This window comes from Rhizobium sp. T1470, from assembly GCF_042140505.1.
Taxonomy (GTDB): Bacteria; Pseudomonadota; Alphaproteobacteria; order Rhizobiales; family Rhizobiaceae; genus Rhizobium; species Rhizobium favelukesii.
Window position 1 is genome coordinate 171,858 of the sequence record NZ_CP148094.1, and the last position, 57,671, is coordinate 229,528.

At 59.9% G+C, this 57,671-nt stretch carries 51 protein-coding genes, 7 pseudogenes and 1 riboswitch (2 of these 59 cut by a window edge); of the genes and pseudogenes, 36 read left to right on the plus strand and 22 right to left on the minus strand.

From position 1 onward, the window contains the following. The 3 genes and pseudogenes from WGT02_RS35095 to WGT02_RS35105 form a co-directional block, all read left to right on the plus strand. A protein-coding gene (locus tag WGT02_RS35095) for a DUF3445 domain-containing protein (protein ID WP_024315631.1) crosses the window boundary here: on the plus strand, positions 1-937 show its 3' portion. 104 nt of this gene lie to the left of the window's left edge; the window shows 937 of its 1,041 coding nt (coding positions 105-1,041); its start codon lies off the left edge, out of view; it ends in the stop codon at positions 935-937. Positions 938-1,107: 170 nt separating this feature from the next. Continuing rightward, positions 1,108-2,379 (plus strand): annotated as a pseudogene (locus WGT02_RS35100) (NAD(P)-binding domain-containing protein); the annotation flags it as partial. Positions 2,380-2,468: 89 nt separating this feature from the next. Then, positions 2,469-3,068: a PAS domain-containing protein gene (locus WGT02_RS35105; protein WP_024315629.1), complete on the plus strand. Its 600-nt coding sequence runs from the start codon at positions 2,469-2,471 to the stop codon at positions 3,066-3,068. A 27-nt stretch (positions 3,069-3,095) separates the two neighbouring features. On the opposite strand, the pseudogene WGT02_RS35110 reads toward WGT02_RS35105, so the two are convergent. After that, positions 3,096-5,457: pseudogene (locus tag WGT02_RS35110) on the minus strand (DUF1989 domain-containing protein). 293 nt (positions 5,458-5,750) lie between these two features. On the opposite strand from WGT02_RS35110, the gene WGT02_RS35115 reads away from it, so the two are divergent. Beyond that, the gene (locus WGT02_RS35115) at positions 5,751-7,538 is read left to right on the plus strand and encodes an APC family permease (RefSeq protein ID WP_024315628.1); all 1,788 of its coding nucleotides are present in this window, start codon (positions 5,751-5,753) and stop codon (positions 7,536-7,538) included. 643 nt (positions 7,539-8,181) lie between these two features. On the opposite strand, the gene WGT02_RS35120 is transcribed toward WGT02_RS35115, so the two are convergent. Next, entirely contained in the window at positions 8,182-8,364 is a 183-nt protein-coding gene (locus WGT02_RS35120; RefSeq protein ID WP_024315626.1) for a hypothetical protein, read from the minus strand. A 273-nt stretch (positions 8,365-8,637) separates the two neighbouring features. On the opposite strand from WGT02_RS35120, the gene WGT02_RS35125 reads away from it, so the two are divergent. Next, on the plus strand, positions 8,638-9,435 hold the full coding sequence (locus WGT02_RS35125) for a creatininase family protein (protein ID WP_024315625.1): 798 nt from the start codon (positions 8,638-8,640) through the stop codon (positions 9,433-9,435). Positions 9,436-9,438: 3 nt separating this feature from the next. Here WGT02_RS35125 and WGT02_RS35130 read toward each other — a convergent pair whose 3' ends face one another. Beyond that, on the minus strand, positions 9,439-10,389 hold the full coding sequence (locus WGT02_RS35130; protein WP_024315624.1) for a LysR family transcriptional regulator: 951 nt from the start codon (positions 10,387-10,389) through the stop codon (positions 9,439-9,441). 185 nt (positions 10,390-10,574) lie between these two features. On the opposite strand from WGT02_RS35130, the gene WGT02_RS35135 reads away from it, so the two are divergent. The 6 genes from WGT02_RS35135 to WGT02_RS35160 all read left to right on the plus strand — a co-directional run bounded on the left by WGT02_RS35135 (position 10,575) and on the right by WGT02_RS35160 (position 16,626). Next, a complete protein-coding gene (locus tag WGT02_RS35135) occupies positions 10,575-11,591 on the plus strand; it encodes an ABC transporter substrate-binding protein (RefSeq protein WP_024315623.1) in 1,017 nt (338 codons plus the stop codon). Between the two features lie 63 nt (positions 11,592-11,654). After that, on the plus strand, positions 11,655-12,482 hold the full coding sequence (locus WGT02_RS35140; protein ID WP_024315622.1) for an ABC transporter ATP-binding protein: 828 nt from the start codon (positions 11,655-11,657) through the stop codon (positions 12,480-12,482). Continuing rightward, positions 12,479-13,324: an ABC transporter permease gene (locus WGT02_RS35145; RefSeq protein ID WP_024315621.1), complete on the plus strand. Its 846-nt coding sequence runs from the start codon at positions 12,479-12,481 to the stop codon at positions 13,322-13,324. Before WGT02_RS35140 ends, WGT02_RS35145 begins: the two co-directional genes overlap by 4 nt. Next, positions 13,324-14,637 carry a cytosine deaminase gene (locus tag WGT02_RS35150; RefSeq protein ID WP_024315620.1) on the plus strand — a complete coding sequence of 438 codons (1,314 nt, stop codon included), beginning with the start codon at positions 13,324-13,326 and terminating at the stop codon, positions 14,635-14,637. The genes WGT02_RS35145 and WGT02_RS35150 overlap by 1 nt, the downstream gene beginning before the upstream one ends. A 1-nt stretch (position 14,638) precedes the next feature. Beyond that, complete coding sequence (locus tag WGT02_RS35155) at positions 14,639-16,048, plus strand: FAD-binding oxidoreductase (RefSeq protein ID WP_024315619.1); 1,410 nt, start codon at positions 14,639-14,641, stop codon at positions 16,046-16,048. Then, complete coding sequence (locus WGT02_RS35160; RefSeq protein WP_024315618.1) at positions 16,045-16,626, plus strand: NAD(P)H-dependent oxidoreductase; 582 nt, start codon at positions 16,045-16,047, stop codon at positions 16,624-16,626. Before WGT02_RS35155 ends, WGT02_RS35160 begins: the two co-directional genes overlap by 4 nt. A 51-nt stretch (positions 16,627-16,677) precedes the next feature. Here the strand turns inward: WGT02_RS35160 and WGT02_RS35165 are convergent, their stop codons facing one another. Both WGT02_RS35165 and WGT02_RS35170 read right to left on the minus strand, forming a co-directional pair. Beyond that, complete coding sequence (locus tag WGT02_RS35165; protein WP_024315617.1) at positions 16,678-17,067, minus strand: RidA family protein; 390 nt, start codon at positions 17,065-17,067, stop codon at positions 16,678-16,680. A 48-nt stretch (positions 17,068-17,115) separates the two neighbouring features. Next, complete coding sequence (locus WGT02_RS35170) at positions 17,116-17,808, minus strand: GntR family transcriptional regulator (RefSeq protein ID WP_082321301.1); 693 nt, start codon at positions 17,806-17,808, stop codon at positions 17,116-17,118. Between the two features lie 301 nt (positions 17,809-18,109). On the opposite strand from WGT02_RS35170, the gene WGT02_RS35175 reads away from it, so the two are divergent. From WGT02_RS35175 to WGT02_RS35225, 11 genes and pseudogenes are all read left to right on the plus strand, one after another. After that, the gene (locus WGT02_RS35175) at positions 18,110-19,234 is read left to right on the plus strand and encodes a BMP family ABC transporter substrate-binding protein (RefSeq protein WP_024315615.1); all 1,125 of its coding nucleotides are present in this window, start codon (positions 18,110-18,112) and stop codon (positions 19,232-19,234) included. An 18-nt stretch (positions 19,235-19,252) separates the two neighbouring features. After that, positions 19,253-20,383, plus strand: a complete 1,131-nt coding sequence (locus WGT02_RS35180) for an ABC transporter permease (RefSeq protein WP_024315614.1) — start codon at positions 19,253-19,255, stop codon at positions 20,381-20,383. Beyond that, positions 20,383-21,309, plus strand: coding sequence for an ABC transporter permease (locus WGT02_RS35185; RefSeq protein ID WP_024315613.1), 927 nt, complete (start codon positions 20,383-20,385; stop codon positions 21,307-21,309). Before WGT02_RS35180 ends, WGT02_RS35185 begins: the two co-directional genes overlap by 1 nt. Before the next feature lie 10 nt (positions 21,310-21,319). Beyond that, a complete protein-coding gene (locus WGT02_RS35190) occupies positions 21,320-22,336 on the plus strand; it encodes a formamidase (protein WP_208245365.1) in 1,017 nt (338 codons plus the stop codon). Positions 22,337-22,345: 9 nt separating this feature from the next. Then, positions 22,346-22,966: pseudogene (locus WGT02_RS35195) on the plus strand (cysteine hydrolase family protein); the annotation flags it as partial. A gap of 19 nt (positions 22,967-22,985) precedes the next feature. Beyond that, on the plus strand, positions 22,986-24,041 hold the full coding sequence (locus tag WGT02_RS35200; protein ID WP_024315609.1) for a ring-opening amidohydrolase: 1,056 nt from the start codon (positions 22,986-22,988) through the stop codon (positions 24,039-24,041). Position 24,042: 1 nt separating this feature from the next. Beyond that, positions 24,043-25,593 carry an ABC transporter ATP-binding protein gene (locus tag WGT02_RS35205; RefSeq protein ID WP_040680828.1) on the plus strand — a complete coding sequence of 517 codons (1,551 nt, stop codon included), beginning with the start codon at positions 24,043-24,045 and terminating at the stop codon, positions 25,591-25,593. 2 nt (positions 25,594-25,595) lie between these two features. Beyond that, entirely contained in the window at positions 25,596-26,264 is a 669-nt protein-coding gene (locus WGT02_RS35210; RefSeq protein WP_208245655.1) for a cysteine hydrolase family protein, read from the plus strand. Next, on the plus strand, positions 26,257-26,610 hold the full coding sequence (locus WGT02_RS35215) for a cupin domain-containing protein (protein WP_208245363.1): 354 nt from the start codon (positions 26,257-26,259) through the stop codon (positions 26,608-26,610). Before WGT02_RS35210 ends, WGT02_RS35215 begins: the two co-directional genes overlap by 8 nt. Next, positions 26,607-26,765 (plus strand): hypothetical protein, encoded by a 159-nt coding sequence (locus WGT02_RS35220; RefSeq protein ID WP_157997384.1) that lies wholly within the window; start codon positions 26,607-26,609, stop codon positions 26,763-26,765. The genes WGT02_RS35215 and WGT02_RS35220 overlap by 4 nt, the downstream gene beginning before the upstream one ends. Positions 26,766-26,994: 229 nt before the next feature. Then, the gene (locus WGT02_RS35225) at positions 26,995-27,183 is read left to right on the plus strand and encodes a hypothetical protein (protein WP_024315605.1); all 189 of its coding nucleotides are present in this window, start codon (positions 26,995-26,997) and stop codon (positions 27,181-27,183) included. 573 nt (positions 27,184-27,756) lie between these two features. On the opposite strand, the gene WGT02_RS35230 is transcribed toward WGT02_RS35225, so the two are convergent. Then, a complete protein-coding gene (locus WGT02_RS35230) occupies positions 27,757-27,966 on the minus strand; it encodes a hypothetical protein (RefSeq protein WP_208245677.1) in 210 nt (69 codons plus the stop codon). A 192-nt stretch (positions 27,967-28,158) separates the two neighbouring features. On the opposite strand from WGT02_RS35230, the gene istA reads away from it, so the two are divergent. From istA to WGT02_RS35245, 3 genes are all read left to right on the plus strand, one after another. After that, positions 28,159-29,631 carry an IS21 family transposase gene (gene istA / locus WGT02_RS35235; RefSeq protein ID WP_208245170.1) on the plus strand — a complete coding sequence of 491 codons (1,473 nt, stop codon included), beginning with the start codon at positions 28,159-28,161 and terminating at the stop codon, positions 29,629-29,631. Next, complete coding sequence (gene istB / locus WGT02_RS35240) at positions 29,628-30,524, plus strand: IS21-like element helper ATPase IstB (RefSeq protein ID WP_208245168.1); 897 nt, start codon at positions 29,628-29,630, stop codon at positions 30,522-30,524. Before istA ends, istB begins: the two co-directional genes overlap by 4 nt. Positions 30,525-31,182: 658 nt before the next feature. Beyond that, on the plus strand, positions 31,183-31,392 hold the full coding sequence (locus WGT02_RS35245; protein WP_024315603.1) for a dodecin: 210 nt from the start codon (positions 31,183-31,185) through the stop codon (positions 31,390-31,392). 252 nt (positions 31,393-31,644) lie between these two features. Here the strand turns inward: WGT02_RS35245 and WGT02_RS35250 are convergent, their stop codons facing one another. Then, positions 31,645-32,076 (minus strand): TetR/AcrR family transcriptional regulator C-terminal domain-containing protein, encoded by a 432-nt coding sequence (locus tag WGT02_RS35250; protein ID WP_208245361.1) that lies wholly within the window; start codon positions 32,074-32,076, stop codon positions 31,645-31,647. A 117-nt stretch (positions 32,077-32,193) separates the two neighbouring features. Here WGT02_RS35250 and WGT02_RS35255 point away from each other — a divergent pair. Further along, positions 32,194-32,395 (plus strand): annotated as a pseudogene (locus tag WGT02_RS35255) (flagellar basal body rod C-terminal domain-containing protein); the annotation flags it as partial. Positions 32,396-32,584: 189 nt separating this feature from the next. Here the strand turns inward: WGT02_RS35255 and ribB are convergent. From ribB to WGT02_RS35290, 7 genes are all read right to left on the minus strand, one after another. Next, complete coding sequence (gene ribB / locus WGT02_RS35260; protein ID WP_029710111.1) at positions 32,585-33,214, minus strand: 3,4-dihydroxy-2-butanone-4-phosphate synthase; 630 nt, start codon at positions 33,212-33,214, stop codon at positions 32,585-32,587. A 113-nt stretch (positions 33,215-33,327) separates the two neighbouring features. Next, a riboswitch (FMN riboswitch) is annotated at positions 33,328-33,474 on the minus strand. A 105-nt stretch (positions 33,475-33,579) separates the two neighbouring features. Next, on the minus strand, positions 33,580-34,362 hold the full coding sequence (locus WGT02_RS35265; RefSeq protein ID WP_208245358.1) for a glucose 1-dehydrogenase: 783 nt from the start codon (positions 34,360-34,362) through the stop codon (positions 33,580-33,582). Positions 34,363-34,433: 71 nt separating this feature from the next. Next, positions 34,434-35,171, minus strand: a complete 738-nt coding sequence (gene tpiA / locus WGT02_RS35270; RefSeq protein WP_208245356.1) for a triose-phosphate isomerase — start codon at positions 35,169-35,171, stop codon at positions 34,434-34,436. 4 nt (positions 35,172-35,175) lie between these two features. Further along, on the minus strand, positions 35,176-35,964 hold the full coding sequence (locus WGT02_RS35275; RefSeq protein ID WP_208245355.1) for an SDR family oxidoreductase: 789 nt from the start codon (positions 35,962-35,964) through the stop codon (positions 35,176-35,178). Between the two features lie 21 nt (positions 35,965-35,985). Next, the gene (locus WGT02_RS35280; protein ID WP_024315599.1) at positions 35,986-37,464 is read right to left on the minus strand and encodes a sugar ABC transporter ATP-binding protein; all 1,479 of its coding nucleotides are present in this window, start codon (positions 37,462-37,464) and stop codon (positions 35,986-35,988) included. Positions 37,465-37,492: 28 nt separating this feature from the next. Beyond that, positions 37,493-38,422, minus strand: a complete 930-nt coding sequence (locus WGT02_RS35285) for a sugar ABC transporter substrate-binding protein (protein ID WP_024315598.1) — start codon at positions 38,420-38,422, stop codon at positions 37,493-37,495. A gap of 117 nt (positions 38,423-38,539) precedes the next feature. After that, a complete protein-coding gene (locus WGT02_RS35290) occupies positions 38,540-39,520 on the minus strand; it encodes an ABC transporter permease (protein WP_208245354.1) in 981 nt (326 codons plus the stop codon). Between the two features lie 212 nt (positions 39,521-39,732). On the opposite strand from WGT02_RS35290, the gene WGT02_RS35295 reads away from it, so the two are divergent. The 4 genes from WGT02_RS35295 (at position 39,733) to WGT02_RS35310 (ending at position 44,006) form a co-directional block, all read left to right on the plus strand. Then, on the plus strand, positions 39,733-40,542 hold the full coding sequence (locus WGT02_RS35295) for a transketolase (RefSeq protein ID WP_024315596.1): 810 nt from the start codon (positions 39,733-39,735) through the stop codon (positions 40,540-40,542). Then, complete coding sequence (locus tag WGT02_RS35300; protein ID WP_024315595.1) at positions 40,542-41,498, plus strand: transketolase family protein; 957 nt, start codon at positions 40,542-40,544, stop codon at positions 41,496-41,498. The genes WGT02_RS35295 and WGT02_RS35300 overlap by 1 nt, the downstream gene beginning before the upstream one ends. A 66-nt stretch (positions 41,499-41,564) precedes the next feature. Then, positions 41,565-43,031 (plus strand): glycerol kinase, encoded by a 1,467-nt coding sequence (locus WGT02_RS35305; RefSeq protein ID WP_208245353.1) that lies wholly within the window; start codon positions 41,565-41,567, stop codon positions 43,029-43,031. 21 nt (positions 43,032-43,052) lie between these two features. Continuing rightward, positions 43,053-44,006, plus strand: coding sequence for a sugar-binding transcriptional regulator (locus tag WGT02_RS35310; protein ID WP_024315593.1), 954 nt, complete (start codon positions 43,053-43,055; stop codon positions 44,004-44,006). Between the two features lie 401 nt (positions 44,007-44,407). On the opposite strand, the gene ctlX is transcribed toward WGT02_RS35310, so the two are convergent. Together ctlX and WGT02_RS35320 are read right to left on the minus strand one after the other, a co-directional pair. Continuing rightward, a complete protein-coding gene (gene ctlX / locus WGT02_RS35315; RefSeq protein ID WP_208245352.1) occupies positions 44,408-45,337 on the minus strand; it encodes a citrulline utilization hydrolase CtlX in 930 nt (309 codons plus the stop codon). A gap of 11 nt (positions 45,338-45,348) precedes the next feature. After that, positions 45,349-46,404 (minus strand): ornithine cyclodeaminase, encoded by a 1,056-nt coding sequence (locus WGT02_RS35320; RefSeq protein ID WP_208245351.1) that lies wholly within the window; start codon positions 46,402-46,404, stop codon positions 45,349-45,351. Between the two features lie 145 nt (positions 46,405-46,549). Between WGT02_RS35320 and WGT02_RS35325 the strand changes: the two are divergent. Next, positions 46,550-46,978 (plus strand): annotated as a pseudogene (locus WGT02_RS35325) (Lrp/AsnC family transcriptional regulator); the annotation flags it as partial. A 484-nt stretch (positions 46,979-47,462) separates the two neighbouring features. On the opposite strand, the pseudogene otnK reads toward WGT02_RS35325, so the two are convergent. From otnK to WGT02_RS35345, 4 genes and pseudogenes are all read right to left on the minus strand, one after another. Continuing rightward, positions 47,463-48,739, minus strand: a pseudogene (gene otnK / locus WGT02_RS35330) (3-oxo-tetronate kinase). A 3-nt stretch (positions 48,740-48,742) separates the two neighbouring features. Further along, on the minus strand, positions 48,743-49,519 hold the full coding sequence (gene otnI / locus WGT02_RS35335; RefSeq protein WP_024315588.1) for a 2-oxo-tetronate isomerase: 777 nt from the start codon (positions 49,517-49,519) through the stop codon (positions 48,743-48,745). Between the two features lie 12 nt (positions 49,520-49,531). Then, on the minus strand, positions 49,532-50,467 hold the full coding sequence (gene ltnD / locus WGT02_RS35340; protein WP_208245350.1) for an L-threonate dehydrogenase: 936 nt from the start codon (positions 50,465-50,467) through the stop codon (positions 49,532-49,534). Between the two features lie 81 nt (positions 50,468-50,548). Beyond that, a complete protein-coding gene (locus WGT02_RS35345; protein WP_024315586.1) occupies positions 50,549-51,865 on the minus strand; it encodes an MFS transporter in 1,317 nt (438 codons plus the stop codon). A gap of 221 nt (positions 51,866-52,086) precedes the next feature. Here WGT02_RS35345 and WGT02_RS35350 point away from each other — a divergent pair, with 221 nt between their 5' ends. Both WGT02_RS35350 and WGT02_RS35355 read left to right on the plus strand, forming a co-directional pair. Then, positions 52,087-53,085 carry a LacI family DNA-binding transcriptional regulator gene (locus WGT02_RS35350; RefSeq protein WP_024315585.1) on the plus strand — a complete coding sequence of 333 codons (999 nt, stop codon included), beginning with the start codon at positions 52,087-52,089 and terminating at the stop codon, positions 53,083-53,085. A gap of 16 nt (positions 53,086-53,101) precedes the next feature. Then, positions 53,102-53,776, plus strand: coding sequence for an aldolase (locus WGT02_RS35355; protein ID WP_024315584.1), 675 nt, complete (start codon positions 53,102-53,104; stop codon positions 53,774-53,776). 27 nt (positions 53,777-53,803) lie between these two features. Here WGT02_RS35355 and WGT02_RS35360 read toward each other — a convergent pair. Then, a pseudogene (locus WGT02_RS35360) lies at positions 53,804-54,006 on the minus strand (carbohydrate ABC transporter permease); the annotation flags it as partial. Positions 54,007-55,104: 1,098 nt separating this feature from the next. Between WGT02_RS35360 and WGT02_RS35365 the strand changes: the two are divergent. The 3 genes from WGT02_RS35365 (at position 55,105) to WGT02_RS35375 (ending at position 56,706) form a co-directional block, all read left to right on the plus strand. Beyond that, positions 55,105-55,455: a hypothetical protein gene (locus tag WGT02_RS35365; RefSeq protein WP_024315582.1), complete on the plus strand. Its 351-nt coding sequence runs from the start codon at positions 55,105-55,107 to the stop codon at positions 55,453-55,455. Positions 55,456-55,654: 199 nt separating this feature from the next. After that, positions 55,655-56,221, plus strand: coding sequence for a hypothetical protein (locus tag WGT02_RS35370; RefSeq protein WP_024315581.1), 567 nt, complete (start codon positions 55,655-55,657; stop codon positions 56,219-56,221). A gap of 167 nt (positions 56,222-56,388) precedes the next feature. After that, a complete protein-coding gene (locus tag WGT02_RS35375; RefSeq protein WP_024315580.1) occupies positions 56,389-56,706 on the plus strand; it encodes a hypothetical protein in 318 nt (105 codons plus the stop codon). 393 nt (positions 56,707-57,099) lie between these two features. Here the strand turns inward: WGT02_RS35375 and WGT02_RS35380 are convergent, their stop codons facing one another. Then, positions 57,100-57,671: the 3' portion of a transglutaminase family protein gene (locus tag WGT02_RS35380; RefSeq protein WP_208245349.1), read on the minus strand. It continues 238 nt past the right edge of the window; the window shows 572 of its 810 coding nt (coding positions 239-810); its start codon lies off the right edge, out of view; its stop codon occupies positions 57,100-57,102.

Here is a 57,671-nt window from a genome sequence, read left to right on the forward strand (position 1 = left end):
CATGTATTCGGTCAACATGGAGCCGCATGTCCGGGGCAAAGCGGACAGCGTTTTCGAAAACCTCATCGATGTCGACGAGCACTATGTCGCCGAGATGCAGGACCGGGCGATGGTGTTGAGGGAAGATCCGCTACGATGCCAGGCGCTACCGCATATGATGGCTGCGCAATGGGATACGCTGGAACTCCTTATGGAGCATCAGGCACAGGACTATCCCGACCACTTTACACTGGAAAAGAACGGCGACCGCTGGCGCTGGATCAACCGGCCGATGGGTATCGACGACACCTTCACCTTCGGCGATCCGTCCACCCTGCCCTATCCGCCGATGGAATATATCACCCGTCAGGCCCAGGGGGATTTCTGCATCGTCGACCAGCGCGACAACAATCTCTGGATGGATGCCGGCATGGTCACCACCCAGGCCGACTGGTCGCTCGATTTCGATATCGGCATGAACTTCATGGAATGGCACGGTCCCGTGCCGCTCGCCCACCAGATCGGCGTGTTCGAACGGGCGCTGAAATTCCTGCTCAACCTGCAGCAGGGCAAACCGACCCGCCGCCTGAACTGGACGATGACCGTCAATCCGCGGCTCGATACCTCACCGGAAAACTATCACAAATGGGGTCCGGACCGCACGACGGTCACGCCCGAGAATGTCGGGCAGAAGTTGCATCTGCGTGTCGAATTGCAGAGCCTCTGGCGCCTGCCGCGCTCCAACGCCATCCTCTTCGTGATCCGCTGCTATCTCATCAGCCTCGAAGAACTGGTCACCGTACCCAAATGGGGCCGCCGCCTACCGCGTGTGTTGAAAAGCCTGCCGCCGGAGATCGCCGATTACAAGGGTCTGACCCGCAACCGGCCGATCATGATCGACTGGCTGGCAAAATACGACGACCGGGCACCGACGAGTGCGGGGATTTATCCGGATTGAGGGAATAAGACCCTCCCAACCCTCGCCACAAGGGGGAGGGAGTTGACCGAATATGCCGCCTGCCCATCGCTGCAGGACTGTGAAGGCAAGGCTTCCACAGTCCACCCCCTCCCCTTGTGGGGAGGGCTCATTTAGAAGCCTACACCGACATAAAAAGGGAACAAAAATATATGACCAGAGTAGCCGTGATCGGCGCAGGGCCATCGGGCCTTGCTCAATTGAGAGCCTTCCAGTCCGCCGCCCAGAAGGGCGCTGAAATCCCCGAAGTGGTGTGTTTCGAAAAACAGGCCGACTGGGGCGGCCTGTGGAACTACACCTGGCGCACCGGGCTCGATGAATATGGCGAACCGGTCCATGGTAGCATGTACCGCTATCTCTGGTCGAACGGTCCCAAGGAATGCCTGGAATTCGCCGACTATTCCTTCGAGGAGCATTTCGGCCAGCCGATCGGCTCCTACCCGCCCCGCGCCGTGCTGTGGGACTACATCAAAGGCCGGGTCGAAAAGGCCGACGTGCGCAAATGGGTTCGCTTCTCGACCCCGGTTCGCATGGTGAAGTTCGACGAGGCGACGAAGAAATTCACGGTCACCGCCCACAACCGCATCGAAGACCGGATGTATGACGAGGAATTCGACTACGTCGTTGTCGCCTCCGGCCATTTCTCGACGCCGAACGTCCCCTATTTCGAGGGCGTGAAAACCTTTGGCGGCCGCGTCCTGCATGCCCATGATTTCCGCGATGCGCTGGAGTTCAAGGACAAGGACGTGCTGATCGTCGGCCGCAGCTATTCGGCCGAGGACATCGGTTCACAATGCTGGAAATACGGAGCGAAATCGGTGACCACGAGCTACCGCTCCAAGCCGATGGGCTTCAAATGGCCGGAGCGCTTCGAGGAGCGGCCGCTGCTGCAGAAACTCGTCAACAAGACGGCCCATTTTGCCGACGGATCGACCAAGGAGGTCGATGCACTGATCCTCTGCACCGGTTATCTCCACCACTTCCCGTTCCTGCCGGACGACCTGCGCCTGAAGACCGCCAACCGCCTGTGGTCCGACAGCCTCTACAAGGGCATCGTCTACGAGGACAATCCGCAGCTGATGTATATCGGCATGCAGGACCAGTTCTACACCTTCAACATGTTCGACGCTCAGGCCTGGTATGCCCGCGACGTGATCATGGGCCGTATCGACGTGCCCTCGAAGGAAGAGATGAAGGCGCATTTCGACACCTGGCGCGCCCGCGAGGAAACGCTCGAAGACGCCGAGCAGATGATCTGGTTCCAGGGCGACTATGTCCTCGAGCTTCTGGAGCACACCGATTATCCCAAGTTTGACGTCGAGGGCACTAACAAGACCTTCATGGAATGGGAACATCACAAGGCCGAAAACATCATGGGTTTCCGTGACAACGCCTATAAATCGCTGACCGCAGGTCATTTCACTGGCCTTCGGCTCATACTTCAAAATAACGGAATGCCATCCAGAACCATCATTCCTCTTCCTGTCCGCCCTCCAGCAATCACCAGGTTCCCATGGACTTTCTGAGCAGTGTTCTCGGTCGCATAAATGGTTTTCTCTATCGATGCCGGGCGGACGAGCATTATACGATGCTGGAGATGACCGACGGCATCCAGCGGATCTTTGGTTATCCGACCGACGAAATCGTTGGCAATCGTGTACGCACCTTCACCTCCATCATGTGCGAGAAGGATGTGCCCGCGATGGACGAAGTGGTCGGCAAGGCGTTGGAAAACCACACCGACTGGACGCTCGAATACCGCATCCGTCATCACAAGGGTCACTATCTCTGGGTCACGGAAACCGGCGGTGGCGTCTGGGGCGCTGACGGTGAACTGCTCTATCTCGAAGGCAGCATCGTCAACATCGAATCCCTCTACCAGCGCATCGACGAACAGACCGCCGATTTGCGCGCGACCGCCGCGCGCACCGCCGAAATCCTGCATTCCCTTCGCTACCTGAAGCTGCTCGCCGTCAACGCCGGCATCGAGGCTGCGCGGGCTGGCACGGCCGGCGCCGGCTTTGCCGTGCTCGCCTCAGAAATGCGCGCCCTTGCCCATGATTCCGAGGCCGTCGCAAGGCAGATTGCGACGGCGCAGGGCAAGCCGGGCTGATCATATGCCGCGACCAGAGCCGCGAACTCAGGACCGAGGCTTCAGCTTTTGCGGATCGTAATGGGCAAACGGCACGATCTTTCCCGGCAGCCGCTTCTGCTGGCCGTCTAGCTTCCCGATCTCCACCTCGATGCCGATTTCCGAATGCAACACATCCATCCGCGCCAGCGCGATCGTCTTCTTCAGAAGCGGCGAGCGCGTCGAGCTGGTGACGACGCCGACCTGTGCCCGGCCGATATGCACCGTGTCGCCATGACCGACAGCTTCGTTGGCATTGATATCGAGCCCGACGAGCTTGTAGCGCGGGTTTTCCTTGCGCTTGATCAGCGCCTCGCGGCCGATGAAATCGTCGGTCTTCGATTTCAGTGGCACGGTGAAGCCGATGCCGGCTTCGAAGGGATCGGTCTGATCCGAGAAGTCGTAATGCGCAAACACCAGACCCGCCTCTATGCGCACCATGTCGAGCGCTTCGAGCCCCATCGGCTTCAGCCCATGCTTCTGGCCCACCTCCCAGACCGCGTCGAACACGGCAAGCGCATCCTTCGGATGACAGAAAATTTCGTAGCCGAGTTCGCCGGTATAGCCAGTGCGTGAAACGACGACCGGGGCGCCCTCGAAATGACCGATGCGACCGACGGCGAAGCGGAACCATTCGAGTTCGCCGATCGAGGGCTGCGACGGTGCGGTCCAGATGATTTCCTTGATGATCTCCCGGCTTTTCGGGCCCTGGACGGCAAGGTTGTGCATCTGGTCGGTGGAGGAGCGCACCCAGGCCTTGTAACCCATTTTCTCGGCCTGCTCGCGAAGCCAGATGCCGCTGACGTCATCGCCGCAAATCCAGCGGAAATTGTTTTCGCCCAGCCGGAACACCGTGCCGTCGTCGATCATGCCGCCATTCTCGTAGCACATCGCCGTATAGACCACCTGCCCCGGCGACAGCTTGCGGATATCGCGGGTGACGCAATATTGCAGCAGCGCCTCGGCGTCCGGGCCCGTCACCTCGAACTTGCGCAGCGGCGACAGATCCATCACCACGGCCTTTTCGCGGCAGGCCCAATATTCCTCGATCGGCCCCTCGTTGTTGAAACGGTTCGGCAGCCAGTAGCCGCGATATTCCGTGTGATTGCGCGTGAGCGCCGAAAAGCGCGGATGGAAGGCGGTTTCCCGGGTCATTTCGGGCTCTGCATCGGGGGTCATTCGGATGGCGACGGCGCGCGAGAATTTTTCTTTGTCCGAATAGGTGCGGACATGGATATCGGTCGGGACCCAGCCATTGGCGGCATCGATATCGTCCGGGCAGGACGACGAGACGCAGACGAGATCGGTCAGCGCCCGCATCAGCACATAATCGCCCGGCCGCGACCAAGGCTCGTCGAGATAGAGCTGGTTATGATGGTCAACATTGGTGTTGTAGAAATAGTTGAGCGCTTCCCAGCCCTTGCGCGGCGCAATGCCGTAGGGCGCCAGCGCATGGTTGAAGTTGTCAGTGCAGTTGACATGCCCCGGATAGCCCATGTCATCGTAATAGCGCGAATTGCAGGCGGTGGCGAAGGCATCGTGGCGCCCGACCGTATCCTGCACGATCTCCACCAGCGGCTCGAAATCCCGGTCGAACGCCTTCGATGGCAGCCCCGGCATCGGGTAGCTGCGCCCGAGTAGCGTCCGCGTCACCGTCGCATCGAGCGCGCGATCCAGTCCCTTGTCGACCTTGCGGGCCGAAAAAGCCTGAAAATCCGTGCATTGCCGGCCCGAAACATCGATGATCTGAATGAACTCGCCGGCCCGCACGAAATAGGCCGAAGCCCGCGCCGCCCGGATATGCAGATCCTGCATCGGATCGGCCATCGGCTCCGGCAGCATTTCCTCATAGGCACGTTCGATCGTGGAGCGTGTGACCCGCAGCTCAAGCGCGGTTGCGGTGTTCTGCGCTTCTGCGTCCATCGGCGGCGCAGGAGCCGCAACAATCAGCAGACCATCGAGCGCCATCGCCAATTCCGCCGAGACACCTGGCGAGGAGCTTTCACCAAACAGCACCAGCGCCCGCGGGGTCGACATTGCGCCGTTTCAGTGCGGCGAGCGTCCGCCGCGCGCTGTCCTCGTCCCGCCCGAGAATCTCCAGAAGACCATCAGCGGATCGCGAAAAGGCGAGACCAAGGCCAGCTGCGTTGAACCGGCCGCTGGCATCGACAAAACTCACCTCGCAAAGCTGTCCGCCTTCGACATCCTTGATGACGACCCGGTCGCCGGCGGCGACCTTGACCACCGTCGTGCCACGTCCCTTGACGCGGTAGCGCTCGACGCCGGCCGGCAGCGCCGGCATGCCCGGCCGCAAAATCGTGCTTGGTCTTGGCGGCAGCAGGGCGCCTGCAAATCGTCCGGAATTGTCCATCTCAGCTCCCACCCAGTGACACAGTCGTTTCCACGCCCTGAGGACGCCGCGTTTGTGCACCGGCAATATGGCAAAACTATCCTACGGGAAGCCACGAAAAGTAAAGAGAGACTTGACCGAGAAGAAAAAAAATTCACTATGAGAATAAGTTGCGGTCGCGAAATTGCAAACGGGAACAGGTGGTGACACGGCGTAAACGCAGGCGCCATCCAGCGAAGAGACCGCAGCGAGAACCATTCCTAAAGGGACGCGCGGAAACGCGCTCAAGACAAAACTGGTCGAGGAGACTGTTTATGGCATCTATCGTTGAGGCCGAGGGATCGGCTGCTGCCCCAGGCACCGGGTTGATACGCGCGCTGGACTGGAAAGGGGCATTTTGGGTCGCTGCCGGCGTACCGCCGCTGGTGCTGTTTTCCATCGGCGGCATTGCCGGCACGACGGGCAAGCTCGCCTTCGTGGTCTGGATCATTTCCATGGTGATGGGCTTCCTGCAATCCTTCACCTACGCCGAAATCGCCGGCATGTTCGGCAATAAATCGGGTGGCGCCTCGATCTATGGCGCCACTGCCTGGCTGCGCTATTCGAAATTCATCGCGCCGCTATCTGTGTGGTGCAACTGGTTCGCCTGGTCGCCGGTGCTGTCGCTCGGCTGCGCCATCGCGGCGGGTTATATCCTCAACGCCCTGTTCCCCATTCCCGGCGCCGACTCTCCGGCCGTCATGGAATGGATCAATGCCAACATGGCAACGCTGACGGCCGACAGCCCGCGTGTCGCCGAATGGATCGCGGCCAATGCCGGCAAGACCCAGGCCGAAGCCATTTCGGCCTTGCTATCAGCCGATGGCGTCGCTGCGCTGACGCCTGCGATCCGCAGATGGTCACTTGCGAGCTTCGACATTCCGTTCCTCGCCAACGCCAATCTCAACGCCACCTTCGTCATCGGCGGCATTCTGATGCTGATCATCTTCGCGATCCAGCACCGCGGCATTCAGGGAACGGCGAGCGTCCAGAAATGGCTCGCCATCATTGTTCTTCTGCCGCTCCTGATCATCGGCCTCTATCCGATCTTCTCCGGCCAGATCGACAGCGCCAACGTCACCAGCCTTGTTCCGCCCACGGCCGGCTATTCCGGTATCGACGGCGTGTGGAGCAATGGCGGCTGGACGCTGTTCCTCGGCGGCCTCTATATCGCCGCCTGGTCGACCTACGGCTTCGAAACAGCCGTCTGCTACACCCGCGAACTGAAGAACCCGAAAACCGACACGTTCAAGGCAATCTTCTATTCCGGCCTTCTCTGCTGCCTGTTCTTCTTCCTCATTCCCTTCACCTTCCAAGGCGTTCTCGGCCATGCGGGCATGCTCGCCCCCGGTATCGTCGACGGCACGGGTGTCGCGGAAGCTCTGGCAAGCCTCGTCCATGGCGGCAAGATCGTCACGCAGATCCTCGTCATCTTGATGATCATGGCGCTCTTCCTCGCCATCATGACCGCAATGGCCGGCTCGTCGCGCACCCTTTACCAAGGTGCAAAGGATGGCTGGCTGCCGAAGTACCTCGATCACGTCAATGAACACGGCGCGCCAACCCGCGCCATGTGGACCGACTTCGCCTTCAACCTCATCCTGCTTGCCATCGCCTCCGACGTGGCCGGATACTTCTTCGTGCTGGCCGTCTCCAATGTCGGCTACATCATCTTCAACTTCCTCAACCTCAACGCCGGCTGGATCCATCGCATGGATTCCGGCCATATCGCGCGCCCCTGGAAAGCACCGACCTGGCTGATTGGCCTCAACACCGTTCTCGCCTTCGTCAACGCGCTGTTCCTCGGCGCGGGCGCCAAGGTTTGGGGCTATTCCAACGCGCTCTGGGTCGGCTTCATCTTCGCCGCCCTCATCCTGCCGGTCTTTGCCTATCGTCATTACGTTCGCGACGGCGGACGATTCCCGGCGGGCGCCATGGAAGACCTTGGCCTCGTCGGTCAGGATTTGGGCGTCAAGAAAGCCGGCGTCCTGCCCTATGTAGCGCTTGCAGCCGGCCTTGCCGTCGTTCTCGCCGCAAACGCCTACTTCCAGCTCCCGGCCTGACCGGATAACTGCCAAATAAGATAGGGCCGCGCATCGCAAGATTGCGCGGCGCCGTCTGCCGTTCTGGTGGCACGGTTCATTACTCTATCCCGCAAAACTGGAGCGTTTTTGATTGGAGTTTTCCAAGTCAAATTCCCCGCTGGGAACAGGAGCGGAAGCTCGTCCTCGGCGCCACGCCCGTCATCCGAAGCAGCCCGTGTGCCGGTATATGATGTGCCGCATCCGTAGCAGCAGGAAATCCGAACGAACGCATCCTTGAGGCCTATCCCGGCCTTGATGCCGAAAAGATCAGGCTCGCCGCAGTCTATGGGGAGACAAATCCCCTACGTGGTCGCCCTCGCACGACCGGGAGCCTCCATCGTCACCGATCGGATCGCCGCGTTCCGCGCCTCAGGAAGGCGGGATGAAGTTTCTGATCGACGAATGCCTCAGCCAGAACGTGCCAAGCTCGCGCTGGCCGAAGGCATGGCGAGACCAGCCACGTCGTATGGCTGAAACTCGCCGGCCTGAAGGATTGGGAACTGAGGCCGATCATCCTCGACGGCGATTGGACCTTCGTCACCAAGAACTCGGTTGATTTCCGGGGGGCGAAAGACAAGCCCGGAACGAAGGGGCAATAGCCGATGTCGCCATCCATGCCGGGTTATCTGCCTGAACGGCCCACCTGGCATGGGGTCTCGAGCTTCAGGTCGAGTTGTTCGAGCAGGTGCTGCTCGAACTCGATGACAACCATGACCTTGTAAATCAGGTTCTTGAGGTGACCGCCGAAGACGACGAAACACTCCCATCCTGCGTTACCCGCTGCCCAAAGAATAATCAGAAACACCTCAGCTTCGTGTTCAGTATACAGAGTTCAAAAGCGTATTCATCCTCTCCATGAAACTCGATGGCAGAGAACCAGCCGCAGCTCGCCTTGAAAGGGTTCGAACCGACGGCCCAGGATGAGTGCGACAGGCATGACAGAGATTTGTCGGACAGTTTAGCTCCTGCCCTCTGCTATATCGCAAAAAGGCAGCGGCACGCACGCAAATTGATGCTTTTCGCATACCGCATAATTCCATAGTCAGTGAGGGAAACTCAAGCAAGGGAACACACGGCGATGGCGACGCCATTCTATTGGAACGAGCTCAACACCTATGACTTTGCCGGGCTCTCGGCCGATACAACCATTGCCATTCTTCCAATCGCCTCGACCGAACAACACGGGCCGCATCTTCCGATCGCAACCGATGTGGCGATCGCAAACGGCATGCTTGCGGAGCTTCGCCGCCAGCGGCGTGATGATCTCGATATACTGGTGTTACCGACACAGGAAATCGGCAAGGCCAACGAGCATATCTATGGACCGGGAACGCTCTCGCTTTCTGCCGAATTGTTGATTCCCATTTGGACAGCACTCGGCGCCAAAGTTGCCGACGCCGGGGTCCGCAAAATGGTGATCGTCAATTCGCACGGCGGCAATGTCGACATCATGAGCATCGTCGCGCGAGAGCTGCGCGTACGCTACCAGATGGCGGTCGTCTCGACCCAATGGGGCCGTTTCGGAACTCCAGACGGCATGATCAGCGACCACGAATCCAGATATGGCATCCACGGGGGTGAGGTCGAAACGTCCTTGATGCTGCATTTCAGGCCGGATCTCGTCCGCATGGACAAGGCACAGAACTTCGCATCCAAGGCTGAATGGATGCGCGAGCAGTCGAAATACATTCAGCCGCTGCCGCCGCACTCGCTGGCTTGGATCGCACATGATCTCAATCCCAACGGTGTCGTGGGCGACGCATCGCGCGGCACGCTGGAGAAAGGGGAAGCGATCTGCCGCCATCAGGTGCGGGGTTTCATAGAACTTCTGTACGACCTGAAGCGCTATTCGCTCACCAATCTCTATTCACGCTAGATCTCAGGTCGCAGACGGCCTATCCGGAGCAATGTGCCCCTTGGCCTGCAACTCCTGAACCAGCCCGGCAAGCTCGGCCAGCAGATATTCGACAAACAGGCTGGTTGCCGAATCGAGTGGCGCGCGGGCGCGGGCGAAGAGCTTCATCGGCTGGTGCCTGCCATGAGGCTCGGCAATTGGCCGAAAGACAAGTTCGCCGGCGCGGCACTCGGTGATGACGTCGAGCGGATTGAGCAAGGTCAGCCCTGCCCCGCATTTTACGAGCTTCTTCAACATCTCAGACGCATTGCTTTCGAGAACCGGTTCTACCGAAACATCGAGCCGCGCGAGCGCCAGGTTGATGACGTCACGAAGGCTGGTGCCAGGCTGCGCTAACACCAATCGTTCCTGCACGATGTCGCCCAGGCTGATCGGACCGTGCCCTACGAGGCGATGTCCGGACGGCAGCACGACGCCGATCGGGATATCGAAGTTGCCGAGCGTACGAATTCCTGGTGTCGCCGGAATGTTGAAGCCGAGGCCGATATCGACGTCGCCCGAGAGCACCGGATTGACCGTCGTCGTGCCCGCATCGTTCCTGATCTGGAAAAAGACGCGCGGATGCTCCGACTGGAACCGTGCGATGATTTCCGCGAGCGGTCCTGACGCGAGGCCGACGGTCGTCACCAATCTCACCTTGCCAGCCTGCTGCATCTTCAGACTCCTGATCCGGCCCTCCAGCCGATCGTAGTTCTTCAGAACCTCCCGAATATGCTCGATGCAGAGCTCGCCGGCCGCCGTTAGGCGCAGGCCCCGCGGTAAGCGTTCAAAGAGCGGCGCCCCGATTTCCGCCTCGAGTGCCAGAATTTGCCGGTTGATCGCAGATGACGCAACGTTCAAGCGCGCCGCGGCCTTGCGGATAGAACCACTGCGGGCGATCTCGTTGATGTAAAGCAGCTTCCTGGAATGCAGCATCCGACCCCTCGTTGCATCATTTTTGAGCGCTATGCACAAATTAGGCACGGGCTCGCGGTGGGATGCCAAAAAGGCATCGTTGCGCACGAATTTTGATGCTTTTCAAACAGCAACGCAATCGCTCAAATGAAGAAAATTCGGCGCCGAAGGGCGCACCGAACGGGCTACAAAGGGGAACGCCGATCATGTCCAACGCATTGAAGAACTTGGCATCTGCCGCCGCTTTGGGACTGGGATGCACTGTTGCGCTCGCAGCTCCCGGTTACGCGCTCGACAAGGTCAGCTACGGTACCAATTGGCTCGCGCAAGCCGAGCATGGCGGCTTCTATCAGGCAGTCGCCGACGGCACCTACACAAAGCACGGACTTGACGTGACCATCGTGCAGGGCGGCCCGAACGCGGCAAACAGCGCATTGCTGATCTCCGGCAAGATCGACTTCTATATGGGCGGCCCGCAGGGCGAACTGTCGGCGGTCGAGCAGGGTATTCCTCTCGTGGACGTCGCGGCGATCTTCCAGAAGGACCCGCAGGTTCTGATCGCCCACCCCGACGCTGGCGTCGAGACGTTCGAGGACCTTGCCAAGCTGAAGACCCTGTTTCTCGGCAAGGACGGCTATCTGACCTACTTCGAGTGGATGAAGGCGAACTACAAGGGCTTCAAGGACGAGCAATACAAGCCATACAACTTCAACCCCGGCCCGTTCCTCGCCGACAAGGAGTCCGGGCAGCAGGGCTACCTCACCTCCGAACCCTATGAGATCCAGAAGCAGACCGGCTGGGAGCCGAAAGTGTTTCTGCTCGCCGACAACGGCTACTCCCCCTACTCGACGATGATCACCACGACGCAGTCGATGATCGATACTAAGTCGGACGTTGTGCAGCGTTTTATCGATGCTTCGATCGAGGGCTGGTACAACTATCTCTATGGCGACAACACCAAGGCCAACGCGCTGATCAAGAAAGACAATCCGGAGATGACCGATGGCCAGATCGCCTATTCGATCGCCAAGATGAAGGAATACGGAATCGTCGAATCCGGTGAAGCCCTCGACAAGGGGATCGGCTGTATCACCGACGAACACTACAAGAAGTTCTTCGCCGAGATGGTTGGCATCAAGGTTCTCAAGGCCGACACGGACTATACCAAGGCCTACACCACGAAATACGTCTGCAAGGGCGTCGGCATGGCCTTGAAAAAGTGAGGCACGCCAAATTGGGTTGCCGCTCCTGGCGGTAAACCGGCCCACGATGAAAAGAGACAGGCGATGCCTCTAGCCTCAGTTCAGATCCCGCCAAATCAGGTCGCGCGCAAGAGACCGCTCGTTTCGATGCAATCGGTCTCGAAGGTCTTCTCCAGCGGCACGGTCGCCTTGTCGGGCATGTCATTGACGGTCGAAAGCGGCGAATTCATCAGCCTGCTCGGACCTTCCGGGTGCGGCAAATCGACGGCACTGCGCATTATTGCCGGCCTCGGCGATATTTCTTCCGGGACGATCGACTGGCCAAGTTCCCGCATCAACTCGAGGGGTCTGCCGGAAGGCGATATCGGCTTCGTCTTTCAGGAGCCGACACTAATGCCGTGGAAGAATGTCTTCGGCAATGTTCATCTTCCGCTGAAGCTCCGCGGCATCTCGAAGGCTGCGGCGCGCGAGGAGATCATGAGGGCGTTGACGACTGTCGGCCTGCAGGACTTTGCCGAAGCCTATCCGCGCGAGCTCTCCGGCGGCATGAGGATGCGTGTATCCATTGCGCGCGCGTTGGTCACCAAACCGAAGCTGTTGCTGATGGACGAGCCGTTTGCGGCCCTCGACGAGATCACCCGCCAGAAACTGAATGACGACGTCCTGCGTCTCTGGAAGGCGACAGGCATTACGGTGATTTTCGTCACTCACTCGGTGTTCGAGTCGGCCTATCTCTCGAACCGTATCGTCGTCATGAAGGCTCGGCCGGGACGAGTCCATGCCGACCTGCCGCTTGTCACCAGCCTTGAGCGGGACGCCTTTTACCGCACGTCCGAAGAATATCGCCAGGCTTGCGAGACCGTATCGCGCTCGCTGATCGGCGCCATCAATGCCGCAAAGGAGTGTATATGAGCACGGATATTGCCGATGCGCCGGCGGCATCGTTGTCAAATCCGATGACGGCAAAGCGGCGCGACCTTGCGCTGCGGATTGCGGTGCCATTCGCTACCGTTGCAGCCCTGGTTGTCGTTTGGGGGCTGTACGTCAAGCTTTCCGGCGTCGCGCCCTATATTCTGCCCGGCCCCGGCGCAGTGGCCTCCGCCTTCGTCAGCGACTGGGGAACGCTGGCGCCCGCGCTCTGGGTGACAACCAAAATCACCTTAATGTCGCTGCTACTGGCGCTTGTCGGTGGGGTCGGCTTTGCCATCTTCCTTGTGCAGTCGCGGTGGATCGAGATCGCCTTTTATCCGCTGGCGGTCATCCTGCAGGTCACGCCCATTGTCGCGATCTCGCCGTTGATCCTTATCTATGCACCGTCGACACAGGTGGCGCTGCTCATCTGCGCCTTTCTTGTCGCGTTCTTCCCGATCCTCTCCAACATGGTGCAGGGCTTGAAGAGCGTCGATCACAATCTGATCAACCTCTTCGAACTCTATGGTGCCTCGCGCTGGCAGACGCTGCTGTATCTCAAGCTGCCGGCGGCGCAGCCCTATTTCATGACCGGCTTGCGCATCGGTGGGGGCCTGGCGCTAATTGCCGCCGTCGTTGCCGAGTTTGCTGCGGGTTCGGCAGGTGCGGGCTCCGGCCTGGCCTTCCGACTTCTGGAAGCGCAGTACCGCATGAACATCCCTCGCCTCTTCGCCGCCCTGCTGATGCTCTCGCTGCTCGGGGTAGCGATCTTCGCGATCACCTCTTTCATCTCCTGGCTCAGCCTGCATCGCTGGCATGAGAGCAGCCTCAAGCGGGAAAACTGATGACGTACTCCTTCATGTCGCCTCCGAACGCCGGTCGCTTCGTGCTGAGCAATGCGACGCTGCCCGTCGTTGCCGTCGAAGGTTTCAATGCGCCGGCAAAGGAAGGCCTTGTGCGTGCTGATATCGTCATCGAAGACGGTCTTTTTTCCGCGGTCCTGCCCGCCGGCAGTGCCCCGCAGGAATTGGCGAAATCCGACCTGCGCGAAGGGATGGTCTGGCCATGCTTTGCCGATGTCCACACGCACCTCGACAAGGGACATATCTGGGGACGCAGCAGCAATCCGGACGGTACTTTCATGGGTGCCCTGCAGGCGGTCGGCGCCGATCGCGAAGCGCATTGGTCGGCCGATGATGTGCGCAAGCGCATGGAGTTCTCCCTGCGGTCGGCCTATGCGCACGGGACGAGCCTGATCCGCACGCATCTCGACGCGGCTTCCCCCCAACATCGCATTTCCTTCGATGTCTTTTCCGAGGTGAGGCAAACCTGGAGGGACAAGATCGCGCTGCAGGCCGTCGCCCTCTTCCCGATGGACGACATGGTGGATGAGGCGTATTTCGCCGATCTCGTCGCCGTCGTGCGCAATGCGGGCGGTCTGATCGGTGGCGTCACCAAGATGGGGCCGAACCTCGCATGGCAGCTCGATACGCTCTTTCATGCGGCGGCGGAGAACGGCCTCGACATCGATCTTCATGTCGACGAGACGGATGACCCCGGCGCGGAGACTTTGAAGGCGATCGCCGAGGCGGTTCTCCGGAACCGTTTTGACGGCGCGGTGACGGCCGGCCACTGCTGCTCGCTTGCCAGACAGGACGATGGAGTAGCCGAGCGCACCGTGGAGCTGGTCGCTAAAGCCGGCATCTCGATCATCTCGCTGCCGATGTGCAATGCCTATCTGCAGGATCGCTATCCCAACCGCACACCGCGCTGGCGCGGCGTGACGCTGTTCAAGGAGCTCGCTGCTGCCGGCATCCCAACAGCAGTCGCATCCGACAATACACGCGATCCATTCTATGCCTATGGCGACCTCGATGCGGTCGAGGTGTTCCGCGAAGCCGTGCGCATTCTTCACCTCGACCATCCGCTCGATACGGCGGCGCGTGTCATAACCACCTCCCCCGCCGACATTGCCGGACGCCACGATCTCAGCCGCATCGGCGCCGGCAGGCCCGCCGATCTCGTCCTCTTCAGTGCGCGTCGCTGGAGCGAATTTCTTTCCCGTCCGCAGTCTGACCGCGTGGTGCTACGCCGCGGCAAGGTGATCGACCGCAGCCTGCCGGACTACCGTGAACTCGATAGCGTCGTTGGAGCCTGACATGCCGGACTACCAGAAGATCAAGAAAGAACTCGAAGGCATTGCGGTCGAGGACAATCCGGCGCTCGTGCGTCAGAAGAGCCGCGACTTCTATTGGTATTCTCCGATCCTGAAGGCGCAGCTCGATGGCGTGACCGCCGATCTCGTTGTGACGCCCAAGAACGAAGCCGAGGTGATCCAAACCCTCAAGATCGCCTTCGCGCATGGCGTTCCTGTGACGCCGCGGGGCGCCGGCACCGGCAATTACGGTCAGGCCATGCCGCTCTCCGGCGGGATCGTGCTCAACCTTGCCGCCATGGATAAGATCAAGGAAATCCATCCTGGTCGGGTGATCTGCGAGCCCGGCATCGTGATCGCCCAAGTCGACAGGCAGACCAAGGCTCATTCAGGCCAGGAGCTTCGCTTCCATCCGTCGACGGCACAAACGGCAACGATCGGTGGCTTCATTGCCGGCGGTTCGGGCGGCGTCGGGTCGATCACCTGGGGAGGACTGCGCGATATCGGCAACATCATCCGGCTGCGTGTCGTCACCATGGAGGCAGAGCCGCGGGTGCTCGATCTCACCGGCTGGGATCTGCAAAAGGTCAGCCACGCCTATGGCACCAACGGCATCATCACCGAAATCGAAATGCCACTTGCACCGGCCTATGACTGGGTGGACGTGCTGGTGGGCTACGACGATTTCATGGCGGCCGCGCGCTATTCAGACGCATTGGCAAAATGCAACGGCATACTCGTCAAGGAGATCGCGCCGATCGCCGCGCCCATTCCGCACGAATACTTTACCCGCCACAAACCCTATATTCGCCAGGGCCAGTCGGTTGTGGTGCTGATGATCGCACCGCACTCGATGGATGCGTTCGCCGCCTTCACCGCAGCCCAGAAGGGCGAGATCATCTTCCGCTCCGACAAGGTCGCGAGCATGAAGGGCATTCCCCACGCCTATGAGCTTGCCTGGAACCATACGACGCTGCGCGCGCTGAAGGTCGACCCAACCTTTACATACTTGCAGGTCCAATATCCCGGACCGGACCATGTGGCGAAGGTCGCCAAGATGGTCGAAATCTTCGGCGACGAAGTGCCCGGCCATCTCGAATTCATCAAGTTCGACGGCCAGATCCAATGCTCGGGTCTCCCGCTGGTGCGCTATACGACCGAGGAGCGGCTGGGGGAGATCATCAAGATCCATCAGGATCATGGCTGCCCGATCTTCAACCCGCATCGCTACACGCTGGAAGAAGGCGGCATGAAGCAGACGGACAAGGTTCAGCTTGCCTTCAAGCATGAGACCGATCCGCAGGGACTGCTCAATCCCGGCAAGATGATCGCCTGGGAGAATCCGAACTTCGACTTCTCGTCGGGTAAGAACTACCTGTTTCCCGGACTTGCCGCGGTGATGGAGGCCACATGAGAGTGCTCGTCCTTCACTCGCATCCGGTGGAGTCGAGCTACGGCAACGCGCTTTACCGGCAAACGTTGGAAAGCTTGAAGACGGCGGGACACGAGGTCGATGAGTGCAATCTCTACGCGGAGAACTTCGATCCCGTGCTCTCCCGCCACGACCGAATGGTCTATCACGACTATCCCCAGAATACGGAGCTGGTGAAGGACTATGTCGATCGGCTGAAGCGAGCGGAGGGCCTGGTGATCGTCACGCCGGTCTGGAACTTCGGCTTCCCGGCAATCTTGAAAGGCTATTTCGACCGCGTCTGGCTACCCGGCGTTTCCTTCGAACTCGTCAACGGCAAGGTGGAATCTCGACTGCGCTATATCCGCAAGCTCGGTGCGGTGCTGACTTACGGCGCGACACCTTTCCGCGCCTTCGTTGCCGGTAATCCGCCGAAAAAGATCGTCAAGCGGGTGCTGCGTGCGCAGATCAATCCGGTGCGACCGGTGACCTTTCTGGCGCATTACGACATGAACAACTGCACCGACCAGACGCGGGCCGCCTTTCTCAGCAAGGTGAAGGCGACAATGGAGCGGTTCTGATACCACAAACCCGCAGGGTCAAACTGCGGCTTAAGCTCCGGCGTTTCCCGATCAAACCACCTTGGCTGCGGTTACCTCAACTTCGACCAGAAACTCCGGCCGTGTAAACCCGCCGACGACAATAAGCGTCGAGACAGGTTTGGGCTCAAGCGTATAGCGATCGCGCACCGCCATATAGGCCGGAAAATCTTCTCTCTTTGTGACATAGCCAGAGATGCGTATGACGTCCGCAAAGGTCATGCCGGCCTCTTCGAGGATCGCATCGATCGCCTTGAAGCAAAGTTCTGCCTGAGCAGTCACATCCTTCGGGATTACATCATCAACGCCGATCCCGAGCTGACCCGATGTGACGAGAAGCGACGCACCTGGGGGCACCAGCAGCCCATGATTGTAGTTCCCGAAGGGCGTGCGGACAGAGGGCGGATTGAATACGCTTTTCATAAAACATCCATGCGAAACAAGGGTTGCAGTCCTGGAAATACTTAGGAATCAATTTCCTTTGGTCGACGCAAAGACGATGCTGGCATCGCTAACGATCGCAACATGGGAATACGCCGCCTGGCCGGCTGCCGCTGCCTCCCCCCGCATGATCGCCGTCACGATGACGTCGTGTTCATCATAGGATCGGGCAAGGCGCCCCGGCAACCTGAACTGCGCGCGACGGAACGGCGCCAATCGTGCACGGGTCTGCGTCACCAGCTCGAATATGTGATCGTTGTGAGCCCCGCGATAGAGGCGCGTATGAAATTCGGTATTGTAAGAGGCATAGTCTTCATCGGCACCCGCATGCACGAGTTTTGCCGATGCCCGGTGCGCGAGCTCTAGAAAACGCCGCTCCTCGACTGTCATGCGTTCGGCCGACAGGCGCGCGCAGATGGCTTCCAGTTCTGACATCGCCTCGAACATGGAGTGGAGATAGCCTTCCGTTACATTTGCAACGACGGCGCTTCGGTTCGGCTCGCGATCAACCAGCCCCATGGCGCCGAGTTCGCGCAGCGCTTCCCGGACCGGTGTCCGGGAAACGTCGAAGCGGGTGGCCAGCGAGAGCTCATCCATTCTTTCACCTGGAGCGAAAACCCCGGTTACGATCATGTCCGCTATGGCGCGCACCATCTGTTCCACGGTGGTGCCCGCCCTCGTTAGTTGCTTGCGCTTAATCTGTGACACGGAAGAGTTCTGCATTTGTCGACTGTATACAGATGCACTTACCGCGAAAAAAAGTCAATTACCCTGTATTTTTAAGATATTAAACGGAGGCGCTGGAAGGGTCGTAGGGCAGCCCGGCTTACGGATTTGGCACTAGAATTAATCACCGGTTATTTTTTGTTCATCAGTTCCATGAAACTGCATACAGTTTGCACAGGTCAAGACATACTTGTAAAGTTTTTCATTTATATTCAGTTACTTATGGCTTGGCATGGCCATTGCATACAGTTTCTTGCAACGTTTTTTCGAACCGGCACTCGCCGCAAGGAGCATTCCGATGACCAAACTCCTTTCCATGAACCGTCGCCATTTCTTGCAAGCATCCGCTGCCGGCGCACTGACCCTGGCGCCCGGCCTGCTGCCGGGCCGTGCCATTGCCCAGAACGCGCTGACGGTCGGCTTCATCTATGTCGGACCCAAGGACGACTACGGCTACAACCAGGCGCATGCCGAAGGTGCGGCCGCCCTGAAGGCGTTGCCTGGCGTGACGATCGTCGAGGAAGAAAATGTGCCGGAGACGGTCGATGTCCAGAAGACCATGGAGTCGATGATTAACCTCGACGGTGCGACGCTGATCTTCCCGACATCATTCGGTTATTTCGACCCGCATATGCTGGCGATGGCCGCAAAGTACCCCGACATTCAGTTCCGCCACTGCGGCGGGCTCTGGCAGGAAGGACAGAACGCTACGAACACGGGTTCCTATTTCGGCTACATTTTCCAGGGCCAGTATCTCAACGGTGTCGCGGCCGGCTACACCTCAAAGAGCAAGAAAATCGGCTTCGTCGCCGCCAAGCCCATTCCGCAGGTGCTGCAGAATATCAATGCCTTCCTACTTGGCGCGCGCTCGGTCGATCCGTCGATCACCTGCCAGGTCATTTTCACCGGCGAATGGTCGCTGGCCGTTAAAGAAGCAGAGGCCACCAACGCGCTGATCGACCAGGGCGCAGATGTAATCACCTGCCACGTCGACAGCCCGAAGGTGGTCGTCGAAACGGCTGCCGGTCGCGGCGCTTTCGTCTGCGGCTACCATGCAAACCAGAGCCCGTTGGCACCTGAAAAGTATTTGACCGGCGCCGAATGGGCGTGGGGCAACGTCTACACCGGTTTCGCCAAGAAGGCGCAGGCTGGCGAAAAGCTCGGCAACTTCGTGCGCGGCGGCCTCAAAGACGGCTTCGTCAAGATGAGCCCGCTCGGGCCTGCCGTGCCGGCGGAAGGCCGTACGAAGTTCGACGCCACGTTCGCCGAGATGATGACCGGCAAGTTCTCCGTCTTCAAGGGGCCGATCAAGGACAACAAGGGCAACGTCGTCGTTGCGGCCGACAAGAGCTATGCCGAAGACGCCATCGAGCTCGAGAGCATGGGCTACCTCGTGGAAGGCATCGTCGGATCCACGGCTTAAGCCTGAGGGAGAAGCGTCATGACAGTCGAGGCGAACACTTCCGCAATATCCATCGCGTCCGAACGATCGTCCGTGCTCAGACCTATCCTCGAGTGGCTGGCACGGCGGGCGGAACCGATTGTCATCAGTTTCGGCGCGATCCTCTTCGGGCTGGTACTCTTCTCCATCTTCATTCTGGTGATCGGCAAATCGCCGGCCACCTTGTTCCGACTGATGTACACGGGCGGCTTCGGCAGCTGGTTCTCGATCGAGAACAGCCTTAGCCGGGCGGCTCCGCTTCTTCTGACAGCATTGTGTGTCGCCTTGCCGGCTCGTTTGGGGCTCGTCATCATTGGCGGCGAGGGTGCCGTGGTGTTGGGTGGCGTTGCTGCTGCGGCCGCCGCGTTACCGTTCGTCGGAACGTTGCCGGCCCTCCTCGTCCTGCTGCTGATGGCTGCGGCAGCCATGATCGTCGGCGGCATTTGGATTGGCCTTGCGGGCTTCCTGCGACACTATCGCGGCGTCAACGAAACGATCTCCTCGCTACTGCTCGCCTATATCGCCATCGCTCTGATGAACCAGTTCGTCGAAGGCCCGCTGCGCGACCCGGCGAGCCTGAACAAACCCTCCACGTCTCCCCTGCCCGCCGAATACATGCTCGGCAAAATACCTGGGATGGACGTGCATTGGGGGCTCGCGATCGGCGTCATCGCCTGCATCGCGTCCTGGGTGTTGATCGAGGTGACGAGCTACGGTTTTGCGGCGCGCATCGCCGGCGGCAACGTTCGCGCCGCACAGATCCAGGGGTTGCCTGTCGGCCGCCTGATCGTCGGTTTCACGGCGATCGCCGGCAGCTTTGCCGGCCTTGCCGGAATGATCGAGGTTGCCGCCGTCCAAGGCAGTGCCAATGCCTCGCTTGCAGCGGGCTATGGCTATACGGGCATCCTCGTCGCCTTCTTGGCGCGGCACAATCCGCTGGCGATTATTCCGGTCGCCATCTTGCTTGGCGGCATCGATGCGTCGGGCGGCCTGATCCAGCGCCGCATGGCATTGCCTGATGCGACCGTACTGGTGCTGCAGGGCACGCTCTTCGTCGTCATCCTCTTCTGCGAGACGTTTTACGGCCGTTTCAAGGTCTTCAATCCCGACCTCTGGAAAAGGAGCGCCTGATGGAAGCGACCGGCATCGGCATCTGGGGCGTACCCATCGCCATCTTCGCGGGCGCGATTCGCGTTTCGACGCCCTTCATCTTTGTCAGCCTTGGCGAGACAATCACCGAGCGATCCGGCCGTATCAATCTTGGGCTGGAAGGGACGCTGGTCTTCGGCGCGATGACCGCCTATGCGATCGCTGTCCTCAGCGGTTCGCCCTGGCTCGGCGTGCTGGCGGCCATGGCGACCGGCGCCATCTTCGGGCTGGGACACGGCTGGATCTGCAAGTGGCCGAAGGTCAACGACATCGCGATCGGCATCGCCATGATGCAGTTTGGACTGGGGTTCGCCTTCTTCCTTGGCAAGCCCTTCATCCAGCCGGCAGCGCCGCATCTGCCGTCGATCCCGTTCGGCGCCTGGTCCAATCTTCCGCAACTTCAGGCGGCCCTGAACATCAACGTGCTTTTCATTCTGGGCGGCATACTTGCGCTCTTTTTGTGGTGGGCGTTCAGGAACACACGTATCGGACTTGTGTTGCGCGTCGTCGGCGACAGCACCGATGCGGCGCGTGCGATGGGGATTAGCCCAGACCGCGTGCGTCTGCTCGCCACAGCCGTCGGCGGATCGCTTGCCGCCGTTGGCGGAGCCTATCTCTCGCTCTATTACCCCGGCTCATGGAACGAAGGCATTTCCTCCGGGCAGGGCCTGATGGCGGTGGCGCTGGTGATCTTCGCGCGCTGGAACCCGATCGGTTGTTTTCTGGCGGCGCTTCTGTTCGGTGGCGCAGGTGCTCTGGGCCCTGCCCTGCAGTCGGTCGGCGTCACACAGGGCTACTACCTGTTCTACGCGGCACCCTACGTGCTGACGCTTGTCATTCTGATCGCCACCTCCTCGCCCACCCGCTCGCTTGCCGGAGCGCCCGGCGCATTGTCGCTCACGAAATGAAGGATCTGCCATGAATGGTCTCGGCGGTCTCAACAAGTCCGAACATGGCGTCGGCATCGGTCTCGTCCAACTGCAGCTTCCGGTTACGGTGACAAACGACGACCTTGCGCGACAGACGCAGGTGATCGTCGATCTGGTCGCCAAGGCGCGGCGCAACCAGGCGGGCTTGGATCTGGTCGTTTTCCCGGAATATGCGCTGCATGGCCTGTCGATGGCTATCAATCCGGAGATCATGTGCTCGCTCGATGGGCCAGAGGTGGCTGCCTTCAAGAAGGCCTGCTGCGACAACCGCATCTGGGGTTGCTTCTCCATCATGGAGTACAATCCTGACGGGATGCCGTACAATTCCGGCATCGTCATCGACGCTGCCGGCGAGTTGAAGCTTTACTATCGCAAGATGCATCCCTGGGTTCCGGTCGAGCCCTGGGAGCCTGGCAATATCGGCATTCCCGTCATCGACGGCCCTCGGGGCGTGAAACTGGCGCTCATCATCTGCCATGACGGTATGTTCCCGGAAATGGCGCGAGAATGCGCCTACAAGGGCGCCGAGATCATGATCCGGACGGCAGGCTATACGGCTCCGATCCGCGAGAGCTGGAAGTTCACCAACCAGTCAAACGCCTTCTGCAATCTCATGGTCACCGCCAGCGTCTGCATGTGTGGTTCGGATGGCACATTCGACTCTATGGGCGAAGGCATGATCTGCAATTTCGACGGCACGATCATCGCCCACGGCAGGTCCGGCCGCCCGAATGAGATCATCACCGCCGAAGTGCGGCCAGACCTGGTGCGAGAGGCACGGCGCAACTGGGGCGTGGAGAACAACATCTACCAGTTCGGCCACCGCGGCTACGCCGCTGTTGCCGGCGGCGCGGGCGATGCCCCTTACACCTACATGCACGACCTCATCGCTGGCCGATACCGGCTGCCCTGGGAGGATGAGGTCACGGTCACCGATGGCACGTCTTGCGGCTTCGACAAGCCGGCAAGGCGCTATGGGGAAACATTCAAGCTTGCAGGGGAATAGGAGAAGACGATGGACGCGTTGGTCGAAACCAAGGGACACTATATCAATGCCGATCCCTATGCCTGGCCCTACAATGGTGCATTAAGGCCCGATAACACGGCGCTCATCATCATCGACATGCAGACTGACTTCTGCGGTCCGGGCGGCTATGTCGATCACATGGGCTACGACCTGTCGCTGGTGCGCGCGCCGATCGAGCCGATCAAAAAGGTGCTCGCGGCCATGCGCGCCAAGGGATACCACGTCATCCACACCCGGGAGGGCCACCGGCCGGATCTCGCCGATTTGCCCGCGAACAAACGCTGGCGCTCGCAGCGCATCAACGCCGGCATCGGCGACGCCGGCCCCTGCGGCCGCATCCTCGTCCGTGGCGAACCCGGCTGGGATATCATCGACGAACTGAAGCCGATCGAGGGCGAGATCATCATCGACAAGCCCGGCAAAGGTTCCTTCTGCGCGACGGACCTGGAACTCATCCTCAACCAGAAGCGTATCGAGAACATCATCCTGACGGGCATCACCACTGATGTCTGCGTCCACACGACGATGCGTGAGGCGAACGACCGCGGCTTCGAGTGCCTGCTTGTCGAGGACTGCTGCGGCGCCACCGACTACGGCAATCACCTCGCCTGATCGAGGCGCTCCCCTGATGCCTTCCTTGCGTGCCCATGTCTTTCGCGTACCGGCAGATGGCCCGGACGATGTATCCCTCGTCGAGGCATTGTTTGCTGACCGCATTGACGTCGGCAATGTGGTCGCCGTGCTCGGCAAGACCGAGGGGAACGGCTGCGTCAACGATTTCACCCGCGGCTACGCGACCCAGAGCTTCGAGCGGCTGTTCGGAAAACACAATGTCGAAGGCGTGTCGATCATCATGTCGGGCGGCACGGAAGGTGCGCTTTCGCCGCACTGGACCGTGTTTGCGCGCGAGCAGGTCAATGAGCCCGGAGAAGGAGCGCTCGCGATCGGCGTGGCGCGGACCGCTGCCCTGCCGCCTGAACATCTCGGCCGGCGCGAACAGGTCTGCATGGTCGCGGCTGCGGTGACCGAGGCGATCCGGGATGCCGGCATCGAGGATGTCGCAGACGTTCATTTCGTGCAGATCAAATGCCCGCTGCTTACCTCGCAACGGATTGCGGACGCGGAAGCAGCGGGCAAGACGACCGCGACGCGCGACACCTTGAAATCGATGGCGTTGTCACGCGGCGCCTCCGCCCTCGGCGTCGCCGTGGCGCTCGGCGAGCTCGAGATCGACGCGATTGCCGACAGTGACATATGCAGCCGCTTCGACCTCTATTCCCGGTGTGCCTCCGCTTCCGCTGGCGTCGAACTCCTCGATCATGAAATCATCGTGCTGGGCATGAGCGCGAAATGGTCGGGGCCACTTGCCATCGACCATGCCGTCATGCACGACGCAATCGACACGCGATCCGTTCGCGCCGCCTGGGAGCGCCTGCCGGCTGACGGCAAGCTGGCGGCGGTACTGGCCAAAGCAGAGCCTGACCCATCGGGTCAGGTCGGCGGCAGACGTCACACCATGCTGAATGATTCCGATATCGCCGGCACGCGTCACGCCCGCGCCTTCGTCGGCGGCGTGCTCGCCGGCATCTTCGGTATGACCGACTTGTACGTCTCGGGCGGAGCTGAACATCAGGGGCCGCCGGGCGGCGGGCCGGTCGCAATCATCGTCGAAAAGGAGATTTGAAGTGAGCATCGTACGCGATACGCCTCTTCCGAAGGCCGGCAAGGCCGTCGGCATCCAAACCCTCGACATGACCATGCGGTTCGGCAGCTTCACGGCGCTGGACCATGTATCGATCGACATTCCGGCCGGCACTTTTCACGCGCTTCTCGGCGAGAACGGCGCGGGCAAATCGACGCTCGTCAAATGCATTATGGGCTTCTATCACCAGACCTCCGGTTTGGTTTCAGTTGATGGCCGTGAGGCGGCGGTCACCTCGCCCAAGGACGCCGCGACCTATGGTCTTGGCATGGTCTACCAGCATTTCACGCTGGTGCCATCGCTCACAGGTGCCGAGAACCTGGTCATAAGCCGCGCAGCAGTGCCGACGGTGATCAACTGGGCCAAGGAGCGCAAGGATCTCGCCGCCTTCATGGTGCGGATGCCGTTCAAGATTCCGCTCGATCGCCCCGTCAGCGAACTCGCGGCCGGCGAAAAGCAGAAGCTGGAAATCGTCAAGCAACTCTACCTCGGCCGTAGCTTCCTCGTGCTGGACGAGCCGACATCTGTGCTGACGCCGGCCGAGGCGGACGAAATGCTCGGGCACGTGCGCGGCATGACGGAGCGCGGCGAGCTGACCGTGCTGATGATCTCGCACAAGTTCCATGAGGTTACAAAATTCGCTGACGCCGTCTCGATCCTGCGGCGCGGCAAGCTGGTCGGCGGCGGCAAGGTTGGCGAATTGTCGACGGCGAAGATGGCTTCCATGATGATCGGCGACGTCAAGCTCGCCGAACTCGACACGCGCGTGCCGGTATCCGAAATGGCGAAACCCGTTCTCAAGGTGGAGAAGGTCAAGGCGCCTGACCGCTCCGGGCTGAAGACGATCGAGATCGAGAGCCTGATGGTTCGCTCCGGCGAGATCGTCGGCATCGCCGGCATATCGGGGAACGGCCAGAAGGAGTTGACGGAGATCCTTGCCGGTCAGCGGCCGACTGAGACAGGCAGCGTGCTGGTAAACGGCGGTGCCTACGGCGCAACGCGGCTGGAAACGCGCAGGAACAATGTGCGGTTCATACCGGAGGAACCCCTGCAGAATGCCTGCGCACCACGCATGACCGTGAGCGAGAACCTGGCCTTCCGTACGTTCGATCTGAAACGGGATGGCAAGGACGCGATCTGGCTCAACAAGGGCAGGATGAAGAAGCGTGCGACGGACCTGATCGCCGACTTCAAGGTCAAGACCGCCTCCTCTGCATCGCCAATTGCGGCACTGTCCGGCGGCAACGTGCAGCGGGCGGTTCTGGCACGCGAGCTGACGGGAGAGGTCGATCTTCTGATCGTTTCCAACCCATGTTTCGGCCTCGACTTCTCGGCCGTGGCGGAAATTCGCGCCCGCATCATGAGAGCGCGCAACTCCGGCGCAGCGGTGCTGCTACTGTCTGAAGACCTCGACGAGTTGCTGGAGATGTCGGACCGCATCATGGTCATCTCGGAAGGCAAGCTCGTCTATGAAACCGCAGCGAGAGCGGCCGACATTTCCGTTATCGGTGCGCATATGGCAGGGCATCACTGATGATGTTTGAGATCAAGGCGCAACCTTTTGCCTTTCCAACAAGACGCGACCAGCTGGCGCTCATCGTGATCGATATGCAGCGCGATTTCGCCGAGCCGGGCGGCTTCGGCGCGAGCCTCGGCAATGATGTCAGCCGGGTCGCGAAGATCGTCCCGGACGTCAAGCGACTGCTTCAAGGGTTTCGCGATGCCGGGCTGCCGGTCATTCACACGATGGAGTGCCACAAGCCTGATCTTTCCGATCTCCCGTCTGCCAAGCGCGATCGCGGCAAGCCGAGCCTCAGGATCGGCGACGACGGACCGATGGGCCGGATGCTGATTGCCGGCGAGGCCGGCACGGCGATCCTGCCCGAGCTTGCCCCGATCGACGGCGAGATCGTGATCGAGAAGCCGGGAAAAGGTGCGTTTTATGCGACCGAACTCGGCGACGTCCTGAAAGCGAAGGGCATCAGCCAGCTCGTCTTTGCGGGTGTCACCACCGAGGTCTGCGTACAGACGACAATACGAGAAGCCAACGATCGCGGATATGAGTGCCTTCTCGCCGAAGAGGCAACCGAGAGCTATTTTCCCGAATTCAAGGAGGCCGCCATCGCCATGATCCGCGCCCAGGGCGCGATCGTCGGTTGGACCGCGCATGTGGACGACATATTGGAGGTAATCGGCCATGCCTGAGACAACGCGTGAATTGTTGAGTCCGGACGCCTGGAAAGACCTGACATTCGGTCCATTTCGAGGGGATGTCACAATCCACTGGATCCGTCCCTTCGAAGGCGACCAGCCGGGTGTCGCCCTCTTGAAATACGAGGCTGGCGCCTCGGTTCCGCGGCATCGCCATGAAGGTCTCGAAACCATCCTGGTTCTGGAAGGCATGCAATCCGACGAAGCCCGCGATTACGGCCGCGGCAGTTACATCGTCAATGCAGCAGGCACGGAACACTCCGTCTGGAGCGACACCGGCTGCGTCGTGCTGATCCAGTGGGATCGGCCCGTGAAAATCCTGGAAGAGGAAATAGCATGACCGGCGCACCGGCCTTCGATATCGCATCGCTGCACGAATTCTACGCCGGCAGCGGAACCATTGGCGAGGTTATCGACCGCGTCTTCGCACGCATCGCCGAGATAAACGATAAGGGTATTTTCCTGCATCTTTCGCGTCGGGGGTCTCCTTCGTAGAGAACGGCGCCCGTGCTGGAGACCACCAGGCGCTCTGGGGCGCGCCCGAGAGAGGTCTCACTCTTTCGCACCGTGACGGTCAAGTCGGGCCGAACAAGGGCTATCGTTGATGAACCATGTTACATTCCAACTAAGGCGATGGTGATTTCTCACACTCACACGAGAGATTGTTGCGGTAGTTGCGCCCTTTCCAGCCCTCTAGAATTCCCGGGCTTCCGGGGGCAGTGTCGTGACCGAAACGATTGTGCGACAGCTGATTTTTACGTTGAGCGTAGCGCGAGAAATAGCGTCGCGGGAAAGTCCAGACTACGACCTCGTTCTACTTCTCATCCAGCAAGCCCTCCAAGTGGCCAAGGATGAGGCGTCGCGCCACGGGATTATGGTCGATTTCGATGACGTATCTGAACGAGAGCATTGAGAGCGTACGGTTGAAGCCAATTCGCCTTGTGCCCCACCGTACGCCCATTGATCCTGGAGGGGCTGGGGTCGGCTCCAAAATCAATGCGACGAAAATTAAGGGCTCTTAGTTAATTTAGTATTTGCGTATATACGGCTCGACCCGTCATTCGCTATCATCGTATCATAATCGTCGTCGGCTATCCGACAGGTAGGTACAAAGCCCCTGATGGGCAAGCAGCGGCTCTTGCACCTCCGGTCCATTGCCGCTCCACAGCCATTCTCCCTCATCGGGCCTGCCGCTTCGTAACGTATCAGGCCGACCGGCCTTCCCCATCCTACCCTTGGAAGTCTTGCCGCTGTTTGCCGTCCAGGCCGGTCTCACCTTGCCAGGTCACCAGCTATATTCGGTTGGTATTTGGGCGTGCGCACAGGGCACCTTGAAGACGTTGCCGGCAGCCGCTTGTCGATGGTTTGGATTATCGCTCCGCCCGAGCGTCGTGACAGAAGGCGTTGTTCGTCGGCCGCGTCCCCGCTGCTTGGCAATCGGGCTGCCGTGCTGGGTCAATTTGTGCGGACAATATTGAATCACTTGCTAAAATGTCTTCACAAGCTGGTATTCATTCGCTTCCCAGGCTCGGAGTTCGCCGGCTTCGCAAGTGTAGTTCTCGTCCGTTTCGACTAGTCCGACGCCGATGCCGTCAATGTTCGGATCGTCGAATGTCACGTAGATCTTTGACTTGCGGATTTTTCGCTCCTGAAAGTCCTTCTGCGCGGCGACAAACAAGGTGAGACTCAGCGTCAATCAGGATGAGACTCGGCGGCGGGGGTGTGACGAAGGGAGGGCGTAGCCCGACTGGAGTTACACCCCCGCCGCGGCGCAATTTTTCGGCGTCTCATGATCGCGGTTGGCCCGGTAGCGTCGGTGATTTTCTGAGAATGGAGAATCACCTTTGTGCCGGGTCGCCATGTAACCGATCATCAGACGAGGCTTTTTATGAAGTACCGACAAAACAACCCCATTGAGGTCGCTGCCGCCAAGGCGTCGATCAGCCGGGCGACGGCTTACCGCATCGAGAAGGATGCGCGTCTTCCATCGCAGACCAAGCCGCCGCGCGACCGGCGTCGCCCCGATCCCCTTGAGCACATCTTCGACGCCGAGGTTGTTCCGCTCCTCAAGGCCGCGCCCGGCATCCGAGCGGTCGCCGTTTACAACGAGATGCTGCGGCGTCATCCAGAGCTGTCAGAAGGTGTTCGCCGTACGATTGAGCGTCGTATCCGATCATGGCGGGCTGTTCACGGTCAGGAGCAGGAAGTGATCTTCCGTCAGATGCACGAACCCGGTCGGTTAGGACTGTCGGATTTTACCGACATGGGCAGCCTCGGCGTGACGATCGCCGGCCAATCGCTCGATCATCTGCTTTATCACTTCCGGCTGGTCTGGTCGGGCTTCGAGCATGCCCATGTCATCCTGGGTGGAGAGAGCTTCGTCGCTCTGGCCGAGGGGCTGCAGAACGCCCTGTGGTCGGTTGGCGGTTCGCCGCTCTATCATCGCAGCGACAGCTTATCGGCCGCCTTCCGCAACCTCGATGCCGACGCCAAGGTCGATCTGACGCATCGCTACGACGAACTGTGCGCCCATTATCGCATGACGCCGACGCGCAACAACAAGGGCGTCGCGCACGAGAACGGCTCGATCGAAAGTTCCCACGGCCATCTCAAGAATGCGATCCGCGATGCTCTGCTGATGCGCGGAACCAGGGACTTTGGCGACCTCGGATCCTATCGCGCCTTCATCGATGAGATCGTCAGCCGCCGCAATGCCGCACATGGCAAGCGCATCGATGCCGAGCGCACGCATCTGCAAGCTCTTCCCGATCGTCGCACCACCGACTTCGAAGAGGTCATCGTCACCGTATCGAGCACCGGCGGCTTCGCCTTGCGCAAGGTCTTCTACACCGTGCCTTCCCGTCTGATTGGCCACCGGCTGCGGGTGCGTCTGTTCGACGATCGCCTCGACGTCTTCATCGGCGGCACGCATCTGCTGACATTACCCCGAGGCCGCGCCCACGCGAGTGGCAAGCACGATCAAGTCGTCAACTATCATCACGTCATTCATTCCCTGCGCAAAAAGCCGATGGCGCTTTTGGGGCTCGTCTATCGCGACAAGCTCTTCCCCAGGCCGGAATATCGCAGGACTTTCGACGCGCTCATCGAGCAACTGCCCGAGCGGCAGGCTTGCAAGATCACCGTGGAACTGCTTGCCTTGGCTCACGATCGCAGTTGCGAGCGTGAACTGGCCGAGGAGCTTGCCAAAACGCTCGACGCCCACAAACTGCCTGATCTGGCGGCTTTGAGAGCGGTCTTCAGCCCGGACCCGGATCAGTTGCCGATCGTTCATGTGCAACTCGCGTCGCTCAATGGTTATGAAGCCCTGATCGGCACGGCCTATGCGGGAGAGGTCGCATGAAGAGCAACATCCACACAGTCGATGAAGCCCGCCTCGGCATCATGCTCAACGAACTGAGGCTGCCGACGATCAAGACGTTCTGGCACCAATTTGCCGAGCAGGCCGATCGGGAAGGATGGCCTGCTGCCCGTTTCCTCTCGGCCATCGCCGAGCATGAATTGGCCGAACGCGCCCATCGCAGGATCGAAAGACACCTCGCCGAGGCCCACCTGCCACCCGGAAAGACGCTCGACAGCTTCGCCTTCGACGCTGTTCCCATGGTCTCCAAGGCCCAGGTCATGGCGATTGCAGCCGGCGATAGCTGGCTCGCCAAAGGCGCCAATATCCTGATGTTCGGTCCGCCCGGCGGCGGAAAGAGCCATCTCGCCGCAGCCGTCGGCCTCGCGCTAATCGAGAACGGCTGGCGCGTGCTCTTCACCCGCACGACCGATCTCGTCCAGAAGCTTCAGGTCGCGCGGAGGGAGCTTCAGCTCGAAGCCGCCATCGCAAAGCTCGACAAGTTCGATCTTCTCATCCTCGACGACCTGGCCTACGTCACCAAGGACCAGGCCGAAACGAGCGTGCTCTTCGAACTCATCTCCGCAAGATATGAGCGGCGTTCCATCATGATCACCGCCAATCAGCCCTTCGGAGAATGGAACCGCGTCTTTCCAGACCCGGCCATGACGCTTGCCGCGGTGGACCGACTTGTCCATCACGCAACAATCTTCGAGATGAATGTCGAAAGCTACCGGCGGCGTTCGGCCATGGAAGCCAAACGCCAGCGCGGCAGACCCGCCTCATTCGCGACAATCAAAAGCTCTTCCCAGCTTGTCGCGGAGCGGCAATCAGAACACGATGAAACTCTTGCCAGCGACAATCAACATGATAACTTCGCTCCAACCGCGACATAAGAATCTCATCCAGATTGTCGCTCGCGTCTCATCCTGATCGTCGCGCTATATCCTTCAGTATGTAAGCGAGGCATTGAACGTTCTGCCTCGTGTTGCCGCGTTGAATGTGGCTCTCAATTTTGCGATCAACTTTCGAGAGCTGAAGCGTGTCCGCCCGAGCTGCTTCTGATACAAGCATGGCCGGCAAGGCTAGCATGAAGATCCTTATCAAACGCAATTTCATCATCTCAGAGTCCCTCGTCTGCTAGCAATAAGTGGCAATGTGGATGCCTGCTTTGATGGCCGCATTCCGGGCCTTTCGAGTCGACTGCGTAGGTTCTAATCTCGACACGCGAGCATACCGGCTTGGCGGCTGCTCAACGGTTCGACCGGTGTCAGGTATGTCAGACCCTGCTTGTTCTGTCGCATGGTAGCCCTCTTCGACGCATTTTCATCAACGATGATCGCACTTTTGGAAGTTTGATCTGAACGTTGGTCGCCAACCAAAACTGTCCGATCGCCTCGTCTCGTAGTCTGAACTCGGCGCATTTGACATCAAGAGATTATTATCTGATCCTCGGCTTGATCAAGCCAAAGCAGACAGAACGCACGCTCGAATACTGGTCGCAGGTGAGCGGCCATTAGGATTGAGCCGCCAGCGCCGAAACCGGAGGATCGAATGAGCGATCATGTATACAAAAAGGTGGAACTTATCGGCAGTTCAAAAGTATCGGTCACAGAGGCTATTGAGACCGCAATCGCGCGAGCCTCGAAGACGATGCGAAATCTCGATTGGTTCGAAGTCGATCAAATTCGAGGTCACATCAAGGATGGCGCGGTAGAACACTACCAAGTGGTAATGAAGGTCGGATTTCGAATTGACGACTGATGTATCTAGGATCGTGTCAGGCGATGTCATGACGGCCCGTGTCGTTCTCGAGGCAACTGTGGAGACACCACGCTCTTTCGAGCAATCTCCAAATTGTCCTTTGAGGCGGGTCCGGACTGGCACCGACAAAGCAAAGCGCCCGTTTGAAGCCATGATCACGATGAGGAAAATCGACGTCGCCGCGATCGAGGCGGTGCGGAGGTGATGAAAGGTCACCAAAGCCTTACCGTAGTACTTATGCGTACCCAAAAATCAAGGTGCTGTCCCTCTCATAAAAACCATGATGCACAGCCGAAGCTGTTCCATCTTCTGCTCCGGGCTGCTCCATCCATCGGGCGGTTCCATGCCTCCGAAGATCATGTCCATTAACAGGCGCGCACCACTCAGCGGGTCGTCGAGGCGCAGCAAGCCTTTCTCGACCTGCCCGCTTAGCCATTCGGCCAGGTCTTGCCTGGAGCGAAGAACCTCGTTTGTACCCAGCGCTTCCGCCAGTTCGGGAACAACAGACGAGTCCCTGACAATCGTCCGGACAAGGATTGCCTGATCGTCGCCGCCCCGGTCAATGCGGAATATCCTCGCGATCATCTCCTCGATCGGCGCCCAAAGTGGTCGGGCGCCGGATGCATTGACCTGCACGACTACGCGCAGGCTACAAATCACGACATTCGAAACAACGTCAACCATTTGCCACTAAAAGCGAACGCTGGCAGGACTTTCCACGGTTTTGCGGTGTAACCGTTGGGGATCGAAGTTCAACGGCCACAGAAAATAATAGATGATTTCAGGGATTGAAGGCGTCCAGGCGCCTCTGGCGTGACGTTCACCGGTTTTCCGCAATCGAATGGCCTTGGCTCCATCCAATCGGGTGCGCTGGAAAGTTCGAACGTCGATCTCGCCGGCGAATTGACCGAAATGATCGAGGCCAGCGTTCCTACACGGCCAATTCCAAGATGTCCAAACGGGCTCCGACATCATGGACTTGCTCGTCAACCTGAAGAGATAAGGACAGCCCGTAATGTGACAGGCTGGGCGTCACCGGCACACCGGTACTTGCGGCAACGTACTCGACGATCGTCCAGGCCCTTGCGCGTCCTCAGTGGGTCCGAGAATGGGGCGAAATGCCGACCCATGAGTACGGGCGCCGATTCAAGGGAGAGATCGCATCCCAACCGAACGCGATCTCTACGAAAGTTCAAGCCGCTCTCTCGGATAAGGTCATCGCGGTTCTATAGGCTATCAAGTCTTCGATCGTAACGAGATGGAGGCGATGGCGCTCAGCAAACGCCTCGAGTTCCGGTAATCGCGACATCGTACCGTCGTCGTTGGCCACTTCGCAGATTACGCCCGATGGAACCAGACCAGCAAGCTTGGCGAGATCTACCGCAGCTTCGGTATGGCCAGGACGGGAAAGAACCCCATTAGAATGAGCTCGAAGCGGGAAGATATGCCCCGGCCGCGCGAAGTCCTCCGGACGTGAGCCACCAGTGACAAGCGCTTGCACGGTTGCGGCACGGTCGGCAGCAGATATCCCGGTCGTCGTTTCCGGAATATAGTCCACGGAAACAGTGAAGGCGGTCTTGAGCACTTCGGTATTGCGCGGCACCATTAGAGGGATATCGAGCTCATCGAGCCTTTCGCCTTCCATCGCGACGCAGATGAGGCCACGTGCGTGGTTCATCATGAACGCGATCGCCTGCGGAGTAATTGCCTCTGACGCAATCACGAGATCACCTTCGTTTTCCCGGTCACGGTCATCGACAACGACGACAATTTCACCGCGCGCAATCGCGGCCACCGCATCGTCAATTTTGGAAATCGTCACTTTCTTGCCTTTCAAGGGTTAGCCGTTGTGAGTGGCGTGCATGGCCTGTCAAAGCCACCATTTTCCCTTGGGCGAACAAGCGTCCGGTTCCGCCCATATAGCGGAATCGTCTGCATTGCTCTCTTCCATCCGGACTGTAACCGTCGGCTCCGGCATCTCACCGGATCTGCTGACCCTCCGTTTATCCACGAAGGCGCTCGCGGGCTCCGAGTTGCCTCGATACCGCCGGTGGGGAGTTGCACCCCGCCCTGAGAACACCAGTAACATAGGGGATCGATGCGTTGTTTTGCAAGAGGCTTCCAGCCGCCGAGCAATCGAGAATATGATTCTTCTCGTGAACGCACCGTTCCCCATTGTCGAATAAGCTACGACATGATCAGGCCGCCATCGACATTGATCGTCTGGCCGGTGATGTAGGCAGCATCGTCGCTGGCGAGGAAGGTGACGAGACCGGCGACGTCCTCGCCCGACCCTGCCCGCTTCATCGGAATGCCTTCGACCCATTCCTTCATGAGTTCCCCAGGGCCATAGTTGCCGAGGAGCTTTCCCCAGGCCTGATCGTTGTAGGCCCACATGTCCGTCTCGATGATGCCAGGGCAAAAGGCGTTGACGGTGATATTTTCGGTCGCGACCTCCTTGGCGAGGCTCTGGGTGATCCCGACGACGCCCATCTTCGATGCGGCGTAGTGTGGCGTATAGACGAAGCCCTCGCGCGCTTGGCCGGAGGCGGTGTTGATGATGCGGCCGGCGAGTCCATGCTTACGCATGCGCAGAATTGCTTCTTGTGCGCACAAGAATACGCCCTTCGTGTTGACCGCCATGACTTTGTCCCACTCGCCTTCCGTCATGTCTTCGATGCGCGCGATGGTGATGACGCCGGCGTTTTGGATCGACACGTCGACGGTGCCGAAAGCCTTCTCCGCCGCGTCATAGAGGGCCTTTACGCTAGCCTTGTCGGTGACGTCTCCGACGAATGAGACAGCATTGCCGCCATCGGCCTTGATCTGCTCGGCGACCGCATGGACCGACTCTTCATTGGCGGAGACCACTAGATTGGCCCCTTCCCTTGCGAAGCGCTTGGCGATCCCAGCACCGATGCCGCGGCTGCCTCCGGTGATGACGACGGTCTTGTTTTCGAAGCGTTTCATACTCTCTTCCTTTCGCGGTGCCTGACGATGTCGGGCGGCCGCAAAGCAGCCCAAGTGCGTCACGCCTTCTTTCAATCGGCTGCAGATATGATCCCGGCGAACTCTGTCGCCTTCAGCGATGCGCCTCCGACCAAGGCTCCATCCACGTTTTCCGCCCCGAAGATGGCGGCTGCATTCGAGGCCTTCACAGAGCCACCGTAAAGAATCCTTACGTTGCGCCGATCTTCGCCAAGCCGCTCTTCGAGCCTCTGCCTTATCGAAGAATGGATCTCCTCGATCTGCTCTATGGTCGGAACCAGACCGGTTCCAATCGCCCAGACCGGTTCATATGCAATGACCAGGTTCGAACTGGAAGCACCCGCTGGAACTGAAGCGCGTAGCTGTGCGCCAACGACTTCGATCGCCTTTCCGTCACCGCGTTCACTACGGGTCTCGCCGACACAGATGATTGCGGTCAGTCCGGCCGTGCGAGCTGCGGTGACCTTGGTCGCGACCATGGCATCGGTCTCGTGGTGGAATACGCGACGTTCGGAATGACCTAGAATTACGAAGCGTGCGCCTGGATCGACGAGCATCTCCGCCGACACGTCTCCAGTATAGGCGTCCGAAATCTGCCGGTGGCAGTCTTGCGCGCCAATAGCGACGGTCGAATCCTTTGCTCGTTCGGCGGCCTTTTCTAGCAGCGTGAAGGGCGGGCAGACGACGATATCGCACGCCGCCTCGCCCGTGAGCCCCTTCAGCGCCTCGATCTCAGCCAGGGAGGAAGCGAGACCGTACATTTTCCAGTTGCCGGCAACCAACTTTCTCATCACATCACCAGCAGCAAAAGCCGCCGTCGACAAGCAGGTCAACGCCCGTCACAAAGCTTGCCGCATTCGACAGCAGGAACACCGCCGGACCGACAATTTCGTCGACCGTCGCCATGCGCTGCATTGGCGTCTGCTCTTCGAAGAGTTTGGTCTGATCGATCATCTCGGGGCGCGTGTTCATCGGCGTCGCGGTGTATCCGGGCGAGATTGTGTTGACGCGGATGCCCCGGTCGACCCATTCCATCGCCAGGGATTTCGACATGTGAATCACGCCGGCCTTGGAAGCGTTATAATGCGCCTGGCTCAGTCCCCGGTTGACGATCACGCCGGACATGGAAGCGATGTTGACGATGGACCCGCCTCCGTTCTTCAACATGGCGCGAGCCTCGGCCTGGCAAGAGAGGAAGACCCCTTTCAGGTTGATGTCCATCAACGTCTGATATTGTTCCTCCTCCATCTCCTCGGCGGGGTTGGCGTTGGCGATACCTGCGGCGTTGACTGCAAGTGTCAGTGCACCGAGTTCCGCCTCAATGCGAGCCACCGCATCCCCAAGGGAAGACTTGCTCGTGACGTCAGCTGCGATCTGGATAGAACGACGGCCAGTGGCCTGAATGTCATGAGCGGTATTGGCCAGCCCGTCGTCGGTTCGACGGTCGAGCAGCGCGACGTCGGCGCCGCACTGTGCGAGGCCGATGGCAATGCGCTGCCCAATCCCGCTGCCGGCGCCGGTGACGACGGCGACCTGGCCGCTGAGATCGAAAAGCTTCAGGGCGTTCAGAGTGATGTCGGACACCGCTCTTCCTTTCTCTGTCTGTTAGATTGTAGCTAGCTCCATGACCGAGACGTCATTTGCCTCGTCACGATTGAGAATGCCTGCCTGCTTGCCCTGGGCAAGCACGAGAATGCGATTGGACACGCCGAGAACTTCCTCGAGGTCGGAGCTCACGACGATGACCGCGACGCCCCGTTTCGCAAGATTGACGATGATGTCATAGATGCCCGCCCGGGCGCCGACGTCGATGCCTCTCGTGGGTTCGTCGAGCACAACGACCTTGGGATCGCGCATAAGCCATTTCGCGATCACGACCTTCTGCTGGTTGCCGCCGGACAGGTCCGAGGCATACTGCTCGGCGCGACCTTTTACGCCGAACTTGGCGACAGCTATTTCCGCGAACGAACGCTTGACGCGCGGCGTGATCCAACGCCCGCCAAGCTTGTCGAGGTTGGCGTAGATGATGTTCTCGCCGATCCGGTGACCGACGACCAGGCCCTGGTCCTTTCGGTCTTCCGGAACCATTACGATCCCTTTGGCGATCGCGTCCGTAGGATCACGCAGCCTAAGTTCTTCGCCTTCCAGCCTGATCGAGCCTGCGCTGATCGGATCCGCTCCCGAAATGGCGCGGACAAGTTCCGTGCGGCCGGCGCCGACCAGTCCGGCGATTCCAAGGATTTCTCCTCCCTTAACGTCGAAGGTAACGTCGCGGAACGAATTGGCCGGAGAACTCAGCCCGGACACCTGAAGTATTGGCCGATCGGTCGGCACCGGCAGCGTCGGGAACAAGCGGTCAAGCGAGCGTCCGACCATGCTCTCGACGATGGTTCGCACGGGTGTCGCGCTGTCGGCGAATTCCTGCACGCGCTCCCCGTCACGAAGTACGACGATCCGGTCGGTGATCTTTTTGATCTCCTCCATGCGGTGGGAGATATAGATGATGCCGACGCCCTCCGACCGAAGCTTCCTAACCTGTTCGAAGAGGGCTTCCGTCTCCGCGCCGCCAAGTGCCGCCGTCGGCTCGTCGAGGATCAGGAGCTTCGCATTGAGAGCCAACGCCTTCGCGATCTCGATGAGCTGTTGATTTGCGGTCGAAAGCCCTGCGACTTTCCGCGTTGCCGGTATGTGAAGGTTCAGGCGAGCGAGCTGCTCCTGGGCGCGACGAACCATCTGGGCACGGTCGACGACGCCGTTCTTCATGGGCCAACGTCCGATGAAGACGTTCTCCGCGATGGAGAGCTGCGGCAGAAGCTGCAGCTCCTGATGGATCAGGACGACGCCCTTGTCGATCGCCTCTCTTGGGGTGGCGGGGGCATAGGGCTGCCCCAGCCATGTCATCGACCCTTCGGACGGCGTGCGTGACCCGGCGATGATGCCGGAAAGCGTTGACTTGCCTGCTCCGTTCTCACCGAGAAGTGCAACCACTTCGCCCGGATAGACGTCCAAGCTGACATTCTTCAGAACCTGGAGCGGTCCATACCACTTCGATATGCCCTTCAGGGAAAGAACCGGATCAGTCACGGCACACCTCCTCAAGACCTTGACTATGTTACGGGTGGCTGGCGATGAAGCCTGCGACGTTTTCCTTTGTCGTCAACGTGGCGTCCATAAGCTGTACCGGAGGCACCTTCTCTCCCGCGACAAGCTTGGCGGCGTTTGCCACCGCATCGCGGCCCATCTTCTGCGTCTGCTGTGTCGCAGTCACGTCGAAGACGCCCCTGCCCAGAGCTTCGAGTGCTGCAGTGTCACCGTCGAAGCCGCCAACGACGATCTTCTGGGAGGGATTGGCGACCTTGATGGCCTGCGCGGCGCCAAGTGCGAGCGCGTCGGCCTGCGCGAACACGATCGAGACGTCCGGATTTGCCTGGAGCATGTTCTGCATGATCTGGAAGCCCTCGTCCTGGCTCCAGATATTCGAGTACTGTTCGGCAACAACCTTTACATCAGGATTTGCCTTGAGGGACTCAGCACATCCCTTGGAGCGGTCCACCTCGGGCGTCGTGCCCTTCTGACCATGGATGATGACCATTTTGCCCTTGCCGCCGGCTTGCTTCAGAATGTAGTCGCAGACGGCCTTGGCGGACGCTACGGAATCCGTTGCAAGGAAGGTGTCGCCCGGTGCGCCGTCGGCGTTGCGGTCGACGTTCACCACCGGAACGCCGGCACTCTTAGCAAGTTTGACCGGAACGGTCGCAGCGGCGGCTCCCGCCGGAATGTAGATCAGTGCATCGATGTTCTGTGTTAGAAGGTCCTGGATCTGGTTGACCTGCGTCGGTCCGTCGCCCTTCGCATCGACGGTGACGACTTCGATGCCACGCTTTTTGGCTTCGTCTTCGACCGACTGCTTGATCTGATTGAAGAAGTTTGCCTGAAGGTTGGCAACGGCGAGGCCGACTTTCTTCAGCTCTGCGGCGTGTACAGGTCCGAGCGTAAGACCGAGTAGTGCAGCAGATGCGAGCATGGTGCGCGCAATTTTCATTGTATTTCCTCCGTTGTTTGATGGGACCCTCGGGTAATACCTCCCCCTCGGGGTATTGATCCGCTCCAACCCTTTGGGGCGGAATTCCAGGGCTTCGCCGACCTGGCGGCCCCTTCGTCAGGCGCGACGCCGACGAATAGTCTCCGCGCCGACCGCAAGTACGATGACGATTCCGATGATCACCTGCTGAAGGAACGGCGAGACATTGAGAAGGTTGAGACCGTTACGAAGGACGCCGATGATAAGGACACCGATGAGGGTTCCTCCGATACCCCCGGCTCCGCCGGAGAGCGAAGTGCCGCCGATAACGACCGCAGCGATCGTATCTAGCTCATAGCCGAAACCACTGGACGGCTGGACCGAGTCAAGGCGGGCGGCCAGCACGATGCCAGCGAGTCCTGCAAGGACCGCACTCGCCACGTAAACGCCGATCGTCACGAGCTTGACGTTGATACCCGCAAGGCGGGCGACCTCCGGATTTCCACCCACTGCGTAGAGCATACGACCTTCGGAACGGAAATGCAGGAAAAGCCAGGCCACGAGGACGACGGCAAGCATCAGGAAGACAGTGGCCGTCAGCACGCCGAAATGGCGGTCGATTGCAAGCATCATGAACCAGTCGGGGAATCCTACGATCTGCTGACCATCCGTGATCATGTTCGCGACGCCGCGAGCTGCGGACATCATGGCCAGAGTGGCGATGAACGCCGGAACCTTGAACTGCGTCACGAGCAGGCCGACGATCAGCCCCGAAATGCCGGAGGCGATTAGGCCGAAAGCGATCCCGACGGCGAGTGGAAGGCCGGCGATGTTGGCGGTCCAACCCATCACCATCATAGCGAGCGCAAGCACCGAACCGACCGACAGATCGATGCCGCCGATGAGGATGACGAAGGTCATTCCAACCGCCATGATGCCAAGGACGGTGATCTGATCGAGGATGTTGAGGCCGTTTCGAACTGAGAGAAACGCGTCGGTGCTGAAGCTTAGGAAGACGCAAAGTGCGAGCAGCCCCACGAGTGGACCGGTAGCTCCCTTGACCTTGCCAAGCCAGGTGCCGGCCGAAAGCCTCTGTTCATTGATATCGAGCGCCACCATCGTTCCTCCCTAGGTCTAGGCTGGTTGTCAATATTTGTTCAGGGCAGAATAATTATGCACGCCTGTTGGAAAATTCATTAACAAGTTGCTTTATGGCTGTCAACAACATTTGTCCGTGCTCCTCCTGGCATGATGTTTGCCTGAGGGGGTTGACTAAACGCGCTCGTATGCAAAAATATTGAGAACTGAATATTTATGCATGAGAGGAACCCATGGATACGACAGAACTCGAGCGCCTCGCTCGCGAGATCCGATTGCGCGATCTTCAGGCAGTCTTCGAATCAGGTGCTGGCCATATCGGCGGGGAGATGTCGGTCATCGATATCCTGACGGCCCTTTATTTCCGCGTGCTGAACGTTTGGCCGGACCAGCCGAAGCACCCCGCTCGGGACAGGTTCGTTCTTTCCAAGGGGCATACGGCGTGCGCCCTGTATGTGACGCTCGCAAAGCGCGGTTTCATTCCGGAAGAGGAGATTTCCACCTTCCTGCAGCCGCACTCGAGACTGAATGGGCATCCCAACTGCAACAAGGTTCCAGGTGTCGAAACAAACACCGGCCCGCTCGGCCATGGTCTGCCAGTTTCGGTGGGCATGGCGAAGGCCGCCAAGCTCTCCGGCGCAAAGTATCATACGTACGTTGTCACCGGCGACGGAGAGATGCAGGAAGGTTCCAACTGGGAGGCGATCATGGCCGCGGCCCAATTCAAACTGGATAACCTGACGCTGGTCATCGACCACAACAGGTTCCAGCAGGGCGCCGCTCTGGCCGACACCAACGATCTCGCGCCGCTCCGTCCGAAGCTCGAAGCCTTCGACTGGGAAGTCACCGAGATCAACGGAAACAAAATGAGCGAGGTCGTGCCGGCCCTCGAACACCGGGGATCGCGACCGCACTGCATCGTGGCCCACACCAACAAGGGTCATGGAATCTCGTTCATGCAGGATCGCGTCGACTGGCACCACAAGGTCCCGAGCAAGGAACAGTACGAAATCGCATTGGCAGAACTGTCGGAGGCACTGTGATGAACGCGCCAGTAAACGCACCCAAGCTCTACGATTGCCGCGACGCGTTCGCAGCGACGCTCGAGCGCCTGGCAGCCGAGAACGAAACGATCGTCGCGGTCTGCAATGACTCCGTAGGCTCCTCCAAGCTCGGCGGCTTCAAGTCGAAGTTTCCGGAGCGCCTGGTAAATGTCGGCATCGCGGAACAGAACATGGTCGGCGTTGGGGCAGGCCTCGCCAACGGCGGGCGCCTTCCATACGTCTGCGGCGCCTCTCCCTTTCTAACCGGACGATCGCTTGAGCAGATCAAGGCCGACATTTCCTACTCGAACGCGAACGTTAAACTCGTGGGCATTTCCTCTGGTATGGCCTATGGCGAGCTGGGGCCGACCCACCATTCGATCGAAGACTTCGCCTGGACTCGCGTCCTGCCCAATCTTCCTGTGATCGCGCCCTGCGACCGCATCGAAACCGCCGCGGCCGTCGAGTGGGCGGCGACCTACCACGGGCCATGCTTCCTCCGCCTGTCGCGCGTGGGCGTGCCCGACCTTCTTCCGGAAGGTCACAAGTTCGAGCTTGGCAAGGCAAATCTCCTGCGCGAGGGTTCGGACGTCACGCTCATTGCCAACGGCACTTTGACTCATCGCATGTTGAAAGCTGCCGAACTCCTCGCAGTACGTGGCATCAGCGCCAGGGTGCTCAACCTTGCAACGGTTCGCCCGATCGACGAGGAGGCCATCATCGCCGCAGCGAAGGAAACGGGCGCAATCGTCACGGCCGAAGAGCATTCGATCTTTGGCGGGCTTGGCTCTGCGGTTGCCGAAGTGGTGGTCGACAATGCTCCGGTCCCGATGAAGCGTCTGGGTGTTCCCGGCATCTACGCTCCGACCGGATCGGCGGAGTTCCTACTCGACGAGTTCGGCATGGCACCCTCGGCAATCGCCGACGCCGCGCAGTCGCTGATCAAGCGCAAGTAAACTAGTAGTACCTCATCAACCCGGGGCACACTCCGCCGCCCCGGTCGAATGATCTGGGAGGATACGATGCGGGCTATTCTGGCGATCGACCAGGGCACGACCAATTCCAAGGCAGTTCTCGTTTGCGATAAGGGAGAAGTCATCGCCAGAGGCTCGGCCCCTGTCGGCATCTCCTATCCGAAGCCCGGCTGGGTCGAACAAGACCCGCGCCGGCTCTACGCCTCCGTCTGCGAAGCAATCGACGCCTGTTTGAAGGCCGCACCCGATGTGACCATCGAGGCCGTGGCGATTTCCAATCAGCGCGAATCGGTCACCGCCTGGGACGCCGACACGGGCGAAGCACTAGGCCCGGTGCTGAGCTGGCAGTGCCGACGCACGGCACCGGATTGCGAACGTCTACTTGCCGAAGGTCGTCTTGACCGAGTGCAGGCGCTCACCGGCCTCCCCTTGGACCCAATGTTCCCCGGTTCGAAATTCCGATGGCTGCTAGAGCGCATGCCGACAGGCCGATCGGTCCGGCTTGGAACGATCGACAGTTGGCTCGTGCACTGCCTGACCGGCGGGAGCCGGCACCTCTGCGATGCCTCGAACGCTGCTAGAAGCCAGTTGTTCGACCTTCAGGAGCAGAGATGGAGTGAGGAACTCGGAGTGATTTTCGGCGTCGATACCGCACTCCTCCCGGAGGTGCTCGACAGCTCTGCGGATTTCGGTGCGACACAGGGGCTTCCGGGCGTACCGGACGGCACACCTATCAGGGCCGCGATCGGCGATAGCCATGCCGCCCTGTTTGGTCATGGAGCATTCAAGCCGGGTGATGGCAAGGTAACCTTCGGAACGGGCTCCTCGGTGATGACGACGTTTCCTCGGTTCATCGCCCCGCGCAACGGCGTCACGACCACGGTCGCATGGCGCATCGGTGGAAAGCCGACTTTCGCCTTCGAAGGCAACATTCTCGTTTCCGCCGCAAGCCTCCCATGGATGGCGGGCATTCTCGGCCTGCCTGATGTGGCCGCCCTTGTCGACCTGGCGGCGACCGCCGAACCAGGAGGACCAGGCTTCGTGCCCGCCTTCGTAGGACTGGGCGCACCCTACTGGAACTCCGACGCACGCGCGCTCTTCTCGCTGATCAATTTCAGCACGACGCGTGCTCAAATGGCGCGCTCTGTGACGGACTCGATCGCCTTCCAGGTCCACGACGTGATCGCTGCCATGCGCGCGCAGAGCGGCGGTGAACTCGGCGCCCTCTATGTCGACGGTGGACCAAGTCAGAACCGATTTCTCATGCAGTGCGTCTCGAACCTTGTCGAACGCGCCGTCATCCAATGCGAGGCGCCCGAGGCGTCGGCACTGGGTGCCGCGTATCTTGCAGGACTGTCACTCGGCCTGTGGAGCGATCTCGGGGTCATCGCGGGACTGCCCCGAAGCAAGCAGGTCATTGCCCCGGAACGCGTGGATCGAGAAGCGCTCCTGAATACCTGGAATGATGCTCTCGCCCGCTCGACGTCGCGCCAAACACCGGCTAAAGGTGAATAAAAATTCACACCGGGATCAGCGATGTCTCGCCTAAACGAACTCCGCCTCATTTCAAGAGTCGCCCAGATGTATCACATCGAGGGACGGCGACAGGCGGAGATCGCGCAGCATCTTCGGCTGTCGCAGGCAACAGTCTCCCGGATGCTGAAGCGCGCTGAGGCGGAGGATATCGTCCGGACGAGCGTCATACCTCCTGTTGGCACCTACAGCGAACTCGAGGCGGGCCTCCGTGAGAGGTACGACCTGGCCGAGGCAGTTGTTGTGGAGTGTACGGAAGACCGCGACGGAGCCATCATGGCCCGGATCGGCGAAGCGGCAGCTCATCTCCTGGAGGTCACGCTTGCCCCTGGAGAGATCATCGGGGTTTCGAGTTGGAGTCAAACCATCTTCAAGATGGTGGAAAACATCCACCCTCAGAAGAGCGCGCAGGCGAAGTACGTCGTTCAGACCCTCGGCGGCATGGGCGATCCGTCGGTTCAGACCCACGCCACCCAACTTACCACACGGCTTGCGCGGCTGACCGGTGCGGAGCCCAAACTTCTTCCCGTGCAAGGAGTGACCACCTCGCGAGAGGCCAAGCTCCTCATGCAGTCCGATCCATTTGTCAGAGAGACGATGGACTTGTTTGGCAGTATCACGCTTGCGATAGTAGGCGTCGGAGCAGTCGAACCCTCAGAACTTCTCGCACGGTCGGGGAACATCTTTTCGTCGCGGGAGCTTGCTGATCTCGCGGATGCGGGTGCCGTCGGCGACATCTCGCTCCGTTTCTTCGACAAAAACGGCAAAGCGGTGAGGACGCCTTTGGACGAGCGTGTTATCGGCATCCCGCTTGAGGATCTTGCTCGGGTCGATCGTGTCATTGCTTTGGCCGGCGGCTTGAAAAAGACGGCCGCTATTGCAGGCGCGCTGCGACTTGGGGTCATAGGTATGTTGGTGACTGACAAGTTCACCGCTCAGCGATTGATTGATCTGTAGAATCGCTCTCCAGGCGACACCGAGCCCACCTAAAGCCGAAGCAGAGACTGCACGCCTTTCCAGCCGCCGAAGGCTGGCCGCGTCACCCGCGCCGAACACCACTGTCGAAGGTGATTGGAACCTTGCGTTCCAACAGCGCTCCGCCAGCGCAACGCGCACGTAGACGTCATCCCGGTACGTGCAGGCCATGCATTGGACCTCGCCGATGTGGATGCGGGTGGGCGAGCGTTGCCGCTGCTAAAAACGGCCTCGAGGTGAAAAAATACCGGGAGAGGTCTCGTGCAAATCGACGGCTCGGATGCTCGCGTGCTCAACCCATGACGAGCACCATTTGCGGCGGCGCCAAAACTGCACCTGGTTTGGTTTGCGCGTCCGGTTTGCGCCGCAACGCTCTGCGCTTATCAGCGCTGTACCAGATGGATGCCTGCCAGCGTGCAACGGACCGATCCGCCAGCTTTTTCGATCGTCGGAATATCAAGGGCGACGGGTTTGACGCTTTCCTCGATCACGGCAAGTTGATCCCCGTCGAGCGAGGCAAGCGCCGTGGTCGAAAGCGCCAGGATACGACCATCCTTTCCTTGAAGCTCAAGGGCGTTGCCGGCAAAGCGCGAAATCTGCTCGTTGGTGAGCGCAACGATGCTCCGGCCGGACCGCTCCAGTCTGGTGACGATCTCCTGCCGTCTGGCAGGATCGGTCATCATCTCCAGCCCGATCATGGCGAAATCGGTGGCGATGCACATCAGAACATTGGTGTGATAGACGCAGACGCCGTTTTCGTCGCGGGCGTCGAACACCATCGGCTCGTAATTGAAATGGGTCGAGAAGCGTTCGAGCGCGATCGGATCGGTGCGGTCGGAGTGCACCGCGTAGGCGACCCGGTCAATGTGGTCGAGGACCATGGCACCGGTGCCCTCGAGAAAGAGCCCGTCGGGTTCAAGGCCCGAATAGTCGATGACCTCCTGCACCCGATAGCGGGTCTTCAGCATTTCGGTGACGTCGCTGCGCCGTTCGCGCCGGCGGCTGACGGCCTTCATCGGATAGATCGCGATGTGACCGCCGGCGTGGGTGGAGAACCAGTTGTTGGGAAAGACCGAATCCGGCGTCTGGCACCCCGTATCCTCGAAGAGATGCACCTCGACGCCGAGACGTCCGAGCGTGTCGGCGGCCTCATTTATTTCACCATACGCGACGGATGACAGATCCTCCCTCACGTCCTGACTGGTCTGGAAATGGTTGTCGGCCGCCGTTTCCGTGTTCACGGTAAAATGGTGCGGACGCACCATGACGACCGCGCAGGGCGCCTGGATGGAATAGGCTGAATGTCGCGGCATCGTTTTTGCTCCTACGCCTGCCTTGCCCGCTGCAGCATGCCGAAGAGATCACGCGGATCGTCGGGGTCGGCGATGATGTCGAGGTCCTGGTAGAGCCCTGTGCCCTTGAGCCGGTCGCGGACGTAGCGGAGCGCGGAAAAATCCTCGATCGCGAAACCCACGCTGTCGAACAGGGTGATCTGGCTGATATCGCGCCGCCCCTGCGCCTGCCCGGTGATTACTTTCCACAATTCCGTAACAGGGTAGTCCGGTTCCATCTGCTGGATCTCGCCTTCGATGCGCGTCTGCGGCGGATATTCGACGAAGGTGTGGGCGCGCAGCAGGATATCGCAATGCAACTCGGTCTTGCCGGGGCAGTCGCCGCCGATCGCGTTGATGTGGACGCCGGCGCCGATCATGTTATCGGTGAGGATCGTCGCATATTGCTTGTCGGCGGTGCAGGTGGTGATGATGTCGGCGCCTTCGATTGCGGATTGCGACGAGGTGCAGGCGGTAACCGTCAAGACGGCGCCCGACAGGTTGCGTACCATCTTTGCCGTTGCCAGCGGATCGATATCGTAGAGCCTGATGCGATCGATGCCGCAGACGGCCTTCATGGCAAGCGCCTGAAATTCAGCCTGCGCGCCGTTGCCGATCATCGCCATGGTGCGCGCACCCTTTGGTGCCAGATGCCGTGCCGCCATGGCCGAGGTGGCGGCGGTGCGAAGCGCAGTCAGCAGCGTCATTTCAGTCAGCAGCACCGGATAGCCGGTCGAGACTTCCGCCAGGAGGCCAAAGGCGGTGACAGTCTGCAGGCCCTGCGCCATGTTCTTCGGATGGCCGTTCACATATTTGAAGCTATAGATCTCGCCATCCGAGGTCGGCATCAGCTCGATCACGCCCTCGCGGGAATGGGAGGCGACCCGCGGTGTCTTGTCGAAGAGCTCCCATCGGCGGAAATCCGCCTCGATGACGTCGGTGAGCTCGGCCAGCAAGGTTTCCAGCCCGATATGGTGGACAAGCCGCATCATGTTCTCGACGCTGACGAAGGGTACGAAGGCTTTTTCCGATGGAAGGGGTGACGGCATCACGAATTCCTCTGGCGCTGAGCTGATAGAGCGAGGTTAGCGTTCCCAACTGTTGGCCGAAAGCGCAAAACTGTGCTAATTCCGGCAGTCGATTGTACAATTTGTTCAGTCAGATTGTCTAAATTTATCAGCCTGGAGGGGAAACATGGATGTTGCGAAATATTCGCCGGATGATCTCGACCGCCGCATCATCGGCCATCTTCGCGCTGACGGACGGGCATCGTTGACCAAGCTTTCGCTTGCGCTCGGCGTTGCGCGCGGGACCGTGCAGAATCGACTGGACCGCTTGATCGAGACGGGGACGCTGCTCGGATTTACCGTACGGGTGAGAGAAGACTACGATCTGAGCGCGGTGCATGCGGTGATGATGGTCGAGGTCGTCGGCAAGTCGACGACGCAGGTCATTCGCAAGCTGCGCGGCCTGACGGAGATTTCCGCGTTGCACACGACCAACGGCAATTGGGATCTCGTCGCCAATATCCGGGCGGCGAGCCTTGCGGATTTCGACCGCGTTCTGCGCGAGGTGCGCATGATCGATGGCGTTGCCAACAGCGAAACGAGCCTTCTGCTGAGCTTTGACAAGCAGAGAGGGGCGGCGGAAGCACGATCCAAGATATCGGCAACTCGCCGGCCGCGCCGTGCGATGGCGCGTCGTTGTTCGGACGTCGATCAGGCGGTCATGAAATCACGTTTCGCACGAACCTTACCGGCATATCAGCCGGATTGATGTAGGAATGATCCTGAGCCGTGCAGTAAACGCAAAATGTGCCAGCCCTATTCCCGGATCTCTCCGGACAACTTGCGTCGCCTCACGCCCGAGGCCACATAGATCATTCCATGCCATCTCTTGGACAGAGAGGCCCTTATCCCTGATATCGACGCCGGGGCTTTGTTTCCTCTCGAAAGATGTCGACGCCCCACCACGAGCAAGCCGGCGGTGGATGTCAATTGGTCCTCCGGGAATGACTGAAGCTTTGAGAACTTCAGCTTTCCCGGCCGGGGCCGTTCGGAGTACCCTCCTGAAAGCTCACAGCTAGAACGTCGATTATCGCACTGCTTCAATGCATGATTGCCAGTGCTTCCATGAAGAATTCCTCGCCTCCGAAATTGCCGGATTTCAGTGCCAGAAGCATGTCGCCCTGCGTATTGCCCACGGTTCGCAAGACCGGCACGCCCGGGGCAATTTCGGGTCCGATCTGGAAGGCTGGAATGCCAAGCCTGTCCACGGTCGCACCGGAGGTCTCTCCGCCGGCGACCACCAGACGACGTACACCTCGTGCCACCAGTTCGGCGGCAATGGTCGCGGTCGCTTTTTCGATCGCGTGACCTGATGCTTCCCGCCCGTATTGCGATTGCAGACGGGAAACAACTTCAGGGGTGCTGCTTGCGGCAATAATGACCGGAGACGAGCAAATACGCTCGCCGGCCCAGGAAATCGCCTCGGAGATCGCATCCGGACCGGCGAGCAGCCTTTCGGGATCCAGCCTCAGAACGGGCATCGACCGTTCGGCAACATCGAGTTGGCGAAGCGTGGCCTTGGAGCAACTGCCGGAGACGATTGCGCAAAGACCACCGACCGGCTCAATCACGTCAGCGGTGGCTGCGGTCGCGGAAGATACCCGCCCTGAGCGCGTGAGGGCGCGGGCGAGACCAAGGCCTAGGCCCGATGCGCCGGTTGAGACCGGTGCCTGCAGCGCCACCTGCCCGAGCGTTTCAAGATCGCGTTCGAAGATCGCGTCCGCGATCGCAGCAGTCGCGCCCTCTGCACGCAGAGCCTCGAGCCGCGCCTTTACCGCACCAGCTCCAGCCGAAACAGTCGCCAGATCGACAAGACCGACCGTACCACGCGACTGCCGGGCCATAACGCGCACCAGATTGGCGTCATGCATCGGATTGAGGGGGTGATCTTTGAGCGGGCTTTCGTTCAGCGGCTGTCCGCCGACGAAAAGGTGGCCGAGATAGACGGTGCGCCCGGTTTCCGGAAAGGCCGGTGTGACCAACACCACGTCATTGCCCGCCGCCTTGCGCAGCGCGTCAGTGACCGGACCGATATTGCCAGCATCGGTGGAATCGAATGTCGAGCAGATCTTGTAAAGTACATGGGCTGCCCCGCGCTCGCGCAGCCATCTTTCAGCCTCCGTCGCTGCAGCCTCTCCACGGCCGCGACAGAGCGGATCTTTAAGGAGACGACGACCGCGTCCACATCTGGCAGTACCAGAGACGGATCGGGAATGCCGACCGTCTGCACCGTGCTGAGGCCGTTCTTCGTCAGCGTATTGGCGAGATCGGATGCACCGGTGTAGTCATCGGCGATCGACCCAAGCAAGATTGGCATCAGCTACCTCCGTGCAAAAGGTTTGAACCAGTCGAGACCGTCAAGCGTGCGGTCCCGCGGGATGTATTCGCAGCCGACGAAGCCGCGGTAATCGAGGCGGTCGATTTCTCCGAACAGATAGGGGTAATTGAGCTCTTCCCCGTCGGGCTCACTGCGCGACGGTACGCTGGCGACCTGGATATGGCCAGTGATCGGCAGCAGGCGGCGCAGCGCCATGGTCACGTCGCCATGCAAGATCTGGCGGTGATAGACGTCGAACTGAAGTTTCAGGTTTGGCAGGCCGAGGTCGGTGATGAGCCGCTCGGCGGCGCCGAAATGATTGAGGAAGTATCCCGGCATGTTTCGTCCGTTGATAGGCTCGATCAACAGATCTATCCCGTTCTCGGCGAGCCGCGCTGCGGTGTAGGCGACGGAACGCCGATAGCAGGATGCGGCCTCTGCGTCAGAGGGGTCGGCAAGCCCCGCCATCAGATGCAGCCGCTTTACGCCGGTCGCCGCTGCATAGTTCAGTGCTCGTTCCACGTCGGACTTCAATTCGTCGAAGCGCCCGGGAAGAGCCGCGATACCACGCTCGCCCGCTGCCCAATCACCAGGCGGCAGATTGAACAATGCCTGCTGCAGCTTGTTGCGGGTTAGCCGTTCGGCGATTGCCTCCGGCGACGCTTCATAGGGAAAAAGATATTCAACGGCGGCAAATCCGGCATCCGCTGCAGCATCGAAGCGATCGAGGAACGACCACTCGTTGAACATCATCGTCAGGTTGGCGGCGAAAGTGGGCATACCTACAATCCTTTATCGCGACCCTTTGACTGCGCCGGGCAATTTCGCACCCGAGAGCTGGGCATAGAGCCGGGCGAGAGATGAATCGTCATCGCGCCCCATGCCGGCGCCGGAAGCCGCAAGGTACATCTGCAACGCAGCCGCTACGAGCGGTACCGGATAGCGTTCCGAACGGGCCATGTCCTGAACGATGCCGAGATCCTTGACGAAAATCTCGATGGCGCTGAGCGGCGTATAGTCTCCCGCCAGAACATGCGGGATCCGGTTTTCAAACATCCACGAATTACCGGCGGACGCCGTGATCACTTCGTAGACCTTGTCGAGATCGAGCCCTTGCTTGGCAGCGAAGGCAATCGCTTCGCAGGCGGCTGCTATGTGCACGCCGGCAAGGAGCTGGTTGATCATCTTGAAGGCCGCGCCTGTGCCAGCCGCATCGCCAAGTTCGTAGACCTTGGCGGCCATAGCGTCGAGGGCCGGTTGAGCCGCTTCGAAGGCAGGCCTGGAGCCGGACGCCATGATCGTCAGCTGGCCGCTCGATGCTTTCGCCGCGCCGCCGGAAATTGGCGCGTCGAGGTAGTGTAAACCGAGGGACTCGACCTGTTGTGCCAGATTGCGCGCGACTGCTGGGTCCATCGTCGCCGACGAAATGAATACTGACCCGGGTTTCATTACGCCTGCGACACCCCCGGCACCAAACAACAGGGCCTCGGTCTGCGCGCCGTTTACGACGACTGAAACGATGATGTCTGCGCCCCGAACCGCATCGGCGGGCGAGGTCGCGCCGCGGCCGCCGTCCGCCACGAAGCGATCGATGGCGGCAGGTGCGATGTCGTACCCGACGACGTCGAGGCCCGCGCGCTTCAGCGCCCGGGCCATGCCAGCCCCCATCGAGCCGAGGCCGATCGCGGCAGCCACCGTCTGCCCCAGATTTTCAAAGTTCGATGCCATCACGAAATCTCCAGCTTATCGAAAGGTTAGCAGGCTGGCCCCTCCGGCTGTAGACCTCCGGAGGGCGGCAGCTTGAAAGTTTTAGCGATTGACGGTTTTTGCGGGCACGGTCAGCACGGCCAGCGAGCCGACGACAAGAGTTGCGGCCAAGAAATACATGCCCGCGCTGTTGTTGCCGGTGAAGTCTTTCAGATAGCCCACCAGAAACGGTCCGAGAAACCCGGCGAGATTGCCGACCGAATTGATCCAGGCGATGCCAGCTGCAGCACCTGTGCCGGCCAGAAAGGCTGTCGGAAGGGACCAGAAGAGGGGTGCGCAACTGATGGCGCCTGCGGCGGCCAGCGAGAGGCAAGCAATGGCGACTGTCGTGCTTGTTGCCGCTGTTGCCGCGACAAAGCCGCCGGCTGCCATCAGGGCGGGCAGGACAAGATGCCACCGCCGTTCGCGCAACCTGTCGGAGGAGCGCCCAAGCGCCAGCATGACAACGAATGTGCAGATATAGGGGATTGCGGAAATCAAGCCGATATTGAGGTTTCCGGTCACACCGGTTCCTTTCACGATCGTCGGCATCCAGAAAGTCAGACCGTATTGTCCTAGTACGAAGCAGAAATAGATGAGGCACATCAGCCAGACTCGGGGGTCGGTCAGTGTTGCGGCAACGCTATGCGGGCTCGATGCCTTGGCCCGGTTCTCCGCTTCGATATTTGCTGCGAGGATATTTCTTTCGTCTTCGCTTAGCCACCTCGCGTCCCGGATCTTATCGTCCAGGTAGAAGAACGTCACGATGCCGAAAACGATAGCCGGGATGGCTTCGATCACAAACATCCATTGCCAACCGGAAAGGCCATGCGTCCCGTGGAAGCCGTCCATGAGCAGACCAGAAACCGGATTGCCGACGATAGCCGAGATCGGGATGGCGGACATGAAGGTGGTGACGACCTTGGCGCGGCGGTGCGCCGGATACCAGGATGTCAGATAGAGGATGATCCCGGGAAAAAATCCAGCCTCAGCTATGCCCAGCAGGAAGCGCAGGACGTAGAATACCGTTTCCGACGAGGTGAACACGAAGGCGGCGGAGATCACGCCCCAGGTTATCATGATGCGAGCGATCCATACGCGAGCGCCGATCTTGTTCATGATGACGTTGCTGGGCACTTCAAATAGGAAATACCCGACGAAGAAGATACCTGCGCCGATGCCATAGGCCGCTTCCGAGAGACCGAGCTCACTCGACATCTGCAGCTTCGCGAAGCCGACATTGACGCGGTCGAGATAGGCGACCACGTAGCACAGCATCAAAAAAGGAACGATTCTCCAGAATACCTTTCCATAGGCGCGGTCTTCCAACGCCTGAGCGGGGTACACGCCATTGACTGGCGCCTGCGTTTGCAGCGTCATGATTTTCCTCCAAGGGTTACCGCAAATCTCCTTCCGCGGTGCGACGACCAGAAATGGCAGCGCTGCCATTCTGTTTAGTTTATTTTGGCAGCGCTGCCAATCGAAAATCGGCAGCGCTGCCAAAAAAACTTGCTTGTTGGAGTGAGGAGGGTGAGAAATGTTGACATGGACGGTTGTCGCCGCCACTGAGGCAGCCTCCAGAGTGGGATTCAAGCATGACTGTGGAATTCAAGCATCAGCCGACGGTAACACTTGCCGAGGTCGCAGACGCGGCCGGCGTCGGCGAGAGCACGGTGTCGCGCGTGCTGCGCAACTACGGTTCGTTTTCCGAAAAGACGCGGGACCGGGTCATGGCGGCGGTTGATCGACTGGGCTATGTGCCGAACCGGATCGCGGGAACACTGGCCTCCACTGGGTCGCGTCTTGTTGCGTTCGTCATTCCATCGCTTTCCAACATCGTCTTCCCCGATGTACTGCGGGGCGCCAGCGCCATTCTTGAGGAAAGCGGGTATCAGGCCGTTTTCTCCGTCACAGACTATGATTCGCAGAGGGAGGAAGCACTGGCCGCCGCGATGCTCGCCTGGCGACCGGCAGCAGTCATGCTCGCGGGATACGAGCACACTGACGGCACCCTCAAGATATTGCGCGCGAGCGGTTGCCGGATTGTGGAACTGCTTGATCTCGACGGTGCTGCGCTGGATCTGGCGGTCGGTTTTTCCAACCTGGCCGCGGGCCGCGCCAGCGCCGAGTTCCTGTTAAGGCGGGGCTATCGCCGGATCGGCTATGTCGGTCACGACCTGAACCGTGACACCCGCGCCGGCAAACGGTTTTCCGGCTTTTGCGGAACGCTGGGCGCGGGCGATGCGCCCCTCGCCGACCGCGAGATTCTCGCGGGGGCATCATCCGTGGAGAACGGCAGGCTGGGGCTGGAACGGTTGCTCGACCGCACCCCCGATCTTGATGCAGTTTATTTCTCGAACGACGACATGGCGCTTGGCGGTTATTTTCACTGCTTGGCGCGTGGGATTTCCATTCCCTCGCAGCTTGCCATTTTCGGCTACAATGGCCTCGACATCGGTCGGGCAATGCCGCAACCGCTATCGACCATCCGTACGCCGCGCGTCGCGACCGGAAAGGTGGCCGCACAGCTTGTCGTCACAAATGCGCCACCCCAAGTCGTCGATCTCGGTTTCGAACTGATCGAAGGGGCAACCGCCTAATACTGGAGGAACTGTCATGTCCGACGCGCGCCTGCGTGAGGAAATCTGCCGCTATGGCCGCTCGCTGTTCGAGCGCGGACTGACGCCCGGTTCGTCGGGCAACATATCGCTGCGGCTGGAGGACGGCGGTTGGCTGGTCACGCCGACCAATGCCTCGCTCGGCTTCCTCGACCCGGCCCGCATCTCAAGGCTCGATGCAGAAGGCCGGCTCCTGTCCGGCGACAAGCCGACCAAGGAAATTCCGCTTCATACTGCCCTCTACGACACGCGCGGCAGTGCCCGTGCCATTGTCCATCTTCACTCCACCCACGCGGTGGCACTGACCATGCTGCCTGAGATTGATCCGCGCGCCGCCCTGCCCCCGATGACGCCCTATTATCTGATGCGCGCCGGGGAGACCGCGCTGGTGCCCTATTATCGTCCCGGCGATCCGGCGGTGGCCGACGCGATCCGCGGGCTGGCGGGAAAATATTCGTCGGTACTTCTGGCCAATCACGGACCGGTCGTCGCCGGCGACAGCCTGGAGGCGGCGGTTTTTGCAACCGAGGAGTTGGAGGAGACGGCGAAGCTCTATCTGCTGCTGCGCAACCTCAACCCCCGTTGTCTCAGCCCCGCGCAAGTAAATGACCTCATCAAGACCTTCGGCCTCGACCTTCCGTCTCATCACGACCACGACGACCATCACGATTGAGTGCGGGACTGCCCGCGCAACGGACATTCATTCCTTCACCGCACCGGTCATGGATGACACGTAACAATCGACGAAGAAGGAATGGAGGATCACCACCGGCGGCGAGCCAAACAGCGCGCCCGCCATCAGCGCGCCCCATTCGAACATGTCCACCGGACCAGTTCCGTCAGCACCACCACGGGTACGATCCTATCTGCCCAAGACTGGATGAAAGTGAGCGCATAGACGACGGCATTTTCGCGGAGACGCCACCCCAAAGGCCGCGCGTTGGCACCGTGATGACCTCTACGGTCGCTTGCGATTAAGGGGGCCAGGCCAGCGTGGTTCTCTCAACCAGTCTTTTGTAACGTGGGTGATTCCGGATCGGATCAAGGTCCAGGTCCGTGCTCCACCAGAAGCGATGCACGGAGGCTATCGGAATGACCTTCTCAACAGATCAAGCGCAGCCTCATGTTCACCCATGTGCAGATAGGCACATGCAATGTTATACATTCCATTGAGGTCATCTGGATCGATGGCCAAGGTTCGCGCCGCCCATTCCTTCGCGCGGTCCCGCTCACCGAGATACGCCAGCGCCAATGCCCCCAGTTGGGCAGGGCTTGAATTCTCTGATGCAGTGTGAGTTCGCGTTCGGCCCGCTCCAAACCCAACCGACCCGCTCTCTCCATGTCCGCACGCCGTCCAAGCGCGAGATAGACGCAGGTCAACAAGAGACAGCAGCAGAGCCGAACTAAAACAGGCTCACGAGATGGTCGCAGTCGTCAAAAGGTTTATCTCCGGCTTCTGGCGAACTTACACGGGTTCGCGTGTCGCCATACCGGATGGAGTTCGAGTTGGTCGCCCGCAGGCGCTGCGTCGTCCGCAAGACCGGACGCTACGGCGGCCATCATAACCTCCGACAAAACCGCAATCCGATTGAGTTCGCGCTCGCTCATCAAGACCCATCCCATCCTGCGTCTCCAAATCGCCGAAACCAAGGAGCTGACATTTCAAATTGCAGAAACAGGAACACTTCAACTTTGCGGCTGCACACATGCCTGTCAGTTCATCATTTTTATGGAACGGGCAGCCTTGACCGCCTTCACTCGAAGCAAGTTTTTAGCCCTGGAAGGAGGTCTTTTCAGAAATGCTCGAAAGTATTTGTCATATTCACGAAAATGATTAGGGAGTGCGCGTAAAGCATAGCTTGAATTCTCGAGTTTAAACAAAATTCAAATCATTAGAAAATTATACAATATTTTTAATATTCTTATGTTTTATTAAAATTGTGTTATGATCTGTTATTGCCGCCAATCGGGTTGGCTCTCAGTCGATAGATCGGAATTCTCGTGGAAAAATTTCAATGGTTCAAACCAGCTTTAACCGGCGCGGTGTGTGGAGCAATTGCTCTTGCCATCGTCGGCTTCTCCTGGGGCGGTTGGGTAACGGGCAGCAGCGCAAAGAGGTCAGCCGGTGTCGAACGGACATCTGCCATCGCCGCCGCCTTGACGCCCTATTGCCTCGAGCGGGCAAAAACTGACCCAGCCTCCGCCCGGATCATGGCAGAGTTAAATGCCGCTGGAACATACGGCCGCTCAGACATCGTCAAGAAAGCCGGTTGGGCGACACCACTCGGCACCACAGAGCCTAATGCAGATCTCGCCCAGGCGTGTCAGATCGCGCTTGGCACTGCCGGCTGATCCTTCGCGGCGGTGCACTTGCTACCGCGCCGCCTCAAGCTCGAACGCCTTTCCAAGGCATCGGCTGGCATCAATTGCTCCATTGCCTATTCGTTTGCATTGGGTATGCGAACGGCGCATGCTGCGTCATCCAGTAGTCTTGATCGGGGTATTACTGGTGGAGAGTTGCAACCCTCGCCCCGGCCGAAAGGAGGACAATGTGTCTTCCGCCACTCCCGTTAAACATCTGACGTCCGTCGATCTGCAGTTTCTTCAGAAGATACTCACCGACGCGGAATACACCGGCAAAGTCTCAAGCACCACGCCAAGGGACGTAGCCGCGAAACTGTTGGTGAGGTTGTTTCGACAAGGTGTGAAGGACCCTACCGTCCTATCCGCCGAGCTTAGAAAGCACTTCGGCTATTTGCCCGGCAAAGCCCTGTTAAACAAACCGATCAACGAAAACCGCCACGCTATTCAGGGCATTGTAACAACCCGAATCCCGCCGGTTAAAGAAGCAGGTGGCGCCCACACGTCGCAAGCTGTTGCACCTGAGGAGGTGCTCTCTTCGGAAAATGATCAATTGCAGGCCGACCTCACGCGAACGCGGAAATACCTGACAGATGATGCCCTCAATGTCGCCGCACAAGAGGCTCGAATCGCAGGAGCGTCGCTTCGCGGTGAACCGACGTCATTGGCGCAGCAGGAGCTTGCCGGGTATGTTGCTCGGCAACGCTATCACCGCTTCGAATTGAGGTTAGTCGAGGCGCGCATCAAAGCACGTTAAAGTCCGCTCCAGCGTGTCGGCCACCACGGGTTCAGTCCCCTCCCCTCCCTGCACGGCAAACTAGCTGAAACCTCAAGCCGCCACCTTACGCAGGTCTCTCCCGCACTTTGCGGAATGCCGACGCTGGCTGATGGATCGCGGCACGGTTCGAGTAACAGGGAGTGAACATGACCAGGGACAATATCGCCAATCCGGCCTCGTCCGCCAACAGGGCGCATCTCAGCGCCAATGAGAAGCGCCCCGCGGCAAGCCCCTCGGCCCAGGAACTGGTCGCGCAGGCTTCCGCGGCGCGCGCCGCACTGGATACTAAAACACTCAATGCTGCGGGCGGCGATGAACAATCGCCACCGCTAGCGCCTGACGGCATCGAAGTAGAGGAAAATGCCTCGCCGCGCGACGAGCTTCCGACTATGGAAGAGCTCGAGGTGGCGCGGGACAACCTTAGCAAAAAGATCGCCGCCGAAGGAGCCGACGGGAAAGACTGAGATCCGCCGCAATCCGCCTCGGCGAGAGCGCAGGCGGGACCGGAACGGCAGGCTCAGCGCTACAGCCTGGTGACGCCTGGATCCGATCTTGGTGGAAACGATGGTTGCCCAGATCCTCGGTCAGCTCCAACAGCCTTTCGCGCCCCTCCGGCGGGCTCCCGGTGACCCATCAATCAGACGCTCCTGCGCAGAAAATGATCTGCCGGTCGGCGGCCACTTACCGGCACACAACAACCAGGTCCTTCAGAGAATATGTCATGAAAGATCATATCACCTGCGGCGTCAGCTGCACGGAAATCATTGGGGCCTCCAGCCATCCGTGAGGGAAATCCAGCCTGTGTTGCTCACGCAGACGGCCCCCGCGTTCAGGGTTGATCACCCTCGTTGGATCGTTCAGGTAGAGATTTCATCCGTGATGATTTCGAAGCGTTTCAGGATTGCAGGGCCGAACGCCGTCGACAATGCCACGTCCGTTGCATCACGCCCCGTGGCCATCAGGATTCGTCCGATGCGGGGCCTGTTGTGGCGAGCATCGACCGTATACCATCGTCCGCTCAAATAGACTTCGAACCATGCACTGAAATCCATTGGATTAGGATCTTTCGACACACCTATGTCGCCCAGATACCCTGTGCAGTAGCGCGCCGGAATGTTCATGCAGCGGCACAGTGCGATGGCGAGGTGGGCGAAGTCGCGGCAGACACCGGTCCGGTCCGTGAACCCGCCGAAGGCCGTTCTGAGCGGGTCAGCCTTCATATAGTCGAAGGCAATCCGGTTATGCGTGAAATCGAGAATCGCCTGCACGCGCGGCCAGCCGAGCGGCGTGTCGGAAAATGTCTTCCAGGCGAAATCCGCAAGGCGATCGGTATCGCAATAGCGGCTGCCGAGTAGGTAGACGAGCACGTCGTCGGGCAGATGGTTGATATCGTGCTGGATCGCGTCTTCGGGAACAGGATCGGGAAAAC

Coding starts and splice junctions, on each gene's coding strand:
- WGT02_RS35250 (WP_208245361.1), bottom strand. CDS start 32,076: ATGGTTGACGTTGTTTCGAATGTCGTGATTTGTAGCCTGCGCGTAGTC.
- WGT02_RS35125 (WP_024315625.1), top strand. CDS start 8,638: ATGGCGACGCCATTCTATTGGAACGAGCTCAACACCTATGACTTTGCC.
- WGT02_RS35105 (WP_024315629.1), top strand. CDS start 2,469: ATGGACTTTCTGAGCAGTGTTCTCGGTCGCATAAATGGTTTTCTCTAT.
- WGT02_RS35135 (WP_024315623.1), top strand. CDS start 10,575: ATGTCCAACGCATTGAAGAACTTGGCATCTGCCGCCGCTTTGGGACTG.
- ltnD (WP_208245350.1), bottom strand. CDS start 50,467: ATGGCATCGAACTTTGAAAATCTGGGGCAGACGGTGGCTGCCGCGATC.
- WGT02_RS35310 (WP_024315593.1), top strand. CDS start 43,053: ATGTCTCGCCTAAACGAACTCCGCCTCATTTCAAGAGTCGCCCAGATG.
- WGT02_RS35320 (WP_208245351.1), bottom strand. CDS start 46,404: ATGCCGTCACCCCTTCCATCGGAAAAAGCCTTCGTACCCTTCGTCAGC.
- WGT02_RS35175 (WP_024315615.1), top strand. CDS start 18,110: ATGACCAAACTCCTTTCCATGAACCGTCGCCATTTCTTGCAAGCATCC.
- istA (WP_208245170.1), top strand. CDS start 28,159: ATGAAGTACCGACAAAACAACCCCATTGAGGTCGCTGCCGCCAAGGCG.
- WGT02_RS35290 (WP_208245354.1), bottom strand. CDS start 39,520: ATGGTGGCGCTCGATATCAATGAACAGAGGCTTTCGGCCGGCACCTGG.
- WGT02_RS35185 (WP_024315613.1), top strand. CDS start 20,383: ATGGAAGCGACCGGCATCGGCATCTGGGGCGTACCCATCGCCATCTTC.
- WGT02_RS35305 (WP_208245353.1), top strand. CDS start 41,565: ATGCGGGCTATTCTGGCGATCGACCAGGGCACGACCAATTCCAAGGCA.
- WGT02_RS35295 (WP_024315596.1), top strand. CDS start 39,733: ATGGATACGACAGAACTCGAGCGCCTCGCTCGCGAGATCCGATTGCGC.
- WGT02_RS35245 (WP_024315603.1), top strand. CDS start 31,183: ATGAGCGATCATGTATACAAAAAGGTGGAACTTATCGGCAGTTCAAAA.
- WGT02_RS35300 (WP_024315595.1), top strand. CDS start 40,542: ATGAACGCGCCAGTAAACGCACCCAAGCTCTACGATTGCCGCGACGCG.
- WGT02_RS35150 (WP_024315620.1), top strand. CDS start 13,324: ATGACGTACTCCTTCATGTCGCCTCCGAACGCCGGTCGCTTCGTGCTG.
- WGT02_RS35165 (WP_024315617.1), bottom strand. CDS start 17,067: ATGAAAAGCGTATTCAATCCGCCCTCTGTCCGCACGCCCTTCGGGAAC.
- WGT02_RS35190 (WP_208245365.1), top strand. CDS start 21,320: ATGAATGGTCTCGGCGGTCTCAACAAGTCCGAACATGGCGTCGGCATC.
- WGT02_RS35115 (WP_024315628.1), top strand. CDS start 5,751: ATGGCATCTATCGTTGAGGCCGAGGGATCGGCTGCTGCCCCAGGCACC.
- WGT02_RS35265 (WP_208245358.1), bottom strand. CDS start 34,362: ATGAAACGCTTCGAAAACAAGACCGTCGTCATCACCGGAGGCAGCCGC.
- WGT02_RS35145 (WP_024315621.1), top strand. CDS start 12,479: ATGAGCACGGATATTGCCGATGCGCCGGCGGCATCGTTGTCAAATCCG.
- WGT02_RS35160 (WP_024315618.1), top strand. CDS start 16,045: ATGAGAGTGCTCGTCCTTCACTCGCATCCGGTGGAGTCGAGCTACGGC.
- tpiA (WP_208245356.1), bottom strand. CDS start 35,171: ATGAGAAAGTTGGTTGCCGGCAACTGGAAAATGTACGGTCTCGCTTCC.
- WGT02_RS35200 (WP_024315609.1), top strand. CDS start 22,986: ATGCCTTCCTTGCGTGCCCATGTCTTTCGCGTACCGGCAGATGGCCCG.
- WGT02_RS35220 (WP_157997384.1), top strand. CDS start 26,607: ATGACCGGCGCACCGGCCTTCGATATCGCATCGCTGCACGAATTCTAC.
- WGT02_RS35140 (WP_024315622.1), top strand. CDS start 11,655: ATGCCTCTAGCCTCAGTTCAGATCCCGCCAAATCAGGTCGCGCGCAAG.
- WGT02_RS35210 (WP_208245655.1), top strand. CDS start 25,596: ATGTTTGAGATCAAGGCGCAACCTTTTGCCTTTCCAACAAGACGCGAC.
- WGT02_RS35130 (WP_024315624.1), bottom strand. CDS start 10,389: ATGCTGCATTCCAGGAAGCTGCTTTACATCAACGAGATCGCCCGCAGT.
- WGT02_RS35180 (WP_024315614.1), top strand. CDS start 19,253: ATGACAGTCGAGGCGAACACTTCCGCAATATCCATCGCGTCCGAACGA.
- WGT02_RS35355 (WP_024315584.1), top strand. CDS start 53,102: ATGTCCGACGCGCGCCTGCGTGAGGAAATCTGCCGCTATGGCCGCTCG.
- istB (WP_208245168.1), top strand. CDS start 29,628: ATGAAGAGCAACATCCACACAGTCGATGAAGCCCGCCTCGGCATCATG.
- WGT02_RS35170 (WP_082321301.1), bottom strand. CDS start 17,808: ATGCAGAACTCTTCCGTGTCACAGATTAAGCGCAAGCAACTAACGAGG.
- ctlX (WP_208245352.1), bottom strand. CDS start 45,337: ATGCCGCGACATTCAGCCTATTCCATCCAGGCGCCCTGCGCGGTCGTC.
- WGT02_RS35155 (WP_024315619.1), top strand. CDS start 14,639: ATGCCGGACTACCAGAAGATCAAGAAAGAACTCGAAGGCATTGCGGTC.
- otnI (WP_024315588.1), bottom strand. CDS start 49,519: ATGCCCACTTTCGCCGCCAACCTGACGATGATGTTCAACGAGTGGTCG.
- WGT02_RS35215 (WP_208245363.1), top strand. CDS start 26,257: ATGCCTGAGACAACGCGTGAATTGTTGAGTCCGGACGCCTGGAAAGAC.
- WGT02_RS35345 (WP_024315586.1), bottom strand. CDS start 51,865: ATGACGCTGCAAACGCAGGCGCCAGTCAATGGCGTGTACCCCGCTCAG.
- WGT02_RS35285 (WP_024315598.1), bottom strand. CDS start 38,422: ATGAAAATTGCGCGCACCATGCTCGCATCTGCTGCACTACTCGGTCTT.
- WGT02_RS35375 (WP_024315580.1), top strand. CDS start 56,389: ATGACCAGGGACAATATCGCCAATCCGGCCTCGTCCGCCAACAGGGCG.